Genomic DNA, 57,158 nt, shown 5'->3' on the forward strand with positions numbered 1-57,158 from the left:
CCAGCGTTTTTTTGCGTTTTAACGCTCTTACGGTAAAAACGCCTTCTGGGTTGGCCTATAAAATCGCTTGTTAATTTTTCAAAGAACTAAAGTGTTACGATTATAGTTTTTTTTATAGAGGAAAGCTTATCTTCCTTCTTCTTTGCGTTTTTTAGATAATCAGACACTATTGGTTTGAATGCCCAAACGACACCATAATCATTCTCGCATGGTTTTTCTACTGTAAACCATAGTGCTACCAGCGGGCTACTTGTCCGGTCCAGCAATCTTGTGAGTAGCCCATGATGCCGAGCTAGTGCCAATAATTGGAATTTATTATGTGGCAACTCACTAATGTGTGGTTTAGAAAATCTTTTAAATGTTTCAAGTAGTTTTTTTTCAAGTTTTTCTATATTAATACTTTTATCTCTTATTAGCCCATCTTCGACTAAACGCCCCACTTTAGGTCGTAGTGGCCAATCAATGTTTTGACCTCTGTACAAGAAATCGTCTGACGAACATTTTTTTCGATTGTCCGTATAAAGTGAGAGAATGATTCTATTTTAATTTCTTTCATATTTGATCATTAAATTATGTTTTTTTCCTCAAATACTTTTTTAAATGATCTGTCACAGGGTTTCGTTTTCCAGCAAGCTGGAAGTTATGGTTTCATCTAATTTACCACAAACCGAGAGATTACTTTCCATTTTTTAACAATGGTTTTTAACCCCTAAGGGGTGATATTGCCGTTGTATTTCACCCCTTCGGGGTTGGATATGGTGTTACGGTTTTTACCTATAATCATGTCATCCCTTCGGGATTGTTTTCTTTCGCGTCTCATTCTTCGCATCACCCTCTCCCTGTCTGACTTTATCCACTTCAAGAGTTTTAACGCCGGTTCTTCTTTAATGTTTTGTTCTACCAGTTTTCCTTCAAATATCTTTTTTAAAATGCTTTGGCGTAGGGCTTCGCTTTGTTGTAAGCTTTGGGGCAGTAGTTTCTTCCAGAATTACCGCAAACAGAGAAGCACCTTCACATATTTCAAGCAATGGTTTTTTAATCCCGAAGGGATGTAATTATTATAGCAATATCATCGTGAAATATTTTTAAACCCCGAAGGGGTGATATATTATCGTTACCGTCATTTTATTGTACATCTTCTGGTTTGTGTATTATTTACTGCTCATATCGATAATCCATCGTAACTCAGTCAGTGGTGGAAATATTACTCCATCCATTCAAATAAATATTTTTCATTATAGTCAATTTCAAATTTCTTTAAAAAGTCAATATACTCCTCCCGGAAGGTTTTTTTGCAGTGATGCTCCTCTTGATTCAATATGTAATCGTAAACATTCTGAATGTGTGAATGAGAATATGAAAATGCGCCATATCCTTCCTGCCAGGAAAATTTCCCTTTCACTAATCTTTTCTCATTGATAAAATTGGATGAATTGTTTTTGATATCACGAACCAAATCGGAAATAGCCATAGTCGGTCGCAACCCGACAAAAGCATGAATATGGTCAGGCATGCCATTGACAATGATTGGCTTTTGTTCTTTGCCTTTGATGACGCCGGCAATGTATTTATGCAATTCCTCTTTCCATTCCTTACGAATGAGATTTTCCCATCCTTTTACCGTGAAGACAACTTGGATGTAAACTTGTGAAAATGTGCCTGCCATAGAATTCCCCCTTTTAATCCCAAAGGGATGTTATTTTTATAACAATACCGTTGCGCAATTATTTCTGAACCCCGAAGGGGTGATATATTTTCGGCTCGTCATTCTATTTCACCCCTTAGGGGTTGGATTTTGTGTTATGGTCTTTACCTATAATCATATCATCCCTTCGGGATTTATTTTCTTTCGCGTCTCATTCTTCGCATCACCCTCTCCCTGTCTGACTTTATCCACTTCAAGAGTTTTAATGCCGGTTCATCTTTAATGTTTTGTTCTACCAGTTTTCTTTCAAATATCTTTTTCAAAATGCTTTGCCGTAGGGCTTCGCTTTGCTGCAAGCTTTGGGCAGTAGTTTCTTCTAGAATTATCACAAACGGAGAAGCGCCTTCACATATTTCAAGCAATGGTTTTCTAATCCCAAAGGGATGTTATTATTATAGCATATCAGTAAGAGAATATTTTTTAACCCCGAAGGGGTGATATTGCCGTTGTATTTCACCCCTTCGAGGTTGGATATGGTGTTACGGTTTTTACCTATAGTCATGTCATCCCTTCGGGATTTTTTCTTCAGCGCCTCATCCTTCTCCCTTTCTGCCTTTATCCTCTCCAGGAGTTTTGATACCGGTTCGTCTTTTGGGTTTTACTCATCCAGCTCTCCTTCAAATGCCTATAATTTTCACAAAATTCTAAATACTGATACCTGCTCGATCATTTCTTGAAATATCCCCGACTTTTATAGAATGGAAATTTACCTTTTGATTTCCCTTGCATAATGATTGGAAAGCCATATCCCTGAAAAATTTTACACACCGCCCCCAACTTCACAACAGAGAGGCATTTGTTTTCCGTCCATCATATTTATATCACCCTTTCAGGGTTTGTTAATTCCCTTTTCTCATTTTGCTATAAGCATATCAGCCCTTCGGGCTTGGCTGCTAGATTTTCTTTAATGGAGTACGTACTTGATGACACCTACCCTTATATCTTGTATTTCGGTTGCGGTCTTCTATACTACATATGCTACCAGGTGTCGTTAAGTGCATACCCCACTTTTTCTTTATGAGGTGCGCACTTGACGGCACTCGCTCAGCATATTTCGGTCTTACCACGATCTATTGGGTGCAGTTATAGCTTAACAAATCAGGTTTTACTGTTTGCTGGAGTAAACACAAAAAATTCAGTTTGATTTTCAGAAAAAACATCGGCTTTTTGCTATACATCAAGCATACCCCACCTTTTTATGTACGAAACACCGAAGGTGTATAATGATTATAGAAAACTTCTCTGTACTTTCACACGCAAAGGGAAGGTTTTCGTTATTCAGGTATTTGAGTTTCGCCGAGGCATATCCTCGTCATAAAAACATATCAGATTTGATGAAAACATACAAGCTTCAAATTGTCTTGAATGCCTGAAAAATACTGGTAAAATCATGAGAGGACAAAATACATCAAGACATCGAAAAGGCCATGAAAATATTGTTAAAGAAATTTTTCCTTGGTTTTCATATAATCATGTGACTTTACACCGCACATTTCTTGTATGTATCCTTATCGGCGTTAATTCGTGGCTCAATAATTTTAATTATATGAGAAAAGCCACCTATTTTTGGAGTACTTTCATGGAAACATTTTTCCTTGCCTTACTTACAGCCTTTATTTGGGGATTCGTGCCTTTTCTGGAAAAGGTAGGACTCTCGTCTGTTGAACCCACTGCAGCGTACATGGTAAGATGTTCAGGCGTTTTTCTGGGTGTTGTAATCCTTATCGCTTTTACCCCTCAGTTTCCATCCTTTGGGAAGATGGGGGTTAAATCGATTTTCTTTCTTATCTTTGCTGGTATTCTGGCGGGTGTTGTAGCACAATTGGTATTTTACAAGGCGCTCAAGATGGGTGAGATATCAAGGGTTATTCCCATTACAAGCTGTTACCCGTTATTTACATTTCTTTTGGGTTGGATTTTCCTGGGCGAGGAGGTGACTCTGTCCAAGGTAGCAGGTATGTTACTTATTTTAGGCGGGATATTGCTCTTAAAATAGTTTTTTATGAATTATTACAGAAACATCTTCAAAAGTATTAAGATACAACTCATCTCTTATATCTGTCTTTTAACCACCGTTCCGTTATTGTTTGTTTGTGTCGTGGAATATTACAGTAGTAAGAGCGCCATTGAGCAGCGGATGATCGAACAACTGACCTCCATTGCTGACCTGAAAAAAAGTGAGCTGAACAATTGGCTGGAAGAGCGGTTGACCGATACCTCGGTAATTGCCCGCAACAAGGTGCTTGCTGCGGCAGCAACAAGCCTTTTACAGCAGAGGAGAAGATTTGAAAGTATCGATGAGTTGAGAAAATCAGAAGCCGGCCGTATAAATTATGAACGGATTTTAGACAATCTTCATGTCCTGAAGCAGTTTTATAAACATTACAACGTTATCTCTATAATAGACGGTGCAAATGGAGAGGTGGTTATATCCACATACCCCGGGATCGTGGGTAAAACCCTGAGCTCGTTTGGCAGTTATATAGATACCCTCGGGAAAAAAGAGGTAGCCGTGAAGGATATCTACACCTCTGAACTGACCGACCAGAATTGTATGACGTATTTTTGCCCGGTTTGCATGACAGATACCATTACCCTGGAAAGCAGCGATATTATCATTGGCGCCATATTATTGGATGTTAATGTGAAAAACAGCGTTGAACCGGTGATTCGCAACTGGCCAGGAATGGGAACAACAGGAGAAACACTCCTGGTGAGGAGAGAAGGGAATACCATTGTCTATTTAAATGACCTTCGTCACAAGGAGGGAGCGGCCTTGCAATTTATCAGCCCCATCCATTCTACCCTGGATATCCCTTCGGTGTTAAGCTCCGGTGGCGAAGAAGGGATTAAAGAATCTGTAGACTACAGGAATGTTCCCGTACTTTCTGCCTACCGGCACATCCCCGTTCTCAATTGGGGACTTGTGGCAAAACAGGATTTAACAGAGGCATTTGCCCCGGTTGAAAAACTGAAAAACCGCGTTGTCGTGCTGATCTTTGTTTGTATTACCGTTGTCATTGCTCTTGGCGTTTCATTCACCAATCGTATTACGCAACCTCTGTTACAACTGGCGCAGGGGGCGAAGGCTATTGGTTCAGGAAATCTTGACCATCGTATATCGATTCTATCGGAGAATGAGGTGGGTCTTCTTGCCAAAGAATTTAATCACATGGCTGCAAAACTGAAAGAGTCATATTCAAATCTGGAACAAAAGGTGGAGGAACGAACGGCCCAGTTGCTGCGAGCCGAGCGACTCGCTGCGGTAGGTGAGCTTGCAGCCGAGGTGGCCCATGAAATCAATAACCCGTTAGGTGGTTTGCAGAATTTTGCCAGCATGATTGAACATGAACCGGAAAATGTCCCGCAAACAAAGAAGTACGCCACTCTTATGCTGGAAGGACTGAAGCGGGTTGAGTTGATTGTAAAACGTCTTTTAACATTTTCCCGACCCTATACACTTCGTATTTCTGAAAACAATATTAACGTGGTCATAAATAATTCTCTTGAGTTTGTAGAGCACAGGATTGAACCCAGCCTTGTACGTATTCATAAAGAACTTAACGAATCCCTTCCCATGGTTTTCATAGATGTGGATCACGTCTCTATGGTATTCATCAATATGATGGTTAATGCCCTTGAGAGTATGCCAGACGGGGGAACACTGACCATAAAGACAGATACTTGCAAGAGACATGAAGGGTGTGTTACCGTTTATATTAGTGACACCGGATGCGGTATCCAGGGAGAAATTATGGATAAGATTTTCGAGCCCTTTTTTACCACGAAGAACAAAGAAGGTGAAAAAGGGCTGGGGATGGGATTGGCAATATCGAAGAGGATTATCGAGGATCACGGCGGGGAAATCCGTATAGAAAGTCACGTGGGGGAAGGGACTACCTTTCTGGTATGCCTTCCCAGTCGCAGAGGAGAGTGAACATTTTCAAATGAAAAGCAAAATACTTATTGTTGACGATGAAAAACTTATGCGTGTATCCCTTGAAGACAAATTGGTGAAAGAGGGATATGCCGTCGCTTGCCTGTCAAATGCCATTGAAGGTCTCAAGGTACTACAATCAACAAACTTCGATGCGGTAATAACCGATGTACGACTGCCTAAGATAGATGGTATAGAATTTTTGAAGGAAATAAAAAAGTTATCTCCGGATACCATTGTTATCATCATGACTGCCTATGGTTCCATTGAAAATGCGGTTCTAGCGATGAAAGAAGGGGCATATGACTACGTGACAAAGCCTTTTTCCCTGGAAGAATTACTGATTAAACTCAGGAAGGCACTCAAACACAAAGATGTGGTTGCAGAGAACATCTTACTAAAACAGCAGGTACTGAGCCAATACGGTTATGATAATATGATCGGAAAGAGCGATGCTATGAAGCACGTGTTTGAAATTATAAACACGGTGTCCAATCGTGATACCACAATCCTTATTCAAGGAGAGAGCGGTACCGGAAAGGAACTTACAGCAGGGGCTATTCATTACAATAGTAACCGGCGGAATGGGCCTTTTATAAAGCTCAGTTGCGCCTCTTTAAACAAGGAAATCCTGGAAAGCGAACTCTTTGGACATGAGAAGGGTTCTTTTACCGGCGCGATAAAAACGAGGCGAGGCCGTTTTGAACTCGCCGATGGGGGCACGATATTTCTCGATGATGTAGATGATATTCCATTAGAAATGCAGGTGAAACTCCTGCGAGTCCTTCAGGAACGGGAATTTGAACGCGTTGGAGGGGAAGAAACGATTCCCGTCAATGTCCGCGTTATCTGCGCAACCAAAAAAGACCTGAAAAAGCTTGTCCAGGAAGGGCGGTTTCGTGAAGACCTGTATTATCGGCTCCATGTAGTCACTCTTCATCTTCCACCCTTAAGGGAAAGGAAGGAAGATATACCGCTCCTGGTAAATTACTTTATGAAAAAATATGCCGCACAGCAACGTGTCGTAATTAATTCAATATCTCAGGAAGCGCTTCATTTGTTGTTATTGTATAATTGGCCGGGAAACATCCGGGAATTAGAAAACGCTGTGGAACATGCCGTGGCGTTTTGCACCTCTGGTGCAATTCTCTCAAAAAATCTCCCACAAAATTTAACGCAGGGAGAGACCTCTTCTGGTATATTTCCTGTCGAACTTTCTACGATTGACTCCCTGGACCTGCAGGAGACCCTTAGTGAAGCTGAAAGAAAGCTCCTTTTGTGGGCATATCAGAAGACAAACGGTAACCAGGTGCGCATGTCAGAGATATTGCGGATACCTCGTACTACACTTCAAAATAAGCTCGTGAAGTATAACATAACAAAAACCCATATCCCCGCCACTGAACAGACATAGTGCCGCATAGCTGCAATCCCATTCCATTTTTTCGTCGACACTATTCACAGATTCAATACATTGTCCGGTTAAAGCATTATCCCATTCAGACTGAGCAGAACTATGATAATAAAATGAAGTATTCTTTCTTTTATTTTCTCCGTGTTCTCTGCGTCCTCTGTGGTAAACTATACATTAAAAGAAAGCTCCTGCCAGTGAATGGGCGAGATAGTGCCCACATTTAGGCACTATTCTAAGTCTTATATTTTCAAGGCTTAATACAAAATTTATTCTTCCCGGGAAGCATTCCAGACTTACCCTAGTCAAATTTCAAGTGTTACCGATTTCTAAAAAAACAAACAACTTTGTTTTGAATCTCCTTAAGGTATGAATTTATAAATAGTTATAGAACTACATACCCACGTGAATTTAACCTGGCACTCTCATTGCTAATTCTATAAACCAGATATTTACCTACGACAGAGAATAGAAGGGAAATTAAACCCGAATGAAAGGAGGTGGTTCCGGAGGAACTGTTTAGACGAGTGAAATAGCGGAAGGAGGATAAATTATGATGTGTTTTACTGTTCTTGTCGGTCTTATTGTTGGATTTGCAATTTTTTATGTAGTGAAGGAGGTTTAACATGTTTACAATGACTTTAAAATTAGGTTTAATTGTGGCCCTTGGTATAGCAGGGGTGATGACAACTGGAGAGTTGATGGCGGGTACGCCGCAGGTAGTAGCAACGATCCAGACGGGGCCGGAGTGGGAGCCTCTTCCCAGGGGTGAGCCATTGACGGTGCCTGAGGTACATTATCGGGTAAAACACTCACCATTCAAGAGTGAGCTGGTGAGGTACGGGCAGTTCATATTCAATGATGCATCATGGGGGTTGCAGGGTGAGTATGCATGCGCCAGCTGCCATTATGAGAGGGGACAGACGACGGGTTTGATCTGGGACCTTGGAGATGAAGGATGGGGAAGCTGGAAGAACGTGAAGTATATCCGTGGCGGAAGGTATTTGCCTCCGTTCAGGCATGAAGGGTTTACGGGTCATCCGGATGAAATCGTAGGTGCAACAAGTTCGCTGGACAGGGTGTGTGGAAGAGACCCTGGGTTTGTGTTCAGGAGCGAGAACTTTTCGCCGGAGAGGTTAGAATCTTTGATTTGTTACATCAGGGCATTGGAGTTTACGGGAAGTCCGTTCAGGAATGCGGATGGCAGTTTGACAGAGGCGGCAAAGAGGGGTGAGAAGTTATTTAACGACCCTGCTGTGGGATGTGCAGAGTGTCATCCGGGGGATGCAATGGATCCGAAAGCCTTGTTTAGCGATGCACAGACCCATGATGTGGGAACCGGTCGTGTAGGAGTGAAGGGTTTCAGGTCAACGCCGGGTAAGGTATTTAACATGCAGGCATTGAATGCCGGTGAGGATCCTTATGGCGAGGAGAGCGATACGCCGATCATTGGGTTGGACCTGGTAAAGGAATTTGATACGCCGACGCTGAGGGACATCTATGCATCAGGCACGTATTTCCATGACGGGAGCGCCAGGACGTTGATTGATACGATCAACAACACGGTAAATGATAAGGACATGCATGGAAGGACGTCACACCTGAGCGCTCAGGATTTGCAGGATTTGGTGGAGTTCCTGAAGGCGTTGTAAAGTACCGGATTGAATGACCCGTCATATGGCGGGTCATTCAGTCTATTAAAAGACTATTTTGATAAATACTATCTTCAGGAAGGAATGCAAATGAAGATTGCGTGTAAATACAAGACGATATTACTATTGTTATTATCCGTAAGTTTCGTATTGTTCAATACTATTTCGAATAAGCTCTATGCATGCGGTGGCGGTGGTTCATCGCCTGATGGCATTACTCTAAAATTACGGGGAGTAAATGATCTTGCAGAGGCCATTCAACTAAAAGCCACTTTACAAAAGAACGAGGCGATCAAGTGCGCCAATATCAGCCCTCATAAAACTGAGATATGTATTTCCACCCTCTGCCCGGGAGCAATCACAGAGGAACAGATTATAAAAGCCATTAAAGATGCAGGCTATGATGCATCGTTACCCGATTACCTTACTTTTAAAATTGATAATTTCATACATGAATCAGATGTGAAAAGATTAAGGGAGTGCCTGGATGAACTACCGGGAGTTACAACAGCCAATATCGACCTTAATACAAAGGACATCACTATAAACTATTACGAAGGCTGGATCCGATTTGCCAGAAAGATAGTCAAAACCCTTGAAGATAACGGATTTAAGGCTATAGTGCCCATAGACACAATTACCTTTGAGACAGAGGGTATGGCTGAGGTTGATGCCCACGATGTGCGGGCATATCTCTTGGGTATATTTGGAGTGTCCGGTTCGGATGTCGATATTGGTACCAATGAAGTGAAGGTTAGTTTTTATCGGGGATGGACGACGAAAGAAAAACTTATAAAGACCATTGAAGAGCGTGGAAACACAAAGGTAAAACACGACCTTATGGTCCTGAAAACTTCGTAGTGCTGTGCACCCGTAACCAAATTGACCCTCTTTTCCCTCCTTGCAAGGAGAGACGAAGTAAGACGAACTTAAGTTCGCCCTCCTGTATAGTGTAAAAACTTGTTGAAAAGAAGTATTTACCGTATTATAACTAGAGTAAACGTAACTAAAATTCGGTTTTGTGGATTACAGCATGTGGGTTACGGTATCGGCAAAAAACAGAAATCCGCAATCCAAAATCCAAAATGAGCGGAGTTGCAACTGAAGCCATTTATGAAACATTTGGTAATGATTGTAACCACCTTAGTTTTATCGGGGATATGTTGCGTGGAAACATATGCGGATGTTTCGTATGCCGATTTATTTCTTACGGGAAGGGGTTATAAACCGGTTGAAGATATCTGGACAAAAAAGCCATTGACGGCTCATTCGCCGGATGGGAGCTGCATACCTGACAATCTATTTTACAAAGAATGGTGTATTAACACCTTCAAGAACGGCGAACAAATTTATGAGGCGTATAGAGAAATAGCTTTTGATATTGACTACCGGGCCGAACCACCAAAGACAGACTACTGGCAGACACCAGGAGAAACTCGCCAAAGCAAAAAGGGCGATTGTGAAGATTCGGTCTTCCTGTTTTTTTCTAATCTCTCCGGACTGGATATTAATGGCGACCTGGTATGGGGCTGGGTGACAGACAAGGATACTTCGATTGCCTTTGCCCATGTATGGTATCAATTATTTGATAAGCATGGCAGGGCATATATTGTGGAGGGTTTTTCGAAGGAGTGGAATGGAATCATCCCTCTTGAGACGATTACCAGGGTAGAAGAGCGTGTGCCAACTTTGATGTTACGGCATGACCAGGTAAATTACCTGATAGAGAAGGCAACTCCAATTTCCGATCATGGCTGGGGACGGAAATTTGCAGAATCTTTTGAGGACGGGCAATTCTCCTGGGATATTTTCCTTAATAATACCTCGTTTGTTAAAGAAATCTTCAGGAAACTTCATGATATGATTATCCGGTATAAGGGTTAGATCAAAATTTGAGAAATTCTTCGTTTTTAAAATCGGGCTTCTAAGAGGCGTACATTACTTCAAACCCCTTACTAACGAAAAAAGCCATTCTGAGCAGACGGAATGGTTCTTTTTAGAAGCCCTTTCATTTCCGACAAAACTTCATTGCCTCCGCTCACAGAAGAACACGAAAAATGTAATACCAGGTATAAGGTTTAAAATCTATGACACTCTTCATTTATGATGAAATCTTCTTAAAACATGATACTGGCTTTGGGCACCCGGAAAATTCCCGGCGACTGGAAAACACCCTACGGTATCTGAAAGAAAACCACCTCTGGGAACAATTAAGGGTGGAGAATCCCCGCGCAGCATCAATGCAGGAAATCGGCCTGATTCATCCGCAAACCTATATTGAGGCTATCAAACAAATCGCTGATACCGGCGGAGGATGGCTGGATAGTGATACCGTGGTTTCTACCGCCTCATATGATGTCGCTGTTCATGCAGCGGGGGCACCATTAACGGCGATAGATTTGATAATGAAAGGTGAAGGGAAGAATGCCTTTTGTCTCGTGCGTCCACCGGGTCACCATGCAATACCCTCAAGGGGAATGGGGTTTTGCCTTTTCAATAATGTAGCCATTGCAGCAAAATACATTCAATCCAGGTATCAGCTAGAAAAAATCTGTATCGTTGATTGGGATGTTCACCATGGAAACGGGACACAGGATGCGTTTTACCGTGACCCAACGGTGTTGTATTTTTCCATGCACCGGTATCCATTTTACCCTGGTTCGGGAAGGAAAGAGGAAGATGGACAGGGTAAAGGCAAGGGATTTACCATTAATATGCCTCTCCCGGCAGATACAACTTCTCAAGAGTATATCGCAGCGTTTCTGGATATCATGGAGCATCGGGTAAATCAATTTGCCCCGGAATTTATCGTTATCTCAGCAGGTTTTGATACCTATAGAAAAGACACCATTGGCGGGTTGAATTTGGATATACAGGACTTCCGTACGCTGACAGAAATTGTTATGAAGCATGCGGATAGATGCTGCGGCGGCAGGATTGTATCATGCCTTGAAGGTGGTTACAATCTATCCGATCTTCCTTTATGTATAGAAGCCCACCTCAAGGCACTGCTTCAGGCATAATTAACTTTTTTGTGGCGCCGCGGTTTTTATTTTATTCAATTGTTTTGTCAGACGAGACTTCTTTCTGCTGGCAGTATTTTTATGTAAAATCCCCTTCGCTGCTGCTTTGTCTAATTTTTTTATCGCAAGCCGGAGTTTTTCTTCGGCTGACGGAATATTCCCTTCCTTCACAACACCTAAAAAATGCTTTATTTGAGTTCTCAGCGCAGATTTGCGAGACCTGTTTCTCAAATTACGCTTTATGTTTTGCCTGAGCCTTTTTTTGGCCGATTTCATTGTTGGCATGGTTATGATGCTCCTCTCATTCAGATTAATAAATTCAAATATTATCAGATTCGAAAACCAGAAGACGTATAATGTATTGAATTCATAACCTAAAGTCAACAGGAAAACACAGGAAAATGAAAGAGACTTGCAATCTTTCTGTTTTTTTAGTATAGTGAAGCGAGTATTATCAGTACCTTAGCCAATTTAGAGAAATGAAATTCATGAATATTGTCTTGTATCCAGACCCGGCACTTCGCCAAAAGGCGAAGCCGCTTACGGAAATTAATAAAGAAGTATGCAAAAAAGCAGAAGAAATGATGGAATTGATGTATCAAGCCCATGGTATAGGGCTGGCAGCGCCCCAGGTGGGGTGGTCTGTCCGCCTGTTCATTATTGATGCCGGTGGGAATAGCCACGAAGAAAAGGTGTTTATCAATCCGACAATAGTTGAAGAAACGGGCGAGTTGAACAAAGAAGAGGGTTGTTTAAGTTTTCCGGGTATTATGGGGAAGATTATTCGGTCCCAGCGAATTAAGGCTTATGCTTATAACCTCAAAGGGCAAAAATTAGAAATAGAGGCGGAAGGGCTGGCTGCACGTGCATGGCAGCACGAGCTGGATCATCTTAACGGGGAACTTTTTATCGACAGAATGAGTCCTTCAAATCGTTTGGCTGTATCACAACGGTTAAAAGAGTTTGAACGGACATACAAAAGCACACATGTTCCTGTGTGATGTATAATTACACTTACGTAAAAAAGGTCAAACAAGGAACACAGGATGGTGTTTTAAATAATGAATGTGGTCTTTATGGGAACGCCTGGTTTTGCAGTTCCCAGTTTATGTTCATTGGCAGCAACACAGAAAATTATCACTGTTATTACACAACCAGACAGACCAAAAGGGAGAAGCAAAATACCGTGTCCTTCTCCGGTGAAGGAAGCCGCGGAAAAATTGGGGTTAAAAATCATGCAACCTCTCAATGTTAATGATGAACCGGTTGTGAAACAACTTCAAAATCTTTCACCCGATTGTATCGTTGTTGTTGCCTTCGGACAATTCTTGTCCAATTCGATTATCCATCTTCCACGCTATCAATGCATTAACATCCACGCCTCTCTATTGCCTAAATTTCGCGGCGCCGCACCCATTAACTGGGCGATCATACAGGGAGAAGCCGTCACCGGTGTTACTGCTGTGGTTATGACTGCAAAAATGGATGCAGGAGACATTATTGCCCAGAAAAAAACGCCACTATTTTTAGAAGAAAATGCAGGAGACATTGAAAAGAGACTTGCTTCCATGGGCGCAGACCTATTGGTTGAGACGTTAAACCTTGTGGAAACAGGAAAGGCAACTTACACAAAACAGGACGAAAGAGAAGTAACCTTTGCGCCGAAACTGAAGAAAGAAGACGGCTTAATTCCATGGTCCCATGAAACAAAAAAAATTCACAATCTGATACGTGGACTAACCCCCTCGCCCGGCGCTTACACGTATTGTCTCAAAAATGATACCAAAGAAAAAAAAAGAATTATTATCCTGAAGACACAGATTCACGATATGCCAAACATGAAAACATCCCTTAACCCCGGCATGATAAATGAAATTGCTCAATGTGGAATCCATGTTGCTACCGGAGACGGGTTTGTTTGTATCACACAATTACAGCCGGAGGGTAAGCGTGCAATGAATGCACAGGAATACTTACATGGTCATAAGATAACCGTTGAAGACATGCTTGTATCGTAATACGTATTTTTCATTTGCTGTAATACTTTACCGCAACCGTGGTGTTTTCTGCGGTAAAGCGAATCTCTATCATTTACACAAAGGCAGGTACCATGGAATTTATTGATAAAAAAGTTGTTTCTATCAATAACCTTATGTTGAAGTTTCGCAAGAAAAAGTGTTCTCCGAAAAATTTGTTGATCTTGTTTCCCCATTGCATCCAGAATTCACAGTGCAAGCAAAATGTCAGGAACGACCTGAACGAATGTAAACGTTGTGGGAAATGTAAAATCAAGGATTTACTGGAATTTTCAGAGAAATATGGAGTGAATATTAGCCTCGCCACAGGGGGGCGCGTCGCCCTTCAAAGGGTAATGGCTGAAGACATACATGGGGTAATAGCGATTGCCTGCGAAAAGGAACTCCGGACGGGTTTGATGGCAGCTATGTCTAAGGCAATATTTGCAGTTCCTAATCTAAGACCTCACGGATATTGCAAGGATACGGATGTATATCTGGATGAGGTAAAAGAAGCTATTGAAAAATTCCTCACATAAGACAGACGTTCGTTATGCAGGTATCCGGGTACTAAGAGAGGTTGATGAAAAAGAGGTTTTTGCCCAGGAACTTATCTCTGAAAGATGTGCACAGAGTGATTTATCGAAACGGGACAAAAACCTTCTCACAGAATTAGTAAACGGCGTTATTCGCCATCGTTTACCCCTTGACACCCTCATCTCCTTTTTTTCGAATATACCCTTAAATAAGATAGAACCATGGGTATTATACGCCCTGCGTGTGGGTCTCTATCAAATTGCCTATTTGGACAGAATCCCCCTTTCCGCCGCGATAAACACGTCTGTAGCACTCGTAAAAAAATTGGTCCGACGGACGGACGCGGTCAGATTTACCAATGCAGTTCTCCGGGCAGCCGAAAGAAGTATTCAAAATAAATCTGCATGCGAACCGGAGATTACCGACCTGCAAAAGGCCCTGTACAGAAGGAAAAACATATGGTGTACATTTCACCATCCGATCTTTCCCGATCCGGCTAAACATCTTACCTCTTTCCTTGCAATTAATTATAGTCACCCTGAATGGTTGATAAAACGTTGGATCAGCAGGTATGGGAAGGAAAAAACCGTTGAGATGTGCAAAGCCAACAATCTTGCCCCAAGGGTATTCCTTCGCGTAAATCAGGGGAAAATATCCACCCGGGAATTCCTTGCTTTGCTCGATAAAGATGGTATCAGCGCACGCACTATCAACACCGCAGTCGTTGTTGAAAATATTGCAGTTTTTGAAATTCCGGGGTTTGCAGAAGGATTGTTCTTTGTGCAAGACATATCCGCTATGAAGGTTGCGGAATTCCTCAAGATAGAAAAATCGAACACCGTGTTGGATATGTGCGCAGCGCCTGGAGGGAAGACGACTCATATTGCAGAATTTTTGGGGAACACGGGGTGGATATATGCGTTAGATATTTCTGCAAAACGTTTACAGTTGACCAAAGAAAATTGTCTGCGGATGGGAATTCATAACGTCTCTATTGTTTGTGGCGACGCATCTGACGAAAAGGCCCCTTTCCGGATGAAATTTGATCGCATACTCATAGATGCACCGTGTTCCAATACGGGAGTACTTTCACGTCGCGTGGAAGCCCGGTGGCGGTTAAAAGAAAGCGATATAAATAAACTTGCCGCCCTCCAATACTCTATACTAAAAACGGGCGCCTCTTTGCTAAAATCTAACGGCTATCTGGTGTATAGCACCTGCAGTATCGAACCAGAAGAAAATCAGGGTATAATAAAAAAATTTATGGGTAGTGAGCCCCAATTTTCCCTGGACGCAGAGGAGCACTATTTACCCGACATGGATAAAGGGGATGGAGGATACATGGCAAGGCTTTGCAAAAGGCAGGTTTATAGCTACTAACCGTTTAAAGCCTCAACAGCCCGTTAGATTATTTCCGGCATTTCCTGGACCGATGATGCTCCCTTCTGAGCAAAAGATGGCTTTGCCACCACCAATAGTCATCATAGTAATAGTAGGGATAAGGATCGTAGTATCTTTTTTCAATTACCGGCCAGAGGTATATTTCTTTCACATGAATCAGTGGATAGGCGTACTCTGTTTTGTCCAGAGGCAAAATCTTCTTTCCCCGAACTTCTCCTGCAATTGTAACAGCCCGCTCCTTCGCGTATACGTATGTATCCAGGTAGCGGCTGTCAAGCGCCAGAAATCTTCCTTCGGTTTCGTCAACCTCTTTCGGCTGCCCACGGAAACCAGCAGGGCGCTGTAATACTTGCAATAGAGTCCCCTCCGCAGTGTTTTTGGCTTCGATAATGATGCCACTGAAAATCATCGTTTGACCTTTGTAACGTTCAGGATCGCTGAGTACATCCTTAAAAGTAACATCTGGCCTTGCTTGATCCCTGACTTGCTTCGATATAACCGGTGCGCAACCAGCCATGGAAAATAATACTACAAACATCATTGATTGAGGAAATGTAAAGTATTTACTACTTATCATCATGTATTCACTTTCTCATGACTGTTTGTACTCTGGAAATTATTACCTGCATATTTTTCATAGTAACCGCAGGAACCCATGCTTATCCACTCCTCCGGTTGTGCAAGATGTCTTGGTTAGTAATACGGATAGCGGCTTCTCCACCACCAATAGTCATGATAGTAATAATCACGGCTTGGATAATTTTTTTCAACTGGCCAGAGGTATATCTCTTTCACAGAAATCAGGGGATAGGAGTACTCTATTTGTCCCAACGGTAGCGTCCTCCTTCCCTGAATCTCCCCCGCAATCGTAACGGACCGTCCTTTGGCAAATACATCCACATCGAGATAGCGATTGTCAATCGCAAGAAACCTTCCTCCTGTTTCGTCCGCATCTTTAGGTTTCCCTCGGTAACCAGCAGGACATTGCAATACTTCTAATAAGGTTCCTTCTTTGGTATTTTTGGTCTCGATAATGATACCGCTTAAGATAATCATCCGGCCTTTGTATTGTTCAGGGTCGCTCAGTACCTCTCTGAAAACAATGTCTGGTCTGGCCTGGTCCCTGGCTTGCTTCGATATAACCGGTGCACAGCCAGACAGCGACAACAAGAAGATAATCAGCATTGAATGAGAAAAACTGAAGCATTCGCCTCTTTTTATCATTTTTATTACCCTCCATTCAGAGACATTCGCGCTTTTGAATTATCGTGTTATTACTCTTATTATATTAACGGTTGGTAATAATGTCATCAACAAGATTGTTAAGCAAAAACGATATGGTACTCCCTTCAGGTACAAGAAATTTGAATCCGGGAAAAAAAGTTTGTTTTAAGTCATTTATAGATTTATAATTTGTCATTTAGAATTTCAAATGATTATTTCATTGATGGGAGACATATCATCGAACACATTCATAGTATAGATTATTATCATATCGAAGATGAACATGGCCACAAACATGAGTATAGGGCTCACGAACGAAAGAAACTCATTCTGGCGAGTGTGATTACCGGCAGCATCTTTATCGTAGAAGTTATCGGGGGATTTATTACTAATAGCCTTGCCTTGATTAGTGACGCAGGTCACATGCTTACTCACCTCTTTGCACTGTTGGTAAGCCTGTTTGCGTTATTCTTCGCAGCAAAACCTCCTACTGAAAAAAAGACCTATGGCTTTTACCGTTTAGAAATATTAGCAGCCTTGTTTAATGGTATAACCCTTTTTGTGATCACCTTGTGGATATTTTATGAGGCTTACCAACGCTTTACGCATCCGGAGACCATATCAAGCGGCAAGATGTTTATCGTGGCCATGATGGGTTTAATCGCCAATATAGGCTGTGTCTACATCCTAAAAGGGGGTGGGGACGGACATGAGCACAGCCTGAATGTCAGGGCAGCATTTCTGCATATGCTGGGTGACACTTTTTCTTCCTTCGGCGTCATCATCGGGGCCATTATCATTTATTATACCAACTGGTTTATTGTCGACCCCATCATTAGCGTCATGATCTGCGTACTCATCCTGATCTGGTCTTATAAACTGATAATGGAATCCGTTGACATTCTCTTGGAAGCAACGCCGAAGGGGATCAATATTGAAGAAGTTATTGCCAGCCTCAGACAGATTCCCGGTGTTGACGACGCCCACGACATCCATGTCTGGACCATTACCTCTGGTATGTATTCCATGAGTGGCCATATTGATACGAAAGATATGATGATCAGCGAAACCACCAGGCTTTCCAAAGAAATTAACCGCATCCTTGGTGAAAAATTTAAGATTGGCCATGCGGTAATTCAGTTTGGATGTGAGTGCAAAATCAACCACTCGCACGACAACCATAATCATAGTTAATGCCCTATAAAAACGACTTCCATTGAGGCCTTTTGTCCTGCGGCAGAAAAGATGATATTTGTGACGCCCGGTGAAATACCGTGTACGATAAATATTGCCTTGCCAACCGGGTCAGTCAATGCCTCCGGAGTAACCGTCGCAACCGTTGGAGAAGTGCTTGTTGCTGTGACTTTTATACCAAAGAGCGGACCTTCCTGCCTATCCAATAATTTAACAAATACTTTATCCTCAGAACCTGAATGAACACTCAGCTTATGAGGGCTTACAATAATTCTCACCTCTTCCTCATAGCGAGGCGTTTGTGCACAAGAACTCAGCAAAATGATACCAAGCCAAAGTAAAGAAAAATACTGGGCCCTCTGATTGAGCAATTTCACGGTATTACCTCCTCTGATAAAAATCAATAATAAACGGGTCATTTCTTCACCAAACCATATGGACTCTGTTGAGAGTTCTCCTGCTACTGCCAAATCAATATCCGGTGTGTTTTTTTCAGAGGATTACCATATTTGCTGATACATGTCAATGGTCTTTGTAATTTTCAGGGTATTGCATGCATGTAAAAATATTTTTCATAAGAAGCCCAAGGTAAATTTACCTTGCAATTTTACCCCTGTTTGTATAACTTAAATAAATCTTAAGGAACATCCATGAGCACAGGATAAATTCATCAGCTATCTGATATCAGCAAAGACGTCCGATTGATCACTGGTGTGAATTTTAACTTCTGTTTAACCAACCTGCCTGTGTGTTGAGTCCCCCTGCGTGCGGTTCATCCGTACTGGCCCGACTCCTGCAGGTAAGAAATTTTTCAACAACTGATTTTACTAGTTTTCCCCATGGCGTTTACCATCGAAAACCTCAAGGAATCAGATGTGGAGGCGGCCGTTGACCTTTTTCGTCTCGTTATAGATGAATTACACGCAAGGAGCCCTGAGGTGGAACGTCTGCACTTCAAGGACATTTATCCTGTGGAAGAGGTCAAGGAGCGCCTCAACAACAAAGAATGCGTCTATCTTGTTGGTAAGGAAGATGGCGAGGTAGTGGGTTTTGTGTTCGCCTGGGTGTCGGAGGGTGTGGGGAATTTACACTGGATGGGTTTGGCGCCGGGATCCAGGAAAAAGGGATACGGGGATAAACTCCTGGGGGAAATGATAAGGCGCTTCGTGGAAAAGGGCTGTCATGAAGCAAAGCTGTTTACCTATCCTTCCGAAAAGGCAACATATCACCTTTTTCAAAAGCACGGATTTAAAGAGGTATCCTTCATTGATCGCAGATTTTTTGGAACGAGCATCATTCTCATGGTGCGGAAGATTACCCCAATCCCGGAGGAATTTAAAGCAAAAAAGATTGTGCTGGCCGGGGAGGCTGGGCAGGGCATTAAACTCATGGCTCATGCCCTTGCCAACATCCTGGCCAAATTAGGGAAAGAGGTTGCCCTGAATCTTGTCTATGATGCCGCCGTACGCGGTGGTAACATTCGGGCTGAGATTGTATATTCTGATGAACCGGTCGACGTTCCTTTTTTTGAGGAGGCCGACATCGGACTTCAACTTTCAAAAACGCCGGATCCTGCGGTATGTGCCAAACATGTGCTTATCGAGGCGTCTGCCTGCGAAGGGGAATGCAAAAAATGTGAACTCCGCTGCCCTGTGAGTGACCGTGTCCCTTTTGAGAAACTTGCTGTAGAGCAGTTTAACAGTCCCATTTTTGTCAATATGATTGCCCTGGGCAGATTGTTGAGCAAGATTGGTATTAATATTGAAACGGTAAATTTTGCCGCTGAATTTCCTTCACAGTTTCTCGATGAAAACATAAAGGCAATACGCTATGGTTACACGTACCAGGATTAGCGCCTCTGAAATAATTGAAAAGGTATCTCATCTTTGCAGGGATGCCAATTTCAATTTGAATGTGGATGTCCTTGATGCGTTGAGAGACTCATATGAGGCCGAGGGGTCCCCCGTCGCAAAAGAGGTATTTGCAGAATTATTAGAAAATGCAAAAATAGCCCGTGAATGCCAGATGCCTATATGTCAGGACACGGGGGTTGCCGTTGTCTTTGTTGAGGCGGGAGAGCATGTGGAGATTGCGGGAGGGCATCTTTACCAGGCCATCCACGAAGGTGTTCGCCAGGGATATGAAAAGGGTTTTTTGAGAAAATCCATGGTTGCAGACCCCTTCAGCCGGGTCAACACCGGGAATAACACGCCGGCCATTATTCATACGGAACTTGTCCCCGGAGATCGCTTAAAGATTACCTTCATGGCAAAGGGCGGTGGCTGTGAAAACATGAGCCGGATTGCTATGTTAACACCGGCCGATGGCAGGACAGGAGTGATTAATTTTGTGGTAGAAACCGTAAAGATAGCGAGGGCTAATCCTTGTCCCCCCATTATCGTGGGCGTGGGTATCGGAGGCACATTCGATTACGCAGCCATGCTTGCCAAGAAGTCCCTTTTGAGACCTTTAGGAACAAGACCGAGCGATCCCGACACCGCTGCCCTAGAACAGGAAATGCTGGAACGGATAAACGATTCAGGCATTGGCGCTCAAGGGTTGGGTGGTTGGATTACAGCCCTTGCCGTCCATGTAGAACGCTATCCATGCCACATTGCCAGTCTCCCTGTGGCCGTCAATATTGAATGCCATGCGCACCGGGTTAAAACGGTTGTGTTAGGTGCTTAAGCCTTGTTAGTTTAATTCTCGTAAAACATATTTGTTAGATGGTTAAATGGTTGAATGATTTATTATGGAAAAGATATTTTTACGATTAAATGATGTACAGCCATACAAGACGGCATTTAATCTGAGCAATTTTGTTTGGGAAATTGTTACAAAATGGGATTATTTTGCTAAAGATACTGTTGGCAAACAGTTTGTAAAGGCAGTTGATTCTATTTCGGCAAATATCGCTGAGGGATTTGGTAGATATTTTAAAAAAGAACCATAAAGCCATTTAACCATGTAGCCATCCAATTTTATGTCAAATATAATCCATATAAAAACGCCCCTCACGAACGAGAGTATTGTGCGCCTCAGGATTGGCGACAGGGTCTTGCTAAGCGGACTTATTTATACGGCCAGGGATGCAGCCCACAAACGGCTTGTGGAACTTATCGACCAGGATAAGGAATTACCCTTTGATGTTCGAAATCAAATTATTTATTATGTAGGTCCGAGCCCTGCGCAACCCGGCAGACCGGTTGGATCTTGTGGTCCTACCAGCAGCTATCGTATGGATGTTTATACGCCCAGGTTGCTGGAAAAAGGTTTAAAGGCTACTATTGGCAAGGGTAATCGTTCTGACGCTGTTATTGAGGCTATGAAGCAATATAAAGCGGTCTACTTTGCTGCTACGGGTGGCGCCGCTGCCTTATTGGCAAAGAGGGTTAAAAAGGCAGAGGTTATTGCTTACACAGATTTAGGGGCAGAAGCCATCATGAGATTCGAGGTAGAAAATTTTCCTGTGGTAGTTGCCAATGATATCTATGGAAATGATTTGTTTCGAGAAGGAATGGAAAAATATAAGAGAAATTGAATATACAAGGAGATATGAGACATGAAAAAAATTTTGTATATTGTGCTGGACGGTCTGGGGGATGGAAAATATCCTTGTAAAGAACTTGGCAATCGCACGCCTCTTGAGGCGGCATCTACTCCGGCAATGGACATGCTGGCAAGGGAGGGACAGTCCGGATTAATGTACACGGTAGGAAAAGACATTGCGCCGGAATCCGATATTGCGGTGATCAGTATCCTGGGATATGATGCCATGAAATATTATACCGGTCGCGGTCCTTTGGAGGCGCTTGCAGCGGGAATAAAGATCAATGACGGCGACCTTGCCTTTCGGGCAAACTTTGCAACAAGGGGAACTGGGAGATCAATAAAAGACCGTCGCGTCGGCAGGAATCTTTCTACGGAAGAGGCCACTCAACTCTGTAAAGAAATTAAAAAGAAGGTAAAATTGGAATCTGTCCCAGCCACATTTACCTTTAAAAATACCCTCGAATACAGGGGTGTATTGGTTATCCGGGATAATAATGATAAACTTTCCGGATATGTCACCAACACCGACCCGGCTTATATAAAACACGGTCTTTTGGGCGTTGCAAAGGAAACGGGGACCTTTGAGAACATCGTGGAGTACTGCATGCCCACGAGAGATTGTCCGGATACTGAAGCGGCCTATCGTTCTGCACTTCTGGTGAATGAATTTACCTTAAAGAGTTGTGAGGTGCTGGATCAATCCGAGGTTAACAAAAATCGCATTAAAAAAGGACACCTTCCCGCAAACCTTGTTCTGTTAAGGGATGCCGGCGACCACCTTCCGAAACTGCCCAGTATAAAAAGCAAATTTAAGACACATTTCGGCTGTTTTGTGGAAATGCCAACAGAAGAGGGCATTGCTTTACTGACCGGCATGAAAATCGTCCCTATTCCACCTCCGACAAAAGACCTGGAAAAGGATTACACCCTGCGCGCCAATATGACTATCAAACATATGAAAAATTATGACGGGCTTTATATCCACATCAAAGGGCCCGATGTGCCTGGTCATGATGGCGATGCAATCAGGAAAAAGGCCGTGATTGAAGCAATTGACCAATACTATCTTACACCATTAATAAACAGCATAGACCTCGACAAAACCATTGTTGCGATTACGGCAGACCATTCGACACCCTGCCGGCTAAAATCTCATTCTGATGATCCGGTACCTTTGCTTATCTGCGGTGGAAATATCAAACCGGATACCACACGTTCCTTTTCTGAAAAGACCTGTCTCGCCGGAAAGATTGGGAAAATCCACGGCACACAGCTTCTGCCGTTACTTATTAAATATGCAAATACAAAGAAATAAGAGGAGTTGGGCGAGGAAGACTGTATTATCCTGTGGAATCGTATTCTGCATTGTTTTCGCTGTTATCCTCATCACCCGGGTATTTATTTCCGAAGATTTTATACAGGAAAAAGTTACTCGGATACTAGAAGACAGGTTCAAATATATCGATCAGGTTGGTCCTGTTTCTTTTCATCGGCCCAACAGTATTACGATTGCTTATCTTACGGTGCAAAAGCCGGAACAAAACAAAGATTCTCCAATACATTTTGAGAATATTCAAAGCACTTTTCAGTTGCTCCCCTTATTATTGAAAAAAATTATCGTTAAAAAACTTTCCGTACAGCAGATCAACTATGAAAATCGGCTGTTGATAAAAAACCTTATTACCGATAAATTTTCATTCATAGATGGTGTGATCTCCGCTCAGGCACGATTATGTATAAATGAAGGCCCTGCTACCATGAAAGGGGTCGTTGACCTTCAGCAAAAAGAACCGGCCTTTGATCTCGTGTTTGAGGCAAAGGATGTTCACATTACCCAGGACATCCCCGCCCTCGGTCTCCTTCCAATATTCACAGTCAAGCAAGGTGAAATAGGCGGCATTTTGAACGCCACAGGTTTTCTGCAGGGTAAGGGTTTCGGGAAGGAGGCCTTTAACGAGAAGCTTGTTGCCAATATTAATCTCGATGTAAAGGATGGTTACATCCGGGGCAACAAGTTATTATCCGCCATACTGGAAATTTTGGGAGAAAAAGATTTATATTCGTTTGACTCAATTGAGTCGGTAATCCATATAAAAGACGGTAAGGTTTATACCAAAAAAATGGATATGCAGGGTCCGCTCATGAGCATAAATGCATCTGGCATAGCCGAATTTGAAGGTTCGATCTCTTACGACGCTGTGGTTAGATTTAATAAAGAACATCTGGGTAAGGATGCCGAAAAAATCGCTGAGCTAGTTCTAAAACAAAATGAGTTACCAATAGAAATTCGGGGCACTGCCAAAGATCCCAGGGTTGCTGTAAAACTGGATAAAGAAAGTCTGGAAAATGTTTTCAAAGGGTTGGTCAATGATTTTTTACGCAACCCGAAAGAGAAACAGAAAAAAGAGACGAATGAAAAATGAATTGGATTGACTACTCAATCTTTGCCATCTTGTTTTTTGCAACGGTTTTTGGGCTTGCCAGTGGTCCGGCACTTCAATTTCTCAGGATTGGATGCCTGTTGATCTCTTTCTTTACGGCGCTGCTTTTTCATGATGTCCTGAGTAACTTCCTGGGGGGCATTTTTACCCCATCCACGGCCAACTTACTGGGCTACTTTATTATCTTTGGCGTTGCATTCATGGTCACCTATATTGTTACCGACCTTGTAAAAAGGATCACGGGGAAATGGGGGATAGGGATTGGGCTCAGGTTGTTAGGAGGATTGTTCGGTATCCTGAAAGGGCTTGTGTTTTGCGGTGTAATAATCTTTGGTGTCTTATTGTTTTGCAGTAAACCGGCCTGTGATACGGTTCATACCTCAAAGATTGCAACTCAGATTGGGAAAGGCATGCAGGCTATCGTTTCCAGTATTCCGGAAAATGTCTCAAACAAAATCAAGGGGTATGCAAACAGTATCAAGAAAAAGAATGTATCGAAAGAAGCAAAGCCAAATGAAGATGAAGATTTCAAGGAAACAAATTCCGAATAAATCTCAAACTCCTATTAACAGACAATCTGTCACAAGTTATCTATTTCCTTCAATACTTCCTCAAGATCGTGTTCATGAGAAACGGTCGTTTTATTCCTTCGTAAATCCTCAAGATAACTTATTGCCGCTTCATCGGATAAAAGAAGAGGTGCTCTGTAAATAAAATCGTGTGAGTATACCGGCGATATCAGAACCTTCACAGAGAAAGGTTTCTGTTCTTGCAGACGTGACACTAAGAATCATTAAAAATGAACATTTAATTTTGCAATGTGCGTTTTTTAATTTTCATTTTACCACTACAATTTTTTGTTTGACAATCCATATTTTTCATATATTCTAATTTTTTCGATGTTTTTATAACGATTCATTTGTTATCCTTATTACATTCGCCAGGGAGTTTTCCGGTATATGAGTCCTCTTTCTAAAAATTTTGTGCGTGCAAGCCTGATTTACTTTTTCATTGCGGCCATACTTGGCACAATTATGATTTCTATGAAGAGCTATCCGGCCCAATTGCTCTTTTCCCACGTCCACTTGAACCTTCTCGGATGGATGTCTATGATGATTTACGGGGTTGGATATCATATCTTACCCAGATTTTCAGGAACACCACTTGCCTATCCCAAATTAGGAAATCTTCAGTTCTATCTTGCGAATATCGGTCTTGTAGGATTGGTGTCTTTCCGTCCGATACATCCACTCGCAGAAATTTTTGCTGGTATACAAGTGGTTTCTGCCGGCTTGTTCGTATTCAATATCTGGATGAGCACACTGCCACCCAAACCTGAACCTGAATAACCATTGTTAAAAAGGAGATTTCTCAGAATGTATACGATAGGAATCGATATTGGTTCTATGTCCACCAATGGAATTCTGATAAATGATAAAAAGGAAATCCTTTCCTCAATAATTATACCTACCGGCGCCAGCAGCAAAAAGGCAGCGGATAAAACTTTTCGTCAGATACTTACAGAAAACCAATTGTCGGAAAAAGACATTGATTATATTATTGCTACCGGATACGGACGTATAAAAGTACCGTTCGCTAATGAAGTTGTAACAGAAATTACCTGCCACGCCAAAGGAGCAAACTTTTTTTTCCCGAAGGCCAGGACTATCATTGATATTGGCGGGCAAGACAGCAAGGTCATTAAAATCGATGCGAATGGAAACGTTCTTGACTTTGTAATGAATGATAAGTGTGCAGCCGGGACAGGCCGATTCCTGGAGGTTATGGCCAGAACCCTGGAGATAGATCTGGAAGAAATGGGGCCGATTTCACTGAATGGAAAGGATAACGTTTCCGTGAGTAGCCTTTGCACGGTTTTTGCGGAATCTGAGGTGGTATCCCTTATTGGTGCAGACCACAGAACGGCAGATATCTGCAGGGGATTACATATCTCCATCGCCAAACGAATCACAGCCCAGGTGAAGAGGATCGGGTTGGAAGAAGAGATTGTTATGACAGGCGGCGTGGCAAAGAATATCGGCGTTGTAACGGAGTTAGAGAAGAATCTTGGTTGCAAGATCAGGATTTCGGAAGAACCACAAATCAACGGTGCGCTTGGGGCCGCACTGATTGCCTTAGAAAAGGCACTGTCAAAGATTCAACCTTCGGTGTCCGTTTCTGGAAATTCATCCACTGGCGCGTCCATTGCGGAATTTTCGGTCGAAGACAGTACCTTGCCGAAAATCGGTTATTTTTGTTCGTATACCCCGGTGGAACTTATTCGCGCCGCCGGATTTCATCCGGTCAGGATCAAGGGTTCTGAACAGGAATCGAGCGCTGCAAATGAAATGCTTTGTGGCAATATCTGCCCTTATATTAAGGCCGTTGTTGATCAAAAAATCAATGGCAACCTGGAAGATTTTAAAGGGATGGTGTTTGTTAACTCATGTGACGGGATGCGCCGGCTTTATGATGCGTGGGTAAAATTGGACGAAGGGAAAAAGTCGTTTAACTATATTCTGGATATTCCCAAAAATACCGACGATGCGGCAGTTTTTTATTACGCAAACCTGCTCAAAAACTTCAAAGAAAAACTGGAAACCTTTTTCACTCTCAAAATTCACCACGACGATATCAACCAGAGTATTACCCTGTACAATGCGGTCAGGGAGAAGGTCAGGTTATTTTTGCAAAAGTACTGGAGCGGGTATATCGGGCAATCCGGTTATGAGATATTTTCCCTGTTAAAGAAGGGTGTCAATGTAGTTCCGGAAAAATTCCAAACCTATTTAACCAACATTATGAAACAAAGGGAAGGTATATGTGATACGAGGGACATACCCAGGCTTTTCGTCTGGGGAAGTATTATGGAAAATGAGAAGATTATGAAGATTATAGAAGATGCAGGAGCCAAGGTTGTTGCGGAGGATTTGTGCAACGGAAGCCGATACTTTGATGCCCAAATTCATATCAGCGACGACCCCATACTATCAATCGCCAAAAGATATATCAAGCGGTCTCCCTGCTCCCGTATGGTCAATATCTTTGAGAGGATAAATAAAGTATTGACCATTATGCAGGAGAAATCGATTCATGGGGCGATTTATCACACCCTAAAATTCTGTGATCATAATCTCCTGGATTATCCCATGATTAAAAAGACATTCCATGAAAAAAATATCCCGCTTCTTCATCTCAATTGCGATTATACCCTTAGCAGCGAAGGGCAAATCAAAACCCGAGTTGAAGCATTTCTTGAACAATTAACCAGCACCTCCAGGAAAGAATAAGTGAAACATGGCATCAATTCGTAAATTTAAGGAATGGACAGAGCCATTTCTTCGTCGTATTTCCCCGATTTTATTCAGGGAACTTTTGCGTTTTTTGAAGATATATTATTTTTTCTGTCGTGGAAACAAAAAGAAGGAATTGGTTTCACTGCATGTTCAGACCCGCGTGGGTGTAAAGCATTTATACAACGCATTTGCCCACCCCAAACGGACTGTTTGGACAACAATGTTTGTTCCCTCAGAAATTCTGTTTCCTATGGGACTCTATCCTTTTTGCCTGGAAATTGGCGCTGCACTCTTTGCGGGTCTGGGGCAAAGTTCGCGGGGGCTCATGGAAGCCGAATCGTATGGAGTTCCCACCGATATCTGTTCCTTTCACCGGTCGGCAATCGGACACACATTCAGAAACCTGTTTCCTAAAAACATCCTTCAGGTAGCCACCACGACGCTCTGCGATAACAACACCAAGACGATGAAGATATGTGAGTCTGTGACAGGAAAAGAGACCATCGTTATCGATGTACCGTACGAAGCGGATGATTATTCCGTCAAATACCTCACGAAACAGCTTGAGGATTTTACCCAGCGGCTGGAGGAAGCGACGGGCAGGAAGATGGATCAAGCAGCATTTGAAAAGGCGATTGAATACTCGAATCAGACGCGGGAAAAGATGATCGAAATCAATGAATTGAGAAAAGATCCCGATTGTCCCCTTCAGGGCAGCAACGCCCTGGGATTTATGTTTCCCGGATATTTGTTAATTGGTTCCCAGTTATCAGTAGAGTTTTTCTCCAGCCTGGCTGCAGAATTACGTGAAAAAATCGAAGAGAAGAAAAGAAATGTAAACAGAAAATCTCCGAGAGATCAGATCAGAATTCTCTGGCTCGAATTGAAACCGTATTTTAAAATTGATTTTTTAACAAAGTTAGAACAGGAACAGGGGGTCAAGATCGTCTTTGAGGAAACAAACTACGTTTATTGGGATAAACTGGACCCGCAGAAACCTTACGAAAGTCTCGCCAGGAAACTTATTACCAGCCATTATAATGGTCCGTTAGAGCGTCGTATTGAGGTAACCAAGAAACTTGCCCGGGAATATCAGGTGGATGGCGTGGTTGTATTCTCATCGTGGGGTTGCAGAAGAAATAACGCCGCGGTACCCACGCTGAAAAGAGAATTGAACAAGATAGGTTATCCACTCCTCAGCCTCGACGGAGATTGCGTCGACGACCACAACTACATGCCGGGACAGTTTTCCACAAGGATTGAGGGCTTTTTGGAGATGCTGCGCGGAAGGAAAGCCACCACGAATATTTCGCAGCGTGAAATGACCGAAGCCGGTGTAGCCTGATTTAATGCACAGGAATTTTCATGCCACAAAGCCATTAAGACACTAAACGATCTTTAAATCGTTCTTCATTTACTTTTAAATCGGCTCTCATCTGATTCTTGCGAAATTTGTTTCCCTGATAATCTCCATACAAGTGCCAAGATTGATCAAGAAAACAAAAAACCCGCCTTTTTAGCCACTCATTCCCTGCATAACAGCAACACTATACTCGTTGAGAAACGAACAACAATCCGGGTATTTATCTTTGTAAAGACGGAGATAAATATTGGTACGTTGATAAAATTGTAAAAAGTTATCTTTTTGCTCAAAATCTATGGAAGGAAACAGCATCTGAATGGCATACATTTAAGGACGAAAATAAAAGATTTTTAAAAAAAATGTCAGAAAAAATAGGCCACTGCCCTTCTGCTCTATATGCTATTTCAAAACTATTAAATGATATCGGAAGTTCTTATTTGAATGATGGAGTATCTTGGATCTCAGATATATTAAAGAATAATAAAAATTTGCTGAATGCAAAACTAGAAACTAACACTGTTTACTACTTAGAAAATCTTGCTAGAAAATACATTTATGAAAATCGTGAAAAAATAAAGAAAACGAAAAAATTAAAACAAGAGGTTTTAATAATATTAGACTTTTTAATAGAAAAAGGATCAGTTGTTGGGTACTTATTGAGAGAGAATATTTTATAAACATTGCATTATATTTCTATCAGAAGTTTATTATATAAATAAAGAGCTTTAAGATAAACAAATGCAAAATATTACTATAATGACACATAAAAATTCGCTACACTTGACCGCTATACCTCTGTGCTTCATAGCGGCAGGTGAGTGCTGGACGTTAGTAACAATATAATCGGTCGACGAATTTATGATCAGTGCGTCACGGTGTAGGGGTCTTTAATCTGTGTGTTCTAATTTGTATTGACAACAGGGTTTTGCATGAATAAAGTTATTACTGATGATTAAAGGAAAAGGGATAAAGGTGTCAGAAAAGGACAAAGGTGTTAAAATCTTTATAATTGACAAATTTGAGCATCCGACCCTGTGAGTTGTCTATCTTGTCGCCTCTATGGGGCAAACCCAAACGTCCGCTCTCTACGCCCCGTCTGTGGTTGCCGCTCAATTCCGTCATTAGACACGCTACCTAGATAAAATTTAGTATATGCAATTTGAATGGGACAGGGAAAAAGCAAAAAAATTAGTAATGAATTACGCCCAGAATATAATTTTGACTATTCAAAGGCAGTTCGTGGCAAGTATTACAAACGCATTTTAGATGAAGGAGCTAACGTTGTCATGCTTGAGCCGGATGTAGCCAAGGCGTTTGTTGATTCAGCTGCTGTAAATGATGCGTTAAGGTCATTACTTAATTTAACACGAACAACTCAGCGCCTAACAAAGCACTCCAGCAAACGGGCTATTGCCCGCCGTTGAGTTTTGTCGTTAAATATGTTCAGGAGGCTTGCGGTACCGCCTATCTTGCAATACTGAAGGCGATCGATGAGTATTTACTGAATAAGGGGCTCAATAAGAAGGAATTGCCCGATCTGTTAACGCTTATAGGAAGGTGTTGCAAAAATATCTGGGGGTTTATAACGGTAAACTGTTAAAAGAGTTTGAAGACCTCAATGACGAACTCCATATCGCTGGTTATTATAGGGGAATGCTGCATTCTGTGGGTATAGTCAAAGAAGCTTTGAAAGCAGCAAAGGCTTTTATTGAGAAAATTAAATAATTTTCGGAGTTACTTTGCCTATCACAACTTACTTAACTAACCAGTTTTTTAAATACTTGTCTTGTCTGGTTAATTGAATCCCTTGCATCTGCTTCAATTGGGAAAGTATAGATTCCAAATTCTCCAAATTCTTTTTTATTTGTTCCATGGTAAACGGGTTTCCCTGGCAATCTGCATACAGGTGCCAGGGGTGGATCGAAAATATGAAAAGCCCGCCTTTGGCCACATCTCTTGCACTCAAAACCGCATCAATATAGTCGCTGGAAACCCTTCGGCCTTCAAAAATGGCCCATAAATAAGAAGACATCCTCTTGCCCTTCGTATCATGAAAAGAAGGCAATGCCAGTTCTAAAAGATTCGAATCAAAGATTTCCAGGGGAAACGGATCTCCTGTCCATTCAGTACCCATTGTTACCGTCTCAGAGGAATCATACAGAAATCCTTGCCATTCTAAGACTTTTACCACAGTCCGATTGATTCGAGTATAAGGAGCGCGAAACCCTTTGATATCTCTCTCAAAAATGTTTTCCAGGATATCCTTTGCCTTCGTTATGGCTTCCTCAATGGATTCTTCTTCCATAGGCATGCCGGATACCTTTCCTAAAAAGTCCTCGTGTTTCAACGAATGACAGGATACCTCATGCCTTTCAGACAACTTTGGCAAATTCATTCCATCTGCAACAAGCATCTGGGCCGTTCTTGCCTCATAAAATAACGTGGCATCTATATCATATATATCCAATAATTCCAGTATCTTTTGCAATCCCCTTTTGCATGCCCCGATAGTTATCTTGCCATGCTCTGTTGGAGAAGAAAGTGCATCATGCCGTCCTTCAACAGCGCTATTAGCATCCGGGTCGATATCCAGAGAGATTGCAACGTATAAAAGTTCATCAATCTTTGTCATGTAAATTTTTCTTTGTGTCCTTTGCGTCTTTGCGGTGAATCAATTGGTAAAATTATTTTGGTTTCAGAAGCGGGAAAAGGATGACTTCCCTGATGGAAACATTGTTTGTTAAAACCATGATAAGCCTGTCTATACCGATCCCAAGCCCACCGGCAGGCGGCATACCATATTTTAAGGCAGTCAAAAAATCTTCATCGATCTTCCCGGTAATATCGGCTTCGGTGCCTAGTTGCTCCCGGAATCTCTTATCCTGCTCCGGGGCGTCGTTCAGCTCAGAATAAGAGTTGGCAATTTCCATAGATGCGATGTACAGCTCGAACCGTTGGGCGAAACGAGGGTCATATTCACATGCCTTTGTTAATGGACAAATTGAGGTAGGATAGTCTAACACAAAGGTGGGATTGTTCAATGCCTGCTCTACCACCTGTTCGAAGATGTTGTTTGCCATGTTGTCTCTGTCAACACCCTGGGTCTCGAGCCCCAATTCCTTTGATTTTCTTGCCAGACCAGCCTCGTCCTCAAAACTCACACCGCTGTATTCTTTTAACAATTCGGAAAATGTGGCGCGACGCCATGGCGGAGTCATATCAATCTTCCGTTCCCCCAAAGGTATCTCATATCCACCGTACAGTTCTTTTACCAGTGATGTTATAAGACCCTCTGTAAGCTCCATCATACCATTATAGTCGCTGTAAGCCTGATACAACTCCATCATAGTAAATTCAGGGTTATGTTTCGTGGAGATGCCCTCGTTTCTGAAATTGCGGTTGATCTCATAGACTCGTTCCATTCCACCCACAAGCAGCCTTTTCAGATAAAGTTCCGGTGCAATCCTCAGATAGAGATCGATATCGAGGGCATTATGATGTGTAATGAAAGGTCTTGCCACGGCGCCACCGGGAATGGACTGCATCATGGGGGTTTCTACCTCTACGAACCCGCGGTCGTCCAGGAATCTTCTGACGTACTTCAGGATCTTAATACGTTTCAAAAAGGTTTCCATTACCTCGGGATTGGTAAACAAGTCGACATAACGCTGCCGGTGTCTTAACTCCACGCCTTTGAGTCCGTGCCACTTCTCGGGCGGTGTTAACAGGGATTTTGTCAGGATAGTAAAATCATCCGCATAAATCGTGATTTCACCGGTTCTGGTCTTAAAGAGGGCTCCTTCCACGCCCATAATATCGCCAAGGTCGAGCAATTTCAATATCTCAAATTTCTCCGGGCCAATCTTATCGAGTTTTAGATAAACCTGTATCTTCCCCGTCCAGTCTCTTATATCCAAAAATGCCGTCTTCCCATGCGGGCGCATGGTCGAGATACGTCCGGCGGCCTTAACCTTTCCATCGTCCTGGTCTGCAACAAAGCTATCCAAAATTGATTTTATGGGTTGTGTATTATCGTATCGTTTCCCGTAGGGATCGATTCTCTTCTCACGCAGTTTTTGGAGTTTATCAAGGCGTTCTTGTTCGAAATTTTCCATAATGTTTTGTATCCCAGAAAGACTTACATACAGCAATAATGTAAAATAAATGCCACAAAATTTCACTCATTTTATCAGTAATACAAAGACAGTCAAGGGAAATGGCTATCGATTTTGTCCCGCAATTCTTTACCAAAACCGGTAACAGAATTTTACAAAAGGGTTTTTCGTGATTACTACGGAAGTCCTCTGGTTGATGATAAAAAGCCGATATTTTACATCTTCGGTCTTTTCAATTCCATGACTATGAATTTTATTGACCGTTTGCTGCTATTTAATGTATAATTCTCCATTATGTTTTATATTGAGTTTTTGTTAAGTCCGTATTTCACAATTGCTTAAATAATGAGAAAATTCTGAGTGTCTTTCAGGATTTAAAGAATTATGGATAAAGATGTTATCAAAGAAATCTTCCTGCTCATCCTAGAGATTATCAAGGCATTATGCGAGATACTTTGGAAGAAGGTAAAAAATCTCACAGGCCTGATCTGGGACAGGTTTTTTGGTATGGCGGATATCTCATCAAAAGAACAGGCAGGGAAACAGGAATGGGGGGTTACCGGCGAAGATACATGGCCGGTTGCTCTGGAAGCGCCGCTAGTCAAACCGGAAGAACCCCAACCAAGGATTGAAAGAGAAGAGATTGCATACGCCCCAAGAATTCCGGAACTTCCCGATAATTACGGGGATACTCGAATTGTATTGATGGTGCGGGATCCGGAGTGGTTGTTTACCTATTGGGAAATTCAAAAAGAGGTAATGGACAGCGTTTTGAATACGCTTGGCGGCATGGCGCATGGCGCGAAAATTGTATTGCGGGTTTATGACGTAACGGATGTTATCTTTGACGGTAACAATGCCCATAAGTACTTTGATATTGAAGTAACCGGTGGTACGCGAAATTGGTACATCCATGTGGGTGAACCGAACAGGTCGTTTTGCGTGGATATTGGATTCCTCACCTCTCATGGGATCTTTTATACCCTCTCCAGATCGAATACGGTGAGAACTCCCCGTACGAGCGTGTCCGAGGTAGTTGACGAAAAGTGGATGGGCATTGAGGAGCTTTATGAAAAGATATATGCCCCTATGGGCATTGGTATCAGCGAATCTGTATTTGAAAGGGCACACAAGGGATGGCAGGAAATACTGAAAGAGGGTGTGTCTTCACCTGAGTCTTTAAGCGGTTTAACAGTTTCAAAAAAATAACGTATGGGAAAAGGCTACCTAGCATTAATTCTCCACGCACATCTGCCGTTTGTCCGTCATCCGGAATACGCCGAATTTCTTGAAGAAGACTGGCTCTTTGAGGCCATCACTGAAACCTACATCCCCCTTATTGATGTCTTTGACAAGCTGATCGACGATGGTATCGACTTCCGCATAACGATGTCTTTGACCCCGCCACTGATCTCGATGCTTACCGATACGCTTTTGCAATCCCGTTATATTCGTTATGTTGAAAAACGAATCGAACTCTCAGCTAAGGAGATCGAAAGGACAAAGCATCAGCCAGAATTTCACCGGCTTGCGCAGATGTATTACTGGCATTTTACCGATGCACGATACGTTTTTGCCGAGAAGTATCATCGGAACATTGTAAATGCCTTCAAAAAATTTCAGGATGCGGGCAAGCTGGAGATAATTACCTGCGGGGCTACCCATGGTTATTTGCCCCTTATGAATAACAATGTGAATGCCATGCGTGCCCAAATCCATGTGGCGGCAAGTCATTATGAGAAACATTTTGGCAGGAGGCCGCGTGGAATATGGCTGCCCGAGTGTGCCTATGAGCCCGGAGCAGACCAGATACTCAGGGAGGCAGGTATTCGCTTTTTTATTACCGAAACCCATGGAATCCTGTTTGCTTCTCCAAGGCCGAAATATGGTATTTATGCCCCCGTCTACTGTCCATCCGGCGTGGCTGCCTTTGGCAGGGATATGGAATCTTCGAAACAGGTTTGGAGTGCTAAAGAAGGGTATCCGGGCGATTTTTTCTACCGTGAGTTTTACCGGGATGTGGGCTTTGATCTTGATTATGACTATGTAAGACCGTATCTTCATGGGGATGGTAAGCGCTCCAATATCGGCATAAAATATTACCGGATTACCGGTAAGACCGATCATAAGGAACCCTACTCACCTGAAAAGGCATTGGGCAAGGCTGCTGAACACGCCGGAAATTTTATGTTTAACCGGGAGAAACAGGTAGAGTACCTGGCCTCGGTAATGGACCGGAAACCCATCGTTGTCGCACCTTATGATGCAGAGCTCTTTGGTCACTGGTGGTTTGAGGGACCTCACTGGATTAATTTCCTGTTTCGAAAGATTGCCTTCGACCAAAAGACGATCTCGCTGATTACTCCGATGGAATATCTTGAAATATATCCCGTTAATCAGGTTTCCACGCCCTCTCTTTCGAGCTGGGGGTACAAGGGTTACCATGAATACTGGCTGAACGGTAGTAATGATTGGATTTACCGGCACCTCCATAAAGCAGCGGAGCGTATGGTTGAATTAGCGAAGACATATCCACACACCGATAAAGATTCGTTACAGGGTCGTGCACTCAACCAGGCTGCACGGGAACTCTTGTTGGCACAGAGCAGTGATTGGGCATTTATTATGAAAACCGGCACCATGGTTGAATATGCCGTAAAGAGGACAAAAGAACACCTCTTTCGTTTTACGAAACTCTATGATGATATTCGATCCGGCAATATCGACGCTGTATGGCTCTCTGACATCGAAGGCAAGGATAATATCTTTCCGGACATCGATTATCATATCTATCAATAGGGCATAGAATAGTTTATTTTCTGTTTTTTTATAAAAGGAGCAATGAATAGAATGAAAGTGCCAAAGGAGGTTGGGAAACCACATACCAGAGATAAGGTTTATGCAGAGAACGATCCGTATTTACCCCCGAAGGGATCGGGACTGCCTGAGGTTGCTATCTGTAAGGATTGTACTGCCGTTTATCAGAAAAAGAAATGGTTTCTTGATCCCAAGCTTTATAAGGAAAAAAAAGCGGCGAAAGATATCAACTGGGTAATCTGTCCTGCATGTAAAAAGACAAAAGAAAATGTGCCGGGTGGAATTGTTACACTCAAGGGCGATTTCCTGCAACAGCACAAACAGGAAATAATGAATCTCATCCATAATGAAGATGAACGCTCGAAGAAATATAATCCTTTAAAGCGGATTATGAAGATCAACGAAAAAGGCAACGAGGTTGAGATACTTACCACAGAAGGCAGGCTGGCATATCGCATCGGGTCCATTCTGTTTAAGGCTTATGATGGCGAGGTAGAATACAAAAAACACGAGAATACAAAATTTATGCGGGTGGAGTGGAGGCGTTAAAACCCCTACCTTTAAAATTTACTGAGGAGTCTGCGTTATGATTAAAATCGAAAAAATTCTGTTTCCCACAGATTTTTCTGCGTGTTCGAAACATGCCTTAAAGTATGCCCTGGATATTGCCTCAGAACGGGGGGCAAAACTCTACATCCTGCATGTAATTCCTAAACTAAATGTACCTGTTGGCACCGGGGGATTGACCTTTCCGGTATCCAAACTGTACGATGATATGGAACGGGAGGCAAAAAAGAATATTTATCGCTTGGTGCCCAAGCGATTCCTGGAGAAGATAAAAGTTGAAAATATTATTATACGGGGAACACCTTTTCAGGAAATCATCAAGGCCGCCAAAAAATACGATATTGACCTGATTACCATCGCTACACATGGTCGGACGGGGCTTTCTCATGCGCTTCTGGGGAGTACGGCAGAAAAGGTCGTGAGAACCGCTCCCTGCCCGGTCTTGTGCGTCAAATATCCTGAACGCGAATTTGTACAGCCATAATATACAGTTTCATTTTTGTGGATAATGAATTTGTATCTACATGCTGTGTCAGCACAGATAGGCATCATTCTCAGGATCTTGCTAGTATTTGCCTCCTATTGCTTCCCTGTTCATTGTTTCAGAACATTTCGTAATGGCTTGCCTCTGTATTGTTGATTTTTTTTATCCCGCATATTGACTGACATGGAAATAATTGTTGAAAAAACGAAAGGCGTCGCCGTTCAACAATCAGCCATTGAGATTGTTGAACGCAAAGGCTTAGGACATCCCGATACTCTGTGCGATCGTGTAGCTGAAGAACTGAGCATTGCCTTTTCCCGGTACTATTTAAAAAGGTTTGGCAGGGTACTCCATCATAATATTGATAAATGCCTTCTCGTGGGTGGACGTTCTGCGGTTTGTTTCGGCGGAGGTGAGATGATAACTCCCATACAGATAATTGTCGTGGGCCGGGCTGTAGAAGTCGTGGGAGATGAAAAGGTGCCTTTGGAAGAGATTGCCAGGGAAACTACCCACAGGTGGTTAAAAGAACGGTTACGGTTCCTGGAGCCTGAAAAAAATGTCATTGTGGAAACAAAGATTCGAACCGGCAGTGTGGACCTGCGGGCGACATTTGACAGTTCAATTCCCCTGGCAAACGATACCTCGATTGGTGTTGGTTTTTCACCTTTAACAGAAACAGAGTCGCTTGTTTATCACACAGAACAATTTCTCAATTCTGCGGAAGTGAAACAGGATTATTCCATGATTGGCGAGGACATAAAAATTATGGGTATACGAGTAAACGATCGGATAAACCTTACGATCGCCATGGCCTTTGTTTCAAGATTTATTTCTTCAAAAGATGAGTATTTTAATATCAAAAAGGATCTGCTCGAATATATCCGGGCCTTTGTGAAAAAGTTGACGTCCCATGAGGTTACTGTCGCAATCAACGCCGCAGACAATTATGAAAAAAATATTGTCTATTTAACGGTGACAGGAACCAGTGCGGAGTGTGGGGATGATGGTCAGGTGGGCAGAGGAAACAGGGCAAATGGGTTGATTACACCGTACAGGCCAATGACACTTGAGGCCACAGCGGGGAAAAATCCTATTACCCACACAGGTAAATTATATAATCTGATTGCTGGTGAAATATCTGCAGAGGTGGCTAAGGACCCTGATATTGCCGGAGCGGAATGTTATCTGGTAAGCCAGATAGGAATGCCCATTACGGAACCTCAAATTGTCCATATAAAAATCCACTCCAGTCTTGCCCAAAAGATAGTGGAAGAAAAATGCAGGGGTATCATAAAAAAACATCTCGATCAAATACCGCAATTGTGGAAGGGGATTCTGGAAAGACGCTATTCACTGTTTTAGTGAGATATTGGCTGAGAAGGTGAAAGTTGTAAGTTCCGAGATTGAGATTCAAAGGAATAGCTTTTAACTGAAAACTTACAGCTTACATCTTTAACTCAGTGAGATTCCGGAGTATCCCTATGACGAGCTATTACCGATTCATTGAGGATTAGCCTATGGTTGCCAATACAACGGTCAAGGGCACTTTGGTCTCTTTTCTTGTGGGAATAACGGAGATCGATATCGATACGGTAGAAATTGTCGATATCAAAAAGATAAAGAGTTCACCATCGTATCCTGACGTGATTCCCAAACAGATGGTGGTCAAGGTTGAAAAGAAAATTGTTGAATCCAGAGAAGTAGGTTTTCTGGTTAAGTTTTGTCCACCGGGAATTGTCATTGTAGAAGCGTCTGTTGATTTGGAGAACATCTTGGATGAACATATCTTTGATATTAAAAAAAGCCTCATTGTGGAATGCAGAACTCTTTTGTGGGAATATTATTGTGACCAGCATTTTGACGAAGAGTACACCGTATACTGTGTATCCAATTACCATGGAGACCCGGAAGACATTGTTTCAGAGTATAAAGAGAGTATCGCAGGGCTTCTGAAGACAGAAAGAATACCGTTAGATGAGGAAGAGATCAATTCCACGCTGAAATTTAACATTAAGTATTCGAAAGATGATTTAACGATTGTGGATTGGGATGGGGCGTTTGTATTTGATCCGCGCAGTGATTTTGCCAGCAATATTGAACTTTTAGAGATTGCCAATCTCCAGTTATTGAAATTGAGGCTTTTGGAACATGAGTTGGAGGAACGATTGGAAAAGGCAGCATACCTGTTACAGAAGTCTACTTTAAGGAGAATACCCTGGCTCAATTCGCGTAAAATCAGGCACTCCTTGCGTGAAATCATACAAATCCGAACAGAATCCATCCAGGAATTTGCAGCTACCGAACGCCACATTAACCTTATTGGAGACTGGTATTCAGCCCGGTTGTTTGACCTGATAGCAAAAAAACTCCACCTCGAAGCATGGAAGATAAATATTAACAAGACACTTGACGCACTGGAAGATATTTACAGTATGATCGCTGAGAATTTTTCCATATCCTTTTCTACCACAATGGATTTTATCATGACCTTTGGTTGGTTCGTTTTATTGGTTGGATATTTCTTATTGTTCCTTTTGGAGTTGTTACAGAAGAAATCATGATGTTTTTGTGAAGAGGAGATTTTGATGTTTATGCTGATGAAAAATAAATGGGTTTATAGGAAGATACTCATCGTCTTTTTTGCAGCGATATCCGTTATAACAGCAAATTCCATTTTTTTCGCATTTGCCGGAGAAAAAGGTCCTGGTATTGTTAATGGTACCGTTAAGGTCAAAAAGGCAAAGTATCTCAAGGATACCATTGTCTATATCGAGCATGTACCGGATGCTTTTGAGCCCCCCGAAGAACATGCCGTCATAGATCAAAAAAACATGACCTTTATTCCCCATGTGCTTCCCCTGCTAAAAGGAACTACCGTCGATTTTCTTAACAGCGATCTGGTTCAGCACAACGTCTATTCTCCTGACGCAGTTGCAGATAATTTTAATTTGGGGACATGGCTTAAGGGCGAAACAAGACCGTTCACGTTTAACAAATCAGGGGTTGCCTCCATCCGGTGTAATGTGCACGTCGATATGCTGGCCTACGTCCTTGTCCTCCAAAATCCGTACTTTGCCAGGGTCGATAACGAAGGGAAATTTTCTATTACGAATGTGCCCGATGGGAAGTACATCATAAAGGTGTGGAATGAACGGCTCAAGGCACCGGATCAGCAGGTCGGGATTAAGGCAGATGCCCCTGCCACGGTAGTGTTTGAGTTAAAATGATTTTAACTAATGAAATATGCAAGTTTGCTCATAACAATTGAGCTACTTGTGTTTATTGCCTTTTTCATTCCCCTCAATATCCGGGTGCGTATTCTTTCATGAAACATATTCACGTTGCTTGCGCAATTATTGAGAAGGAGCGGAAAGTTCTTTCTGCGCAGCGGAGCAAATCTATGAGTTTGCCGCTAAAATGGGAATTTCCTGGTGGCAAGATGAAGAACGGGGAAAGCCTTACAGAATGTCTCAGGCGTGAATTACAGGAAGAATTAGGCATAGAAGCTGCTATAGGACATCCCCTTCCCCCTGTAACGCACAGCTACCAAACATTTCTAGTAACACTCCATCCGTTCATCTGTACCATCATTGCCGGCGAAATCACGCTTTATGAACATGCAGCGCTTGCCTGGTTAACTCCCCAGGAACTTCATACCCTCGACTGGGCAGAAGCAGACGTGCCAGTGGTCCAGTTATACCGGGAATTTCTCAAGACTCCTCAGGAGTGACATATTAATACAGTACCCTATACACCCAGAACCGTACAGGAAAAGCTGATTTCCTTCTATGTCGGGACACTTATTCTCTGTTGGGGCCACTTCAGCGCAAGTTTCGTTGCGCACTATCTCAAAAAACATAAAGCAAATATTTCACGACATATGAAAAAAGACCTTTCTTTATCCACCCTTCGGCAAACCATGCTGAAAAAAGTCATTGAGAAAGCAGGCAAGAGGACCTGGCTTATCATCAATTCTACCATCAAAGGAAAACGAGGCAAAAAACTCTGTAACTTACAGAAATTCAGGACCGCTCATGGATACGCCATTGGTCACTGTTTTGTCTTTGCCCAGCTTATCTGCGAAGACGATACCCAGCATATTGTAGCCGTAAAACCCTAAAATGATTTCTGATTATAAGGTTCTCAGATATGGGGAAGGAGCAAAACCTTCCAGCATCAACAAGGAACTGGCAATGCTTTCAAAGGCTTTCAATCTTGCTGTAAAGGAATGGGAATGGCTTAAGGAAAATCCTGTCAGCAAAGTAAAAAAAGAAAGAGAGAACAACCAGCGGGATCGTTGGTTGACAGAGGGCGAAGAAAAGAGACTACTTGAAAATTCCTCAAAAAGGCTTCGGAAGATAATCGCTTTTGCTCTTCGTACAGGGTTACGTTAAGGTGAGTTGTTTTCGCTTCAATGGGCCAGGGTAGATTTCTCCCGTAAGACAATCATAATTCAGGAATCAAAGAACGGAAAACCAAGAACTATTCCATTAGATCGGGTAGCATTTGACATCCTGGCAGAAAAGTCAAAGATACGGAATATCAAGTATGACTTTGTATTTATCAGTCGCATTGGTACGAAGATTAACTGTCACAATCTCAGAAGGATTTTTAATATTGCTGTTAAAAAGGCTGGTTTACAGAATTTCCGTTTCCATGATTTGAGGCATACCTTATTTTCATCAATATTCAAGTGGGAAATCTTTTGGGTTGGATGAGTTTTCTTTGACAAATAAATTTACGAGGGATAAAATCCTTTTATCTTATGAAAAAATACACGGAACCCAAAAGACATCTTATTTCCTTCAACAGCCATACCTCATCACACGTCTTTACCGATATACTGATAATGGGGAGCGGAGTGGCGGGACTCAGTGCTGCTATAGAGGCATCAAAACATTGTTCAGTACTGGTTGTCACCAAAGATAAGATCGATGAAAATAACACAGTCTATGCGCAGGGTGGCATTGCCGTGGTATTATCTGCCGGGGATACCATAGTGAAGCACATAAAAGACACCCTGGATGCCGGGCAGGGCTTGTGTGATAAAGCGGCGGTAAAAACGGTTGTCAGCGAAGGCCCGAAACGGGTACATGAACTGATTGAGTGGGGTGCAGCATTTGACAAAGAGGATGATCGTCTGATCTTTACTCAAGAAGGGGGGCACAGTTTCCCGCGCATCATCCGTGCCCAGGGCGATTCAACAGGAAGGGAAGTAGAACACGCACTTATACGCCTTGTGAAAGAATATAAAAATATTACAGTGCTTGAACACACCTTTGCCACTGACCTTATTACCAGAGACGGTATTTGTCACGGCGCTATTGTCTGGCATGCGAAAAAGGGGACCACCTTAATCTGGGCAAAGCGAACAATTCTGGCCACCGGAGGATGCGGACAGGTCTACCGGGAGACAACCAACCCCGATGTGGCTACCGGCGATGGACTGGCAATGGCCTACCGTGCCGGCGCTGTCCTCCAGGATATGGAGTTTGTACAGTTTCACCCCACAACCCTCTATATTGCCGGAGCTGTACGGTTTCTCATTACTGAAACCGTGCGGGGTGAGGGTGGCATATTAAGAAACAAAAGGGGGGAACGGTTCATGCCAAGGTATCATCAACAGGCGGAACTTGCACCCAGAGACGTGGTGAGCCAGAGTATTCTGAAAGAAATGCAAAAGACCGACCACACGAATGTTTATATCGATGTTCGTCATATTCCAAGAGAACGGCTTTACACCCGTTTCCCAAAGATCAAAGAAATCTGCGATTCATTTGGAATTGATATTGCCAAAGACCTGATCCCTGTGCGTCCCAGTGCTCATTATATGATCGGTGGTATCAAGACCGACCAATTTTCCAGAACTACAGTCAGGCAGCTTTACGCCTGCGGCGAAGCGGCCTGTACCGGTATGCACGGGGCCAACCGGCTTGGCAGCAATTCCCTTCTTGAAGGACTGGTAACGGGTTATACAGCAGGAAAAGATGCCTGCGAGTCAATCCAGAAGAGTGTGCGTAAATTGGTCCCCTACACCATCCGCGAATCTATGGGTTTATCAAAGATTAGCTGGTTGGATCTGAATGATATCCGAAATTCCTTAAAAAGCCTCATGTGGAGGGATGCGGGGATCGAGCGTGACGAAAGACATCTGCTTGAGGCCGAAGAAATGATCGAAATGTGGGGCAGCTACGTAATGGACAAAGAATTTTCCAACCCGACGGGCTGGGAGTTACAGAACATGATTCTCGTTTCCAGCCTTATCGTTTCATCAGCCCTGAAGCGGAAGGAATCACGTGGGGTCCATCACCGTACAGATTATCCAGAGACGGACAATATCCGCTGGAAAAAGCATATCACCTGGGTGCTATAAAATTGAAGGATATTCAATAATGTTAAATGCATAAGCATTTAATGTTAAAAAGTAATTACTTTAAGAAGTACGTTCTCCTTTTCTTATCCTATTATTTCTGCTTCACAGATATTATATCCGCTCAAGAAGGACAAAACCATTTTCGTGATACGATGATTACCCTTGATAAGAAGACCTATGTTCATTTTCAGGCAGCCTTACTGTCTTATCAATATATTTACAGTTACCTGGTAAAAGGCGGAGGTGATGGAGTTGCCGATGTAGTTCAAAATCTAATTGACGCTGCAAAACAGGGTATTGAAACCGAATCTGAAGGAACCGGAGAAGATATGATGCAAAACATCCTTGAAGTCGGGGAAAAATTAAAAAATGCAAAAGGCAGAAATGCACAACACGAGGCCTTTTTTGCCATCAGTGACGCGTTTATTTCATACTTTGGGTCATGGCCTAACCAACTAATTCGCAATAGATTGAAGATTTGCCGTTGCAAGAATGGGCATCAATGGCTCCAGCCGGAGAGTAGTCCAACTGCATGTCCATATGCTACCAATAAATTTTTAGATTGTTTAATTATTGTAGAGACAAAATACTGAAATCTTTAAGCAGGTACACGAGCAAATCCCGATTCCCCCTATTCGACTCCCTTGTTGTCTCAAGTTTATCAGACTTGGCTTTTACGCTAACGATAAATTGAGCTGTATCGATACAATGCCTTAAACTGAAATAAGTAAGTATACTGTTCCCGAAAAAAGCGATAAAAATATCTTCTGAAAAACCAAGTATCGCCTCAAATAATACGTTAGGTATTTTTATTTTGTTTTTGTTGTGATCTTTTTTTTAGCCATTTATCAAGGGAGCTTTGACTTTCTCCTGAACGTCTGCCGGCTAATATTCCTTCGACGCTAATATCTTCATCGATATCCGGCCAATGGATTCCTTCTCCATCTCCAATGAGTTCATAGTTTTCTCGTTCTTGTTTATTGCTGTTTAGCAATCGAGGATACCAAATAATAGGCACGGATATATTTCTCCCATCGTTAAGATAAACTACAAAAGAACCCTCTGTAAACACAACTCGTTGGGCCAAACATTCATGTTCAAGCACTAAAGTACTCATTCCATTTCTCCTGAAATATTTCTTTATTCTTTTCTATCAATTTTTGGATTTTTATAAGATCGTTATCACTAAATCCCTTAGATTTTTGCAACCGGATTGGGTTTAACCAAAATTTAGCCGTAAATCTTTCATGTTTTACATGGATATGGGCTGGTTCATTTGCATCACTGGAATAAAAGTAAAAACGATATGAACCAATTTTAGCAACAGTTGGCATTATTTTACATTAAGTTAACGATTAAAAAAGTCTGCAATGCGATTCAAAGCAAAAATTTGATAAACAAAATCTAAGATAAAGTGTATAAAACAAGTTAATTCCTATAATTTCTATATTTGCTTGGCGTGTCGCACCGATTTAAATGGAATTGAAAGAACTTCGCCATTATCTTTTGTTAAAATAAACGTTGCGCTTGATGGATCCCTGCAAACTGATGAAGCAGTTGGCACGCCAATTAATTCAGTATTGTCCTTGAGTTTTATATGATATTTGTTATCTATCATCACATTTTTGAGAAATCGCTCATAAATATCTACGTATCCCATTTTACCTCCTTAACACTAATAATCCTTATGTTTAATTAAACCTTATACCTCCAGTATTTTTTGGTTATCAATTAGCCACCTTTCTTGAAATGGACGGCGAGCAGCCCATCCAACATCTTTGATATACCAGCCATTAACAGAACCACCAACTAAAGCACCAATTACGGGAATTGCTTGAAGCGCCTTTCGTTTAGTTATATTTATGCCAATTTGTTTTGCCAAATTCTTTATCGCTATAATTGCACTCTCTTTACTGATTTGTCGCTTTGCAGCCTTTTCCGCCATAGCCTTCCATGTTTGTTTTGCAATAGTTACCTCAATGCTTCGTAGCATAGTTAATGCTGCAACTTTCTCTTCAACAGAATTGGCGCCTGATGCCGCTAAAATCCCTAAAATAAATTGATTGTCATTGTCATCTATTGATTCGTAGCCATAACAAAGACCTATTTTATGAATTGTTCTCAGTGCTAATGTTACAATTACAGGAATATCGGCCGCTATCGCAAATATTCCACCAAATCCTGTTGCAGCACCCTCGGCAGCAGCCATTCCTATTGCCCAATTATGTACGCTATTTGCTAATTTATCTGACAATTCCAAGTCTTTGTTACGTAGATTTTGTATTTCTGAAACCATTCCGTTCCTTTTAATATCGCCTGCATCTGATAGCCACTTTCCTGCTGAATTTACCACATCTATTGCGCTTCTAATTGCGGCGTGAGGTATAATCTTTTGAACTAACCAAGTAACGGGAACCGCTACTTTTCCAAACGTTTTACTCATAACGCTTGGTTCTTTTATCTTCCACTCTCTTATTTTTCTAACTTGTTCATCTTCGTATTTAGTCAGTGAACTCACGGGTTAATTCTTTCTCCTAACGTAACGTTTAGCTGCCGGCGCGCTTGCCGCCCGCCCTGCCCTCTTGTTCTCACTATCTTCACTGTCACATTAGGACGAGAGCAAGCGTGACGATCAGCTACGACTCCTGGTTGGGTCACCTTTTCTTGTGGCCGTGCATGCAAGTATGAAGTTGTATCCAAGTCTCGTTGGAAGGATCTTGTCATAGATGACGCTTCCATCCAAGACCATAGTTCCAGTGATTAGGCCGAGCCTTGCCAGGTTGGCAAGCGCTAGGAGAACCGCTTCATCTGGGAAATGCCTTTCATCTCCCCCTGGATTCTCGAATACGAGTTCCTCAGGAAGCTTGTATGTGAATATGGGTTTCATCAAGTGTTCCTCAGGAACCGTAAGGAGTTCTGCATGATAGCAGCATCAAGCGAAGTCATGTCTTGGAGTATGCTGATATATGCCCTTCGTACTTCCCGCCTGCAATCTGCGTCGGCCGCGTTGGCCAACAACTGTACCCACATGTCCTGCAACTCGTCATCTTCTTCGAGGAAGGCTGACTGCAGCAGCGGAATCGCGATACTCATTGGAACGGCCTTGTGCCTATTTGCAATCCCTAGTTTCCGAAACAGTTCTTCCGCGCGCTTGATGAATCTTGCTTGACGCTCCCATCGCATGTAAACGAGTTTATCCTTGACGATGCCCATTGCCTGATCAATCGGCCCTGAAATGACATCAGCGACGAAACTACCTAGACTGCGGACAGTGTCAATTGCCTTGCCAGATGCTTTAGCAATCTCCCGAATTGCCTTCGACACCTCGGTAACTGCATTCTCTTCATCGATCATATATTCCTTTTTCAGCCCCAACATGAAATAGGTGTACTAAAAGCTGTCTTATTTTACGGCTATTAGTACGTATAATACCTTTCCTGTGGCTTATAATATGCCCATTTGGGCATATTATAAAGTTTGTATACTTATTGACGATATACTAAGCAATTGGCAAAACAATGTCAAGTTTTTCATGAATGAAAACTCATCTGTCAAAAGTAAAAAATTACTAAGAAAGTAACAATTTAGTTCTTTGAAAAAGGTAGCGCCGATCCCTCATGGTCGGCTTGTGCGGGGGGATAAACCCCGTGAGATATTGTGTCGTAGTGAGTAACGTGTCTTTGGAAAAACTTGTGAATTTTCATTGTGTCTTGTGTTAGATATCCGTTATCTAACGGGGTAAACCACCGCGCTACGTATTCTGTTTTGTTTGTATTAAATTCAAATGTATGGATTTTCCAAAAACCCAAATTGTTACGATTTTCCGTATAATCAAATTATGGTTTGCAGATTTTTCCTTGATAAATAAGGAATTGCGAAGGTGAGATAAGGCTGATGACCGAAGGGCTAAAAGGGGTAATGGAAAAATAATGAAATTTCCTTGAATAGCTTAAAATTACTGATAAAATTTAGTATTTGATGAAGGGAATTTGAGAAGTCTCCTAGTGAGGGGCTCCACCCCTTTGTCCCCTCTCTAGGTTTTGTCTTTTAAAAAGCAATCTAATTTAAATTTCTGAGCATCTTAATAATAAGGTTTTTCCTATGAAATTTCTGACCGAATACATTACCTTTCATACAAAAAAAACGTCGTGAGTTCATCAATATCACAAGGGAAATAGATAGGGTACTTCAGAAGAGCGGCATTAAAGAAGGTATGGTTTTGGTCTCTGCCATGCATATAACGTCAGGTATCTTCGTTAACGATGCCGAACCGGGGCTTCATCGCGATATTGAAGAGTGGCTCCTGAAACTGATTCCTGAGGGCCACGATTACTATCATCACCGGACAGGAGAAGTGAATGGTGACGCGCATCTCAGAAATCTTCTTATCGGACACCAGGTGGTCATCCCGGTAACTGATGGAAAATTAGACCTCGGAACCTGGCAAAAGGTGTTTTATGCTGAATTTGATGGTCAGCGTAGCAAGCGACTAGTTATTAAGGTGATGGGGGAATAATTATTCTTCTAAAAAGCTGAGAAAATTAAAAGTAAAAGATAAGAATGCAAAAATACAAATCAAAGAATTCATTATGGAAATAGACAAACCATGCACAAAATCTAATAAAAAAGGAAACGAGGAGGCGCCATGCATTCTGGCCTGTCCGATACGGCAGGATGCCCGCGATTATGTTCAGCTCATTGCCAGGGGGAGATTTCAAGAGGCGTTCAGAGTGGTAAGGGAGAGAAATCCGTTGCCTTCGGCGTGTGGCCGTATCTGTACCCATCCTTGTGAGACAAAGTGCCGACGGAATAGCACCGACGCGCCGATTGCGATTGCATGGCTCAAGCGTTTCCTCGGTGATAATTTTTCTCACGAAACCGGGAAAATAACCAGCGAAAAATATCCGGAAAAAATCGCTATCATTGGCGCTGGCCCGGCTGGACTTGCCGCTGCAAATGATTTGGCCCTTTTGGGCTATTCATGCACCATCTTTGAATCCAATCCCACCCCCGGCGGCATGCTTCGCATGGGTGTGCCAACCTATCGTTTACCAAGAACGGCTATTGATAATGACGTTGAATATATTAAAAAATTAGGAGTTGAAATCAGATATAATACAACATTTGGCGTAGATATCACCTTCGACAGTTTAAAAAAGGATGGGTTTTCTGTCCTTTTTATTGGTGTGGGTCTGTCCGAGAGCCGCAGCCTGAATATCGAAGGGGTGCAACTTGAAGGCGTCCTCAAAGGTGTATCTTTTCTCAACGAAGTAAACACCACAGGAAGCGCCAAGATAGGCAAGAATGTCCTGGTAATAGGAGGCGGCGCCGTTGCTATGGACTGTGCACGGACGGCCTTACGCCTGAGGACAGATAAGGTATCCGTCGCCTGTCTTGAGTCACGCAAGGAAATGCCAACGACCGATTTTGAAATCGAGGAGGCAGTTCATGAAGGGGTGGCGCTTTACAACTCCATAGGCCCGAAACGTATCCTTGGAAAGAACGGAAGGGTTTCTGGACTGGAAACCCTTAAAGTAAAATATGTCTTTGATGAACAAAAGCGGTTCAATCCCGCCTTCTATGAAGGCTCAGAGTCTGTTATTGAGGCAGATACTATCATCCTTGCAATTGGCCAGGCATCAAATCTCTCATTCCTGAAAGGGCAGGAGGGTATTCAAATCACACGCGGTGGCACGATCATCGTCAATCCAAATACCTTTAGCGCCTCCGTGCATGGTATCTATGCAGGTGGCGATGTCGTGTTAGGCAGGGGAACCATGACTGAAAGTATGGCCCAGGGCAAAAAAGCAGCGATTGCCATTCATAATGCCTTAAGAAACGCAGCGTTAAAAGACGAGAAATGGGCAGAAAAACCGGCAGTGCCCGATGTGGCTGAATCCAGAATCGCCCTTATCAAGAAAGAGCAGAAACACGAGATGTCTACCATGCCTTTGGATGGAAGGCTGAAAACCTTTGATGAGGTAGAGCTGGGATTCCCCTTAAACAAAGCGGTGAAGGAGGCGCAGCGGTGCATGAACTGCGGCGCCGGTGCCTTTGTGGATGATAATCTCTGTGTGGGATGCCTTACCTGTGTGAGGATATGCCCTTTTGAAGTGCCGAAGATTAAAAAGGGTGACACCACGGCTTACATCGATGGAGATTGCCAGTCCTGCGGTTTGTGTATTGTGGAATGTCCTGCGAAGGCAATCAGTTTCAAAACACCATTAGAAGATCGTGGCAAAGATGCCCTTAAGTCGGTTTTCCAGGAAAAATTAGTCCATGACATAAAACCATTTATCATTAATTTTTATTGTCAATATGGCGCGTATAAAGAGGAAAAAGAAGGCGCAACGGATAATTTACTTGTTTTTCATTTCAGGCGGGTGGGAGTTTTGGGGTTGGGTAAAGTGGATCCATCATTATATCTCAGGGCATTTGAGTTGGGCGCTCATGGCGTATTGGTAACGGCCTGTAAAGGAGATACCTGTCATTTTTGCAAAGAACAGGAATGGGTTGAAAGGCGGACAAAATATGCCAGTCAATTATTGAGCGGATTGGGAATGGATAGCCGAAGACTTCAGACCCATTTTATTTCTTCACAAAATGGTAAAGAAATACTTGAAATTGCGCTCAGGATGGTCGAAGAACTGAGAAATGTATAATCAAATAGAGTCACCAGGTAGCTAAGAGACTAAGAAAACATCCTGGTGTCTTTGTGACATGTGTCGTAAGTCAGTGTAATTCCATAAAAATTTGTGGTGGATTATAGCAATGATCGTAGCATCATCAAAACCATTTCCGGAAATCAAACAGATGCTTTCCGGGTTTAAGAAGGTCTGTGTGCTGGGATGCGGTTCATGCGTGACCATATGCCATACGGGTGGCGAAAAACAGGTCGCCGAGCTTGCCGCGCAACTCCGTCTTGCTGCGAAATTAGAAGGCAGACAGATCGAAGTCAAAGAAGATTCCACGCTCAGGCAGTGTGAGTGGGAATTTATTGATGACATCAAAGAAGTAATTAAGGACTGTGATGCCGTCCTTTCCATTGCCTGCGGCGTCGGCGTGCAGTACATGGCCGAAAAATTCCCCAGGATGAGAATTTTTCCTGGTGTGAATACCACCTTTATGGGAGGACCCGTCGAACAAGGCATCTTCTGGGAACGGTGTGCTGGTTGCGGGAATTGTATCCTGGGAACTACGGGAGGGCTGTGCCCGGTAAGCCGATGCGCAAAAAGTCTCATGAACGGTCCGTGTGGCGGCTCACAAAACGGGAAGTGTGAGGTCTCACAGGAAACGCCCTGTGTGTGGCACCAAATATATGACCAGCTGGACACCCAGCAGCTTTTGGCAACGATGGAGAGGATTGTACCGCCCAAGGACTGGACCACGGGTATGGAAAATCATCCCCGGAAGATGGTTCTGGAACACCTGGTCATGAAAAAGCAATAAAAACCTCCCTTTGAAGAATGATCTTGAGTTACCTGTAAGTGAAGGTATAGACCTTAATATTGTAGAAAGATTTTAACTGCTTGTTCCCAAACTCTGTTTGGGAACACACGAACCAGTAAAACTCTGTTTCATGTAAAACGGGAGTTTTGCAGAAAATTGCGTTCCCAAACGGAATTTGGGAACGAGCCGCAAGTCGTGCAATTATTCAAAAATCTTTTAATATTAAACTTTATTCGGAAAGGCACAACTATGAAGAAAACAAGTATATTCATCATAATATCATTGATCTTCATATGTAATCTAAGTTATGCTAAAAGTAATAAGTATTTCGAAATCGTTGATAATGGACAACAAGAGATTACTTTTGAACCGATAATAGTAGATGCCGGTTCTATAGAAGAGCAAATGGTCGTTGTTGAAAATACCGACGATAAAAAATATTCGGGGGTTATTGCTTACGCTATTGATAGCGAAGTCCCAAATGACTACAAAAAAATGCTCCCGTATGAAACGTATGTTAATCCTAATTTTCATATCCGGTACGAAATAGGTTACTCTCCAAGTAATCACACTATTGTAATCGTCAGAAGATTGGAAACAGAAGTAATGTTGAAGATTGGGATGCAGACGAGGAAACTTTAAGTTTGGAATGGTATCTTATAAAAAACAAGAAGCTAAAAAAATGAAATACTATTGCTTATCTCACAATTCATTTCATCAAATATGGACTTAAAATCAGGTAGTAACTTAGAAAAAGTCCTTCAAAGCGGACAATTTGCTGTTACAGCAGAACTAGGTCCTCCACGGGGCGCAGACCGCTCAGTGATAGAAAAGAAGGCAGGACTGCTGAAAGGCTATGGGGACGCCTTCAATATTACTGACTGTCAGACTGCCGTGGTGCGTATGTCCAGTATTGCCGCCGGTCGGATAGTCCTGGATGCTGGCTTAGAACCCATCATCCAGATGACCTGCCGCGACAGGAACCGTATTGCTATACAGAGCGACCTCCTTGGTGCTGCGGCACTGGGTGCAAAAAACCTCTTATGTCTGACTGGTGACCACCAGAAATTTGGAGATCACCCTATGGCAAAGGGCGTCTTTGATATGGATTCGATCCAGCTCATTCAGATGGTCAAGGCCATTCGTGATGAGAAAAAATTTCAGGGCGGACAGGAGTTGAAGGCATCAGAGCCGAGATTCTTTATCGGCGCAGCAGAAAATCCCTTTGCCGACCCATTCAAATTCCGCGCCATCAGACTCGCCAAAAAGATCGCTGCCGGCGCCGATTTCATACAAACCCAGATTATTTATAACATCAACAAATTTAAAGACTGGATGAAAATGGTCACCGATATGGGTCTCCACGAGAAGGCATTTATTCTCGCCGGTGTGGCCCCGCTCAAATCTGCCGGAATGGCCAGGCATATGAAGCATAATGTGCCGGGCATGGATGTGCCTGATGAAGTCATAAATCGCATGACAGCCGTCTCCGCCGCTAAGAAAGGAAAGGAAGAGGGCATTAAAATATGTTTAGAAGTCATAGAGCAGATCAGAGAAATCAAGGGCATTGCCGGTATCCACATTATGGCAGTAGAATGGGAAGAGGCCGTCCCAGAAATTGTCAAAGAAACGCGGCTGTATCCCAGACCACTGCTATAACCTTATTTTAAAATGTCTTTTAAAATATCGCCTATGGGCGACTTCTTGCCCTGCTGGTCTTTGTCACCTTTTTTGGGTAATCCTATCTTGTCGCCTAATTTCTCCAGTTCTTTCCTGCCGTAATATTTTGCCATGGCGCTGGTTACATAGGGTATATCAAGGATAGGCATTGGCTTGTTTATACTTCCCTTTACCGTAATCGGAAGCACCATGCGGTTTTCCGGGTTGAGCAGGGCATTGAGAGGTTCGGTCTTTTTGGCTAATTTAGCAGAATATTCCGGGGAGAGAACGACCTTGCCCTTAAGGTCGAGACCACTGGTATTACAGTCAATCAGCCCTTCTATAAATGCATCGGAATCAGTTGCTTTTGCAGTATGAATATTATGCAGAGCTACCTTCTTTAAATCGATTTTATTACCGGTCATGGAAAAATCACCATCCAGGGAATCAAATCGTGTGATCTTTTGTTTTTCCAATTCACTGCCCTCTTTTTCCAGAAACTTAGATACGCCCTTAATACCAAAAAGCGCATCCAGGACCGTATCTATAAGGTTTAAATTCATAATCTCTCCCTGGTCGAGCCGGAATGACCCGCTGGCATTCATAGCCCCTTTCTGTTTGCCATCTCCGGCATTGTTTGCCGTAAAAGACCCGGAAAATATCCCTTTGAATAAACCCTTGTATTGTGTAAAAGTGTCCATTGCTTCTGCCACATGTATATTCGTAATAACCGGTTTCACGTTCCATCGAAGTTCACGGGGCTTTACTTTACCGTCCATCGCAACGTCTCCCTGGAAGGCATGAACACGGAACCCGTGAATGCCGAGGATATCGTTCTGATAGTCAAACTGTGCCTGCATCTTTTCAAAAGGTGCAGCCAACACCTCCCCCTTCTTGACTTCGAGATTGCCACTCCCCATTATTGCCTCATCCTTTTTCACGGCTTGCACTTTCATATCCATGGATTCAAAAAAACCTTGAGAAGTTGCAGTTTTCTGGCCATCGTCTGACGACTGAGAGAGTTTGAATGCAAGCCTTGGGGACGAAAACTGCAGATTAACAGCAGCATCTTCCATCGTTCCTTTCAAAGAACTTTGAAGGACAAAGTTTCCCTCCGGTTCGTACTCTTTCAGTGCAGGGACCAGCGATTCCCAGCCTTTCAGGGACGTATCCTCGGTGTTCATCGAAAGATCAAAACGTGGATTCGTTAAACCGGTAATTTTTCCCGATGTCCTGAGAAACAAAGTATGCATTTTGATAACGCATGGGTCTAACTGAATATCATCTCCTGTCTTGCTTGCCTTGATGGAAATTTGACAAGGGATAGGTCTCGGTTTGCGAAATGTTTCACCATACAGGATATCGAGGTCTTTCATATCCACGTTGCAATCGGCCTGGAGATTACCGATATTTCCCTTCGAAATCATCTCCATGCCCAATGAACCTGAAAAGCTCACGTCCTTGGGTAAAGATTCCCTGAGAGAAGGGTAAAACAGAAAGGCATAGTCCGGATTGATCGTCTGTGCCCGAAGGGTTATATCCCATTGTGGTTTCGTATTGAATCCTTCTACATTCCCTGTCAGAGAGATTGTATTTTCATTCATGCTCAAATCCAACCGGTCAATGTTCGCAATTCCCTTTTCCCATGCGAGCTTCATTTTTTCCAGGAGGGTAATATGCATTTTCCCGAGGGCTTTCTTATCGTTTCCTTCCGCAAGTATCAGTTCTTTGCACTGCATCTGCCCTTCAGAAGTAACTCCGGAGGCCATATCCCCCCTTAAAGAGATATCCATGCTAATAACCCCATCTATGGGGGATAAAGGCATGTCTGCCGGCAGGTACGATTTGCAGGTACCCAGATCAAATTCTTCGAGTGACAATGCGATATCCATAAAAAGCCGTTTTATATTCAGGGTATCACCCAGGGGACCAATAGCACCCTTTATCATGAAATTTTGCTTCGCACCCCCGGGCAGACGGGCTGTCATGGACATCCGGATTGGTTTATTCACTGATACATCCGTGAATTTCATGTCTAACAAATCTATCGTTGTCGTTGTGGTAGTACCCGGCTGAGTGAATTCATCAATAAAATCGATGTGGCCATGATTCAAAGTAAATTTAGAAACCAGCAATCCTGCCAAAAAAGTATTTCCGTTTTTCACCTCATTTTCATCATTTTCACTACCATTATTTTCATTATCCTTTTTCTCCGTGCTTTCAGTATCTTTCTGTTCTTTAGCTTTCTGTTCTTTTACCTCGGACCCCATCAGGTCTGCAATATTAAGCTCCCCTTTTGTGTTTTTTATCAGTCTTACCACCGGTTTATCAAGGATTAATTCCTTAACTTGAATCTGCTTTTTTAACAGGGGAAATAATTTTACCTTTACCCGCAGGCGTTCCAGATTCAGAAAATCACCAACGCCAAATCCCGGATTTTCTGCAATGCGGAGTCCCTGAATCTCAGCTCCCAGCCCTTTCAAAATGGTGAGTTTTATGCCGCCAAAATCCAAATCTCTCGCCACGTGCGGCTTCGCAATGTCGATAATTTTTCCTTTATATTTATTTAGATCAATAAGAAATGGTGTGACTACTGCACCGACCACAAGAACAAAAACCACGCCCAGAACAATACCAATGATCTTTTTCATAATGTTATCCTCTACCGATAATAATCACGGATCTATCGTTTTCTCAACGCATCTAATCCAGCATTTGGTATAATGTAGCAGAAGTCAGGTATTTTATCAAGGGAAACAGAAGCCCCCAACAAACGTTCACACCAAGGAGACCAGACTTGTGTTTTTTTGTCACCCGGTATTTGTTTTCAGGGTCTCATGACTCATCAGGCATTTTACGCAAAGATGCTGAAAGCCAGTTCAGCCTGACAGGTATTCTATCTAAACGTCATAATTACATTGACATAGTATTGCAGAAAAATTTATACTGAAACAAAAAGTTCTGTAACAGCCCATATCCATCCTTATCATTTCATCATCTGGTTCAGTTTTTAGGAGGTTTACCATGTTCAAAACGAGATTTTTCGTCTTACTTACTACAATAGTATTTTTCGTTGGTTGTTCTACCGTGCCAATAACGGGGAGAAAACAGCTTTCTTTCATACCACAGAACCAGCTTATTACCTCGAGCGCCGATAGCTATCGTCAACTGATATCTGAATCAAAGCTCTCAGGTGATGCACAAAAGAAACAAATGGTTGTTGATGTGGGTCGCAGAATCGCATCGTCAGCTGAAGAGTTTATGCGTGAAAACGGGATGGAAAAGGAAATACAGAACTACCATTGGGAATTTAAACTTATTGAGGATGATAAGACCGTAAATGCCTTTTGCATGCCCGGAGGAAAAATTGCCGTGTATACCGGAATACTTCCGGTTACACGGGACGAGGATGGACTGGCGGTTGTGATGGGACATGAGGTTGCACATGCGCTGGCAAATCATGGCGGCGAAAGAATGAGTCAACTCCTCATCGTTCAAATGGGAGCAACCTCTCTATCTGCAGCGCTCAGCGGCCAACCGGAACAAACCCGGCAACTATTGATGCAAGCATTTGGGTTAGGCGCAAATGTAGGTGTTCTTTTGCCATATAGCCGCAGTCATGAACTGGAGGCAGACCATATTGGTCTTATTCTGATGGCAAGGGCTGGTTATGATCCCCGAACTGCCATCCCGTTCTGGCAAAGAATGAATAACCTTGGTGGAGAACGGCCACCTGAATTTTTATCTACGCATCCGGCGCCTGAAAAAAGGATTCAAGACCTTCAGAATGAACTTCCTGAAGCAATGAAATATTACAAACAGTTTTAATTGATCGCCTGAGAGCAAACACAGCCAAACCGTGTTTGAGGGATTGTATTCCGTTCGGGCACCAAACAAAAAGCCCCAATATCCTTTTACGATATTGGGGCTTTCATGTCGTAATTATAACGATACGTTAACCGGCTACTCCATATTTTTATACACCTTAACTATTGCAACTGATTATTCTTTAAAATATAAGAGTGTGCTTTTCAATAAACTTATAATTTGACGACTTTTGTGGCTTTGTAGCCCTTCTGGTCCTTTATGACTTCGAACTCGACCTTGTCTCCCTCTGCAAGGGTTCTAAAACCCTCAGTTTCGATCGATGTTTGATGCACAAACACATCCTGACCGTTATCCTGGGAAATAAAGCCAAATCCCTTCTTGTCATTGAACCACTTCACTGTTCCATTTGCCATTCTTCAATCACCCCCTCTCACATTTAAAAAAACTTTTCAAAACGAAAAAGGCTACAAGGTTGTAAACCTTGTAGCCTTACTATACCATCAATATATAATACGACTTCGAAATACAACCGGCCAACATATTAAAGATATGATATCAAACATTATGTAACAAAGCAAAGAAAAATAAAAATATATTTCTTTAGGAATTTCGATGCTCATGAAATTCTCTTGCGAGTTACAGGTATTTTTGATAACATCAGGAACCTTTTTATCTGCATTTTCATGATAAAATCATGCACTTCATACGTATTAATCTTATCTATTGTGGAAAGGAGTTTTTGGATGTCGCCTAAGTATGTTTATTTCTTTGGCAACGGCTCTGCCGAGGGGAGGGCTGATATGAAACACCTGCTGGGTGGCAAGGGTGCTAACCTTGCAGAAATGACCAATCTGGGTATCCCCGTCCCCCCCGGATTTACCATAACCACAGAGGTTTGTGATGCGTATTATAAGAATAATCAGCAGTACCCGAAAGGTCTTTCCGAAGAAATAGAACAGAATCTGTCCCGTTTAGAAAAACTTATGGGGGCAAAATTAGGTGATCCAGACAATCCTTTATTGGTATCCGTCCGGAGTGGCGCCGCAGCGTCCATGCCAGGGATGATGGATACGGTTTTAAACCTTGGTTTAACTCCGGATGCCGTTAATAGG

At 42.6% G+C, this 57,158-nt stretch carries 63 protein-coding genes and 1 pseudogene (1 of these 64 cut by a window edge); 45 read left to right on the forward strand and 19 right to left on the reverse strand.

What is annotated here, in order from left to right; genetic code table 11:
- Positions 1 to 86: 86 nt before the first annotated feature.
- From BROSI_RS03885 to BROSI_RS19660, 4 genes are all read right to left on the reverse strand, one after another.
- Positions 87 to 482, reverse strand: coding sequence for an FRG domain-containing protein (locus BROSI_RS03885; protein ID WP_052562422.1), 396 nt, complete (start codon positions 480 to 482; stop codon positions 87 to 89).
- Positions 483 to 1,204: 722 nt separating this feature from the next.
- Complete coding sequence (gene tnpA / locus BROSI_RS03890; protein ID WP_052562423.1) at positions 1,205 to 1,666, reverse strand: IS200/IS605 family transposase; 462 nt, start codon at positions 1,664 to 1,666, stop codon at positions 1,205 to 1,207.
- Positions 1,667 to 1,839: 173 nt separating this feature from the next.
- Positions 1,840 to 2,034 (reverse strand): hypothetical protein, encoded by a 195-nt coding sequence (locus BROSI_RS03895; protein WP_052562424.1) that lies wholly within the window; start codon positions 2,032 to 2,034, stop codon positions 1,840 to 1,842.
- Complete coding sequence (locus BROSI_RS19660) at positions 2,031 to 2,207, reverse strand: hypothetical protein (RefSeq protein ID WP_157842365.1); 177 nt, start codon at positions 2,205 to 2,207, stop codon at positions 2,031 to 2,033. The genes BROSI_RS03895 and BROSI_RS19660 overlap by 4 nt, the downstream gene beginning before the upstream one ends.
- Positions 2,208 to 3,284: 1,077 nt before the next feature.
- Between BROSI_RS19660 and BROSI_RS03900 the strand changes: the two genes are divergently transcribed.
- The 7 genes from BROSI_RS03900 to BROSI_RS03930 all read left to right on the forward strand — a co-directional run bounded on the left by BROSI_RS03900 (position 3,285) and on the right by BROSI_RS03930 (position 11,728).
- Entirely contained in the window at positions 3,285 to 3,701 is a 417-nt protein-coding gene (locus tag BROSI_RS03900) for an EamA family transporter (protein ID WP_157842366.1), read from the forward strand.
- 6 nt (positions 3,702 to 3,707) lie between these two features.
- Positions 3,708 to 5,642: a sensor histidine kinase gene (locus tag BROSI_RS03905; RefSeq protein WP_052562426.1), complete on the forward strand. Its 1,935-nt coding sequence runs from the start codon at positions 3,708 to 3,710 to the stop codon at positions 5,640 to 5,642.
- A gap of 10 nt (positions 5,643 to 5,652) precedes the next feature.
- A complete protein-coding gene (locus BROSI_RS03910; RefSeq protein ID WP_052562427.1) occupies positions 5,653 to 7,056 on the forward strand; it encodes a sigma-54-dependent transcriptional regulator in 1,404 nt (467 codons plus the stop codon).
- Positions 7,057 to 7,679: 623 nt separating this feature from the next.
- Positions 7,680 to 8,705, forward strand: a complete 1,026-nt coding sequence (hzsC, locus tag BROSI_RS03915; protein WP_052562428.1) for a hydrazine synthase subunit gamma — start codon at positions 7,680 to 7,682, stop codon at positions 8,703 to 8,705.
- A gap of 90 nt (positions 8,706 to 8,795) precedes the next feature.
- On the forward strand, positions 8,796 to 9,566 hold the full coding sequence (locus BROSI_RS03920) for a heavy-metal-associated domain-containing protein (RefSeq protein ID WP_052562429.1): 771 nt from the start codon (positions 8,796 to 8,798) through the stop codon (positions 9,564 to 9,566).
- Positions 9,567 to 9,818: 252 nt separating this feature from the next.
- Positions 9,819 to 10,589, forward strand: coding sequence for a hypothetical protein (locus BROSI_RS03925; RefSeq protein ID WP_052562430.1), 771 nt, complete (start codon positions 9,819 to 9,821; stop codon positions 10,587 to 10,589).
- A 203-nt stretch (positions 10,590 to 10,792) separates the two neighbouring features.
- Positions 10,793 to 11,728 (forward strand): histone deacetylase family protein, encoded by a 936-nt coding sequence (locus BROSI_RS03930; RefSeq protein WP_052562431.1) that lies wholly within the window; start codon positions 10,793 to 10,795, stop codon positions 11,726 to 11,728.
- On the opposite strand, the gene rpsT is transcribed toward BROSI_RS03930, so the two are convergent.
- On the reverse strand, positions 11,729 to 12,013 hold the full coding sequence (gene rpsT / locus BROSI_RS03935; RefSeq protein WP_052562432.1) for a 30S ribosomal protein S20: 285 nt from the start codon (positions 12,011 to 12,013) through the stop codon (positions 11,729 to 11,731).
- A 203-nt stretch (positions 12,014 to 12,216) separates the two neighbouring features.
- On the opposite strand from rpsT, the gene def reads away from it, so the two are divergent.
- The 4 genes from def (at position 12,217) to rsmB (ending at position 15,660) form a co-directional block, all read left to right on the forward strand.
- Complete coding sequence (gene def, locus BROSI_RS03940; RefSeq protein WP_052562433.1) at positions 12,217 to 12,729, forward strand: peptide deformylase; 513 nt, start codon at positions 12,217 to 12,219, stop codon at positions 12,727 to 12,729.
- Between the two features lie 60 nt (positions 12,730 to 12,789).
- The gene (gene fmt / locus BROSI_RS03945; RefSeq protein ID WP_052562434.1) at positions 12,790 to 13,746 is read left to right on the forward strand and encodes a methionyl-tRNA formyltransferase; all 957 of its coding nucleotides are present in this window, start codon (positions 12,790 to 12,792) and stop codon (positions 13,744 to 13,746) included.
- A gap of 92 nt (positions 13,747 to 13,838) precedes the next feature.
- Entirely contained in the window at positions 13,839 to 14,282 is a 444-nt protein-coding gene (locus BROSI_RS03950; RefSeq protein ID WP_052562435.1) for a DUF116 domain-containing protein, read from the forward strand.
- Positions 14,263 to 15,660 carry a 16S rRNA (cytosine(967)-C(5))-methyltransferase RsmB gene (gene rsmB / locus BROSI_RS03955; RefSeq protein ID WP_052562436.1) on the forward strand — a complete coding sequence of 466 codons (1,398 nt, stop codon included), beginning with the start codon at positions 14,263 to 14,265 and terminating at the stop codon, positions 15,658 to 15,660. Before BROSI_RS03950 ends, rsmB begins: the two co-directional genes overlap by 20 nt.
- A 28-nt stretch (positions 15,661 to 15,688) precedes the next feature.
- Here rsmB and BROSI_RS03960 read toward each other — a convergent pair whose 3' ends face one another.
- Together BROSI_RS03960 and BROSI_RS03965 are read right to left on the reverse strand one after the other, a co-directional pair.
- A complete protein-coding gene (locus tag BROSI_RS03960) occupies positions 15,689 to 16,261 on the reverse strand; it encodes a Slp family lipoprotein (RefSeq protein ID WP_052562437.1) in 573 nt (190 codons plus the stop codon).
- 113 nt (positions 16,262 to 16,374) lie between these two features.
- Entirely contained in the window at positions 16,375 to 16,905 is a 531-nt protein-coding gene (locus tag BROSI_RS03965) for a Slp family lipoprotein (protein WP_052562438.1), read from the reverse strand.
- 189 nt (positions 16,906 to 17,094) lie between these two features.
- Here BROSI_RS03965 and BROSI_RS03970 point away from each other — a divergent pair, with 189 nt between their 5' ends.
- Positions 17,095 to 18,099 carry a cation diffusion facilitator family transporter gene (locus BROSI_RS03970; protein WP_230400639.1) on the forward strand — a complete coding sequence of 335 codons (1,005 nt, stop codon included), beginning with the start codon at positions 17,095 to 17,097 and terminating at the stop codon, positions 18,097 to 18,099.
- Here the strand turns inward: BROSI_RS03970 and BROSI_RS03975 are convergent.
- Positions 18,096 to 18,569: a hypothetical protein gene (locus tag BROSI_RS03975; RefSeq protein ID WP_052562439.1), complete on the reverse strand. Its 474-nt coding sequence runs from the start codon at positions 18,567 to 18,569 to the stop codon at positions 18,096 to 18,098. The genes BROSI_RS03970 and BROSI_RS03975 overlap by 4 nt on opposite strands.
- 369 nt (positions 18,570 to 18,938) lie before the next feature.
- Between BROSI_RS03975 and BROSI_RS03980 the strand changes: the two genes are divergently transcribed.
- The 11 genes from BROSI_RS03980 (at position 18,939) to BROSI_RS04030 (ending at position 29,428) form a co-directional block, all read left to right on the forward strand.
- A complete protein-coding gene (locus tag BROSI_RS03980) occupies positions 18,939 to 19,952 on the forward strand; it encodes a GNAT family N-acetyltransferase (protein WP_052562440.1) in 1,014 nt (337 codons plus the stop codon).
- On the forward strand, positions 19,930 to 20,787 hold the full coding sequence (locus BROSI_RS03985; protein WP_052562441.1) for a fumarate hydratase: 858 nt from the start codon (positions 19,930 to 19,932) through the stop codon (positions 20,785 to 20,787). Before BROSI_RS03980 ends, BROSI_RS03985 begins: the two co-directional genes overlap by 23 nt.
- A 64-nt stretch (positions 20,788 to 20,851) precedes the next feature.
- Positions 20,852 to 21,052, forward strand: a complete 201-nt coding sequence (locus BROSI_RS03990) for a four helix bundle protein (protein ID WP_082059016.1) — start codon at positions 20,852 to 20,854, stop codon at positions 21,050 to 21,052.
- 30 nt (positions 21,053 to 21,082) lie between these two features.
- The gene (locus tag BROSI_RS03995) at positions 21,083 to 21,640 is read left to right on the forward strand and encodes a Fe-S-containing hydro-lyase (protein WP_052562442.1); all 558 of its coding nucleotides are present in this window, start codon (positions 21,083 to 21,085) and stop codon (positions 21,638 to 21,640) included.
- Positions 21,641 to 21,661: 21 nt separating this feature from the next.
- The gene (locus BROSI_RS04000) at positions 21,662 to 22,966 is read left to right on the forward strand and encodes a BPG-independent phosphoglycerate mutase family protein (protein WP_052562443.1); all 1,305 of its coding nucleotides are present in this window, start codon (positions 21,662 to 21,664) and stop codon (positions 22,964 to 22,966) included.
- Positions 22,947 to 24,074: an AsmA-like C-terminal region-containing protein gene (locus tag BROSI_RS04005; RefSeq protein ID WP_052562444.1), complete on the forward strand. Its 1,128-nt coding sequence runs from the start codon at positions 22,947 to 22,949 to the stop codon at positions 24,072 to 24,074. Before BROSI_RS04000 ends, BROSI_RS04005 begins: the two co-directional genes overlap by 20 nt.
- Positions 24,071 to 24,643: a CvpA family protein gene (locus tag BROSI_RS04010; RefSeq protein WP_052562445.1), complete on the forward strand. Its 573-nt coding sequence runs from the start codon at positions 24,071 to 24,073 to the stop codon at positions 24,641 to 24,643. Before BROSI_RS04005 ends, BROSI_RS04010 begins: the two co-directional genes overlap by 4 nt.
- Positions 24,644 to 25,051: 408 nt before the next feature.
- Entirely contained in the window at positions 25,052 to 25,441 is a 390-nt protein-coding gene (locus tag BROSI_RS04015; RefSeq protein ID WP_052562446.1) for a hypothetical protein, read from the forward strand.
- 27 nt (positions 25,442 to 25,468) lie between these two features.
- On the forward strand, positions 25,469 to 27,382 hold the full coding sequence (locus BROSI_RS18885) for an acyl-CoA dehydratase activase (RefSeq protein ID WP_082059017.1): 1,914 nt from the start codon (positions 25,469 to 25,471) through the stop codon (positions 27,380 to 27,382).
- Positions 27,383 to 27,389: 7 nt separating this feature from the next.
- Entirely contained in the window at positions 27,390 to 28,733 is a 1,344-nt protein-coding gene (locus BROSI_RS04025; protein WP_052562447.1) for a 2-hydroxyacyl-CoA dehydratase subunit D, read from the forward strand.
- Positions 28,734 to 29,110: 377 nt separating this feature from the next.
- Positions 29,111 to 29,428 (forward strand): hypothetical protein, encoded by a 318-nt coding sequence (locus BROSI_RS04030; RefSeq protein ID WP_052562448.1) that lies wholly within the window; start codon positions 29,111 to 29,113, stop codon positions 29,426 to 29,428.
- Between the two features lie 298 nt (positions 29,429 to 29,726).
- Here the strand turns inward: BROSI_RS04030 and BROSI_RS19665 are convergent, their stop codons facing one another.
- A complete protein-coding gene (locus BROSI_RS19665; RefSeq protein ID WP_157842367.1) occupies positions 29,727 to 29,873 on the reverse strand; it encodes a hypothetical protein in 147 nt (48 codons plus the stop codon).
- 41 nt (positions 29,874 to 29,914) lie between these two features.
- On the opposite strand from BROSI_RS19665, the gene BROSI_RS04035 reads away from it, so the two are divergent.
- Complete coding sequence (locus BROSI_RS04035; protein ID WP_052562449.1) at positions 29,915 to 30,175, forward strand: hypothetical protein; 261 nt, start codon at positions 29,915 to 29,917, stop codon at positions 30,173 to 30,175.
- Between the two features lie 103 nt (positions 30,176 to 30,278).
- Entirely contained in the window at positions 30,279 to 30,476 is a 198-nt protein-coding gene (locus BROSI_RS19675) for a DUF5618 family protein (protein ID WP_261338889.1), read from the forward strand.
- Between the two features lie 28 nt (positions 30,477 to 30,504).
- On the opposite strand, the gene BROSI_RS04040 is transcribed toward BROSI_RS19675, so the two are convergent.
- Positions 30,505 to 31,383, reverse strand: coding sequence for a polysaccharide deacetylase family protein (locus BROSI_RS04040; RefSeq protein ID WP_052562450.1), 879 nt, complete (start codon positions 31,381 to 31,383; stop codon positions 30,505 to 30,507).
- Between the two features lie 52 nt (positions 31,384 to 31,435).
- The gene (gene lysS / locus BROSI_RS04045; protein WP_052562451.1) at positions 31,436 to 32,866 is read right to left on the reverse strand and encodes a lysine--tRNA ligase; all 1,431 of its coding nucleotides are present in this window, start codon (positions 32,864 to 32,866) and stop codon (positions 31,436 to 31,438) included.
- 384 nt (positions 32,867 to 33,250) lie between these two features.
- On the opposite strand from lysS, the gene BROSI_RS04050 reads away from it, so the two are divergent.
- The 13 genes from BROSI_RS04050 (at position 33,251) to BROSI_RS04110 (ending at position 43,703) form a co-directional block, all read left to right on the forward strand.
- Positions 33,251 to 34,075, forward strand: a complete 825-nt coding sequence (locus tag BROSI_RS04050) for a DUF4912 domain-containing protein (RefSeq protein WP_052562452.1) — start codon at positions 33,251 to 33,253, stop codon at positions 34,073 to 34,075.
- Positions 34,076 to 34,078: 3 nt separating this feature from the next.
- Positions 34,079 to 35,665 carry a glycoside hydrolase family 57 protein gene (locus BROSI_RS04055; RefSeq protein ID WP_052562453.1) on the forward strand — a complete coding sequence of 529 codons (1,587 nt, stop codon included), beginning with the start codon at positions 34,079 to 34,081 and terminating at the stop codon, positions 35,663 to 35,665.
- Positions 35,666 to 35,716: 51 nt separating this feature from the next.
- Complete coding sequence (locus tag BROSI_RS04060) at positions 35,717 to 36,232, forward strand: BCAM0308 family protein (RefSeq protein ID WP_052562454.1); 516 nt, start codon at positions 35,717 to 35,719, stop codon at positions 36,230 to 36,232.
- 37 nt (positions 36,233 to 36,269) lie between these two features.
- Positions 36,270 to 36,734 carry a universal stress protein gene (locus tag BROSI_RS04065; RefSeq protein WP_052562455.1) on the forward strand — a complete coding sequence of 155 codons (465 nt, stop codon included), beginning with the start codon at positions 36,270 to 36,272 and terminating at the stop codon, positions 36,732 to 36,734.
- A 183-nt stretch (positions 36,735 to 36,917) separates the two neighbouring features.
- A complete protein-coding gene (locus BROSI_RS04070; protein ID WP_052562456.1) occupies positions 36,918 to 38,099 on the forward strand; it encodes a methionine adenosyltransferase in 1,182 nt (393 codons plus the stop codon).
- 155 nt (positions 38,100 to 38,254) lie between these two features.
- Positions 38,255 to 39,298 (forward strand): hypothetical protein, encoded by a 1,044-nt coding sequence (locus BROSI_RS04075; protein WP_052562457.1) that lies wholly within the window; start codon positions 38,255 to 38,257, stop codon positions 39,296 to 39,298.
- 30 nt (positions 39,299 to 39,328) lie between these two features.
- Entirely contained in the window at positions 39,329 to 39,964 is a 636-nt protein-coding gene (locus BROSI_RS04080) for a hypothetical protein (RefSeq protein ID WP_157842370.1), read from the forward strand.
- Between the two features lie 98 nt (positions 39,965 to 40,062).
- Positions 40,063 to 40,467, forward strand: a complete 405-nt coding sequence (locus BROSI_RS04085; RefSeq protein ID WP_052562459.1) for a (deoxy)nucleoside triphosphate pyrophosphohydrolase — start codon at positions 40,063 to 40,065, stop codon at positions 40,465 to 40,467.
- Between the two features lie 150 nt (positions 40,468 to 40,617).
- Positions 40,618 to 40,857 (forward strand): hypothetical protein, encoded by a 240-nt coding sequence (locus tag BROSI_RS04090; RefSeq protein WP_052562460.1) that lies wholly within the window; start codon positions 40,618 to 40,620, stop codon positions 40,855 to 40,857.
- 1 nt (position 40,858) lies between these two features.
- Positions 40,859 to 41,131 carry a phage integrase gene (locus BROSI_RS04095; protein WP_052562461.1) on the forward strand — a complete coding sequence of 91 codons (273 nt, stop codon included), beginning with the start codon at positions 40,859 to 40,861 and terminating at the stop codon, positions 41,129 to 41,131.
- Between the two features lie 6 nt (positions 41,132 to 41,137).
- Positions 41,138 to 41,455: a site-specific integrase gene (locus BROSI_RS04100; RefSeq protein ID WP_052562462.1), complete on the forward strand. Its 318-nt coding sequence runs from the start codon at positions 41,138 to 41,140 to the stop codon at positions 41,453 to 41,455.
- Positions 41,456 to 41,502: 47 nt separating this feature from the next.
- Positions 41,503 to 43,110: an L-aspartate oxidase gene (nadB, locus tag BROSI_RS04105; RefSeq protein ID WP_052562463.1), complete on the forward strand. Its 1,608-nt coding sequence runs from the start codon at positions 41,503 to 41,505 to the stop codon at positions 43,108 to 43,110.
- A 26-nt stretch (positions 43,111 to 43,136) separates the two neighbouring features.
- Entirely contained in the window at positions 43,137 to 43,703 is a 567-nt protein-coding gene (locus tag BROSI_RS04110) for a hypothetical protein (protein WP_157842371.1), read from the forward strand.
- A 206-nt stretch (positions 43,704 to 43,909) separates the two neighbouring features.
- Here the strand turns inward: BROSI_RS04110 and BROSI_RS04115 are convergent, their stop codons facing one another.
- The 6 genes from BROSI_RS04115 to BROSI_RS04140 all read right to left on the reverse strand — a co-directional run bounded on the left by BROSI_RS04115 (position 43,910) and on the right by BROSI_RS04140 (position 46,464).
- Positions 43,910 to 44,227: a DUF2442 domain-containing protein gene (locus BROSI_RS04115; protein WP_052562465.1), complete on the reverse strand. Its 318-nt coding sequence runs from the start codon at positions 44,225 to 44,227 to the stop codon at positions 43,910 to 43,912.
- A complete protein-coding gene (locus BROSI_RS21240) occupies positions 44,208 to 44,444 on the reverse strand; it encodes a DUF4160 domain-containing protein (RefSeq protein ID WP_052562466.1) in 237 nt (78 codons plus the stop codon). Before BROSI_RS21240 ends, BROSI_RS04115 begins: the two co-directional genes overlap by 20 nt.
- 110 nt (positions 44,445 to 44,554) lie before the next feature.
- A complete protein-coding gene (locus BROSI_RS04125) occupies positions 44,555 to 44,770 on the reverse strand; it encodes a hypothetical protein (protein ID WP_052562467.1) in 216 nt (71 codons plus the stop codon).
- 42 nt (positions 44,771 to 44,812) lie between these two features.
- Positions 44,813 to 45,628 carry an EcsC family protein gene (locus tag BROSI_RS04130; RefSeq protein WP_082059018.1) on the reverse strand — a complete coding sequence of 272 codons (816 nt, stop codon included), beginning with the start codon at positions 45,626 to 45,628 and terminating at the stop codon, positions 44,813 to 44,815.
- A 114-nt stretch (positions 45,629 to 45,742) separates the two neighbouring features.
- Complete coding sequence (locus BROSI_RS04135) at positions 45,743 to 45,997, reverse strand: hypothetical protein (protein ID WP_052562468.1); 255 nt, start codon at positions 45,995 to 45,997, stop codon at positions 45,743 to 45,745.
- Positions 45,997 to 46,464, reverse strand: coding sequence for an Abi-alpha family protein (locus BROSI_RS04140; protein ID WP_052562469.1), 468 nt, complete (start codon positions 46,462 to 46,464; stop codon positions 45,997 to 45,999). The genes BROSI_RS04135 and BROSI_RS04140 overlap by 1 nt, the downstream gene beginning before the upstream one ends.
- 747 nt (positions 46,465 to 47,211) lie before the next feature.
- Here BROSI_RS04140 and BROSI_RS04145 point away from each other — a divergent pair.
- From BROSI_RS04145 to BROSI_RS04165, 5 genes and pseudogenes are all read left to right on the forward strand, one after another.
- Positions 47,212 to 47,626: pseudogene (locus BROSI_RS04145) on the forward strand (secondary thiamine-phosphate synthase enzyme YjbQ).
- Between the two features lie 73 nt (positions 47,627 to 47,699).
- Complete coding sequence (locus BROSI_RS04150; RefSeq protein ID WP_052562470.1) at positions 47,700 to 49,772, forward strand: FAD-dependent oxidoreductase; 2,073 nt, start codon at positions 47,700 to 47,702, stop codon at positions 49,770 to 49,772.
- 109 nt (positions 49,773 to 49,881) lie between these two features.
- Complete coding sequence (locus BROSI_RS04155; RefSeq protein WP_052562471.1) at positions 49,882 to 50,559, forward strand: methylenetetrahydrofolate reductase C-terminal domain-containing protein; 678 nt, start codon at positions 49,882 to 49,884, stop codon at positions 50,557 to 50,559.
- A gap of 282 nt (positions 50,560 to 50,841) precedes the next feature.
- Positions 50,842 to 51,201, forward strand: a complete 360-nt coding sequence (locus BROSI_RS04160) for a hypothetical protein (protein WP_157842372.1) — start codon at positions 50,842 to 50,844, stop codon at positions 51,199 to 51,201.
- Positions 51,202 to 51,252: 51 nt separating this feature from the next.
- Positions 51,253 to 52,218, forward strand: coding sequence for a methylenetetrahydrofolate reductase (locus BROSI_RS04165; RefSeq protein ID WP_230400641.1), 966 nt, complete (start codon positions 51,253 to 51,255; stop codon positions 52,216 to 52,218).
- Positions 52,219 to 52,220: 2 nt separating this feature from the next.
- Here BROSI_RS04165 and BROSI_RS04170 read toward each other — a convergent pair whose 3' ends face one another.
- Complete coding sequence (locus tag BROSI_RS04170; protein WP_052562473.1) at positions 52,221 to 54,869, reverse strand: AsmA family protein; 2,649 nt, start codon at positions 54,867 to 54,869, stop codon at positions 52,221 to 52,223.
- 373 nt (positions 54,870 to 55,242) lie between these two features.
- On the opposite strand from BROSI_RS04170, the gene BROSI_RS04175 reads away from it, so the two are divergent.
- A complete protein-coding gene (locus BROSI_RS04175; protein ID WP_052562474.1) occupies positions 55,243 to 56,046 on the forward strand; it encodes a M48 family metallopeptidase in 804 nt (267 codons plus the stop codon).
- 212 nt (positions 56,047 to 56,258) lie between these two features.
- On the opposite strand, the gene BROSI_RS04180 is transcribed toward BROSI_RS04175, so the two are convergent.
- Positions 56,259 to 56,459: a cold-shock protein gene (locus BROSI_RS04180; RefSeq protein WP_052562475.1), complete on the reverse strand. Its 201-nt coding sequence runs from the start codon at positions 56,457 to 56,459 to the stop codon at positions 56,259 to 56,261.
- A 330-nt stretch (positions 56,460 to 56,789) separates the two neighbouring features.
- Here BROSI_RS04180 and ppdK point away from each other — a divergent pair, with 330 nt between their 5' ends.
- Positions 56,790 to 57,158, forward strand: the 5' portion of a protein-coding gene (gene ppdK, locus BROSI_RS04185) for a pyruvate, phosphate dikinase (protein ID WP_052562476.1). Its footprint extends 2,403 nt past the window's final position; 369 of the gene's 2,772 nt are visible here — the first part of the coding sequence; the start codon lies at positions 56,790 to 56,792; its stop codon lies off the right edge, out of view.

It is taken from the genome of Candidatus Brocadia sinica JPN1 (assembly GCF_000949635.1).
GTDB lineage: Bacteria > Planctomycetota > Brocadiia > Brocadiales > Brocadiaceae > Brocadia > Brocadia sinica.

Bases quoted from the DNA above. Each gene is read 5' to 3' on its own strand.
- BROSI_RS03900 (WP_157842366.1), top strand. From the start codon at position 3,285: ATGGAAACATTTTTCCTTGCCTTACTTACAGCCTTTATTTGGGGATTC.
- fmt (WP_052562434.1), top strand. From the start codon at position 12,790: ATGAATGTGGTCTTTATGGGAACGCCTGGTTTTGCAGTTCCCAGTTTA.
- nadB (WP_052562463.1), top strand. From the start codon at position 41,503: ATGAAAAAATACACGGAACCCAAAAGACATCTTATTTCCTTCAACAGC.
- BROSI_RS03925 (WP_052562430.1), top strand. From the start codon at position 9,819: ATGAAACATTTGGTAATGATTGTAACCACCTTAGTTTTATCGGGGATA.
- BROSI_RS03930 (WP_052562431.1), top strand. From the start codon at position 10,793: ATGACACTCTTCATTTATGATGAAATCTTCTTAAAACATGATACTGGC.
- BROSI_RS04085 (WP_052562459.1), top strand. From the start codon at position 40,063: ATGAAACATATTCACGTTGCTTGCGCAATTATTGAGAAGGAGCGGAAA.
- BROSI_RS03950 (WP_052562435.1), top strand. From the start codon at position 13,839: ATGGAATTTATTGATAAAAAAGTTGTTTCTATCAATAACCTTATGTTG.
- BROSI_RS04005 (WP_052562444.1), top strand. From the start codon at position 22,947: ATGCAAATACAAAGAAATAAGAGGAGTTGGGCGAGGAAGACTGTATTA.
- BROSI_RS04175 (WP_052562474.1), top strand. From the start codon at position 55,243: ATGTTCAAAACGAGATTTTTCGTCTTACTTACTACAATAGTATTTTTC.
- BROSI_RS04110 (WP_157842371.1), top strand. From the start codon at position 43,137: ATGCATAAGCATTTAATGTTAAAAAGTAATTACTTTAAGAAGTACGTT.
- BROSI_RS04065 (WP_052562455.1), top strand. From the start codon at position 36,270: ATGATTAAAATCGAAAAAATTCTGTTTCCCACAGATTTTTCTGCGTGT.
- BROSI_RS03960 (WP_052562437.1), bottom strand. From the start codon at position 16,261: ATGATGATAAGTAGTAAATACTTTACATTTCCTCAATCAATGATGTTT.
- BROSI_RS03990 (WP_082059016.1), top strand. From the start codon at position 20,852: ATGGAAAAGATATTTTTACGATTAAATGATGTACAGCCATACAAGACG.
- BROSI_RS04000 (WP_052562443.1), top strand. From the start codon at position 21,662: ATGAAAAAAATTTTGTATATTGTGCTGGACGGTCTGGGGGATGGAAAA.
- BROSI_RS04035 (WP_052562449.1), top strand. From the start codon at position 29,915: ATGGGACAGGGAAAAAGCAAAAAAATTAGTAATGAATTACGCCCAGAA.
- BROSI_RS04060 (WP_052562454.1), top strand. From the start codon at position 35,717: ATGAAAGTGCCAAAGGAGGTTGGGAAACCACATACCAGAGATAAGGTT.
- BROSI_RS04170 (WP_052562473.1), bottom strand. From the start codon at position 54,869: ATGAAAAAGATCATTGGTATTGTTCTGGGCGTGGTTTTTGTTCTTGTG.
- BROSI_RS03920 (WP_052562429.1), top strand. From the start codon at position 8,796: ATGAAGATTGCGTGTAAATACAAGACGATATTACTATTGTTATTATCC.
- BROSI_RS04075 (WP_052562457.1), top strand. From the start codon at position 38,255: ATGGTTGCCAATACAACGGTCAAGGGCACTTTGGTCTCTTTTCTTGTG.
- BROSI_RS04135 (WP_052562468.1), bottom strand. From the start codon at position 45,997: ATGAAACCCATATTCACATACAAGCTTCCTGAGGAACTCGTATTCGAG.
- BROSI_RS19665 (WP_157842367.1), bottom strand. From the start codon at position 29,873: ATGACGGAATTGAGCGGCAACCACAGACGGGGCGTAGAGAGCGGACGT.
- rpsT (WP_052562432.1), bottom strand. From the start codon at position 12,013: ATGCCAACAATGAAATCGGCCAAAAAAAGGCTCAGGCAAAACATAAAG.
- BROSI_RS21240 (WP_052562466.1), bottom strand. From the start codon at position 44,444: ATGCCAACTGTTGCTAAAATTGGTTCATATCGTTTTTACTTTTATTCC.
- BROSI_RS04070 (WP_052562456.1), top strand. From the start codon at position 36,918: ATGGAAATAATTGTTGAAAAAACGAAAGGCGTCGCCGTTCAACAATCA.
- BROSI_RS18885 (WP_082059017.1), top strand. From the start codon at position 25,469: ATGTATACGATAGGAATCGATATTGGTTCTATGTCCACCAATGGAATT.
- hzsC (WP_052562428.1), top strand. From the start codon at position 7,680: ATGTTTACAATGACTTTAAAATTAGGTTTAATTGTGGCCCTTGGTATA.
- BROSI_RS03980 (WP_052562440.1), top strand. From the start codon at position 18,939: ATGGCGTTTACCATCGAAAACCTCAAGGAATCAGATGTGGAGGCGGCC.
- BROSI_RS04140 (WP_052562469.1), bottom strand. From the start codon at position 46,464: ATGATCGATGAAGAGAATGCAGTTACCGAGGTGTCGAAGGCAATTCGG.
- def (WP_052562433.1), top strand. From the start codon at position 12,217: ATGAATATTGTCTTGTATCCAGACCCGGCACTTCGCCAAAAGGCGAAG.
- BROSI_RS03910 (WP_052562427.1), top strand. From the start codon at position 5,653: ATGAAAAGCAAAATACTTATTGTTGACGATGAAAAACTTATGCGTGTA.
- BROSI_RS04125 (WP_052562467.1), bottom strand. From the start codon at position 44,770: ATGGGATACGTAGATATTTATGAGCGATTTCTCAAAAATGTGATGATA.
- BROSI_RS04095 (WP_052562461.1), top strand. From the start codon at position 40,859: ATGATTTCTGATTATAAGGTTCTCAGATATGGGGAAGGAGCAAAACCT.
- BROSI_RS03995 (WP_052562442.1), top strand. From the start codon at position 21,083: ATGTCAAATATAATCCATATAAAAACGCCCCTCACGAACGAGAGTATT.
- BROSI_RS04155 (WP_052562471.1), top strand. From the start codon at position 49,882: ATGATCGTAGCATCATCAAAACCATTTCCGGAAATCAAACAGATGCTT.
- BROSI_RS04030 (WP_052562448.1), top strand. From the start codon at position 29,111: ATGTCAGAAAAAATAGGCCACTGCCCTTCTGCTCTATATGCTATTTCA.
- BROSI_RS04180 (WP_052562475.1), bottom strand. From the start codon at position 56,459: ATGGCAAATGGAACAGTGAAGTGGTTCAATGACAAGAAGGGATTTGGC.
- BROSI_RS04150 (WP_052562470.1), top strand. From the start codon at position 47,700: ATGGAAATAGACAAACCATGCACAAAATCTAATAAAAAAGGAAACGAG.
- BROSI_RS04010 (WP_052562445.1), top strand. From the start codon at position 24,071: ATGAATTGGATTGACTACTCAATCTTTGCCATCTTGTTTTTTGCAACG.
- BROSI_RS03905 (WP_052562426.1), top strand. From the start codon at position 3,708: ATGAATTATTACAGAAACATCTTCAAAAGTATTAAGATACAACTCATC.
- BROSI_RS04025 (WP_052562447.1), top strand. From the start codon at position 27,390: ATGGCATCAATTCGTAAATTTAAGGAATGGACAGAGCCATTTCTTCGT.
- lysS (WP_052562451.1), bottom strand. From the start codon at position 32,866: ATGGAAAATTTCGAACAAGAACGCCTTGATAAACTCCAAAAACTGCGT.
- BROSI_RS04090 (WP_052562460.1), top strand. From the start codon at position 40,618: ATGAAAAAAGACCTTTCTTTATCCACCCTTCGGCAAACCATGCTGAAA.
- BROSI_RS04080 (WP_157842370.1), top strand. From the start codon at position 39,329: ATGCTGATGAAAAATAAATGGGTTTATAGGAAGATACTCATCGTCTTT.
- BROSI_RS04050 (WP_052562452.1), top strand. From the start codon at position 33,251: ATGGATAAAGATGTTATCAAAGAAATCTTCCTGCTCATCCTAGAGATT.
- BROSI_RS04115 (WP_052562465.1), bottom strand. From the start codon at position 44,227: ATGAGTACTTTAGTGCTTGAACATGAATGTTTGGCCCAACGAGTTGTG.
- BROSI_RS04055 (WP_052562453.1), top strand. From the start codon at position 34,079: ATGGGAAAAGGCTACCTAGCATTAATTCTCCACGCACATCTGCCGTTT.
- tnpA (WP_052562423.1), bottom strand. From the start codon at position 1,666: ATGGCAGGCACATTTTCACAAGTTTACATCCAAGTTGTCTTCACGGTA.
- BROSI_RS04015 (WP_052562446.1), top strand. From the start codon at position 25,052: ATGAGTCCTCTTTCTAAAAATTTTGTGCGTGCAAGCCTGATTTACTTT.
- BROSI_RS03985 (WP_052562441.1), top strand. From the start codon at position 19,930: ATGGTTACACGTACCAGGATTAGCGCCTCTGAAATAATTGAAAAGGTA.
- BROSI_RS04040 (WP_052562450.1), bottom strand. From the start codon at position 31,383: ATGACAAAGATTGATGAACTTTTATACGTTGCAATCTCTCTGGATATC.
- BROSI_RS19660 (WP_157842365.1), bottom strand. From the start codon at position 2,207: ATGACTATAGGTAAAAACCGTAACACCATATCCAACCTCGAAGGGGTG.
- BROSI_RS03965 (WP_052562438.1), bottom strand. From the start codon at position 16,905: ATGATAAAAAGAGGCGAATGCTTCAGTTTTTCTCATTCAATGCTGATT.